The sequence below is a fragment of the Amycolatopsis sp. lyj-112 genome, assembly GCF_046549055.1.
Lineage (GTDB): Bacteria > Actinomycetota > Actinomycetes > Mycobacteriales > Pseudonocardiaceae > Amycolatopsis.
This window is the reverse complement of record NZ_JAJPWS010000002.1, coordinates 900,213-954,385: the sequence shown is the minus strand read 5'-3', so window position 1 is coordinate 954,385 and position 54,173 is coordinate 900,213. Positions and strand designations below refer to the sequence as shown.

Genomic DNA, 54,173 nt, shown 5'->3' with positions numbered 1-54,173 from the left:
CGAGGGAGGCACCTTCTTCGTCGAGGAAGGTGACGTCGGCCGGTGCTCCCTGCAGGGAACAGCTCCCGGCCGTGACGCTGATCTTCAAGTCCGCGTAGCGGTGGCCGAGGGCCCGATCGGCCTCTCCGAAGGTGAAGGACAGGTCGCTCGCCTCGCAGGTCGGGATTTCGGCCGCCGTCGCGGGTACGGCGAAGTTGTCCGGCTCAGCCGCCGGAGTGCATGTCCTCGGCCTCGGGGACGCAGTCGTCGTCCGGGTCGTTGAGCCAGCCGTGCGGCAGCGTGACCTTGCCCGGCGAACCCTGACGCCCACGCGGACCGTCGGCGTTGTCGGGGAAGGGTGCGCTGTGGTCGAGCTGGGCGATGAGGTCGTCCAGCTCGGTCAGGCTGGACACCATGGCGAACCCGCGGCGCAGCTCGGAGCCGACCGGGAAGTTCATGAAGTACCAGGCCATGTGCTTGCGCAGGTCACGCAATGCCTTGGTGTGGCCGTCGTGCTCGACGAGCAGCTCCGCGTGCCGGCGCAGCACCTTCGCGACCTCGCCGAGGTTCGGCGGCGTGGGCAGCTCACGCCCGGCGAACGCGGCTTCCAGCTCGCCGAACAGCCACGGCCGTCCGAGGCAGCCGCGGCCGACGACGACGCCGTCGCAGCCGGTCTCGGCGACCATGCGAAGAGCGTCGTCCGCGCAGAAGATGTCACCGTTGCCGAGCACCGGGATACCGGTGACGGCCTCCTTGAGCGCGGCGATCTTCGTCCAGTCGGCCTGACCGGAGTAGCGCTGAGCGGCGGTGCGCGCGTGCAGGCTGACCGCCGCGGCGCCCTCGGCCTCGGCGATCCGCCCGGCGTCGAGGTAGGTCAGGTGGTCGTCGTCGATGCCGACGCGGAACTTGACCGTGAACGGCACGTCCGCCTCGGCCGCGGCCTTCGCCGACTCGCGCACGATGTCGGCGAACAACTTCCGCTTGAACGGCAGCGCCGCCCCGCCGCCCTTGCGCGTCACCTTCGCCACCGGACAGCCGAAGTTGCTGTCGATATGGTCGGCGAGGCCTTCGCCGGTGATGATGCGGATGGCCTCGGCCATGGTCTTCGGGTCGACCCCGTAAAGCTGCATGGACCTGGGCTTTTCGTTCTCGCCGAAGGTCATCATGTGCATGGTGGCGGGGTGCCGTTCGACCACCGCGCGGGCGGTGATCATTTCGCAGACGTAGATACCGGCGCCGTACTCCTGGCACAGCTGCCGGAAGGCGACGTTGGTGATGCCGGCCATGGGAGCGAGCACGACCGGCGGATCGACCTCGTAGGGGCCGATCTTCAGGCTGGGCTTGCGTAGGGTGGCGGTCACGTCCTCCATTGTCGCCTGTGGTGTCCATCACCCGCAGGTGGGCTCGAACTCCAGGTGCACTTCGAACTGGTCCGGCGGGATCTTCTTCATGATCTCGATGAGATCCAGGGCCATGTCCCGGGCTTCGGATCTCGACCGGCCCTGCGTTATGCCGACTCCAGCGATCTTGACGGCCCAGAACCGGCCGTCACGCACCGCGGTTCCCTGATAGGTCTTCATTCGGTCCGATCGGTGAGGCTTCCACTATGACTGTGTGGATTTTGGGACATCTGACGTCCCTAAATCCACACAGTGATCGAGCGTTCACCTGGTCTTGCGACTCGTGCGACTCCCTTGCCGCGACCGCATCGTCATCACGATTGAGTAGTGCTACGGATCCATCCGGGCCCTCGAGGATTCATGCTGGTCGCCATGACCACCGATGGGGATGTGCTCCTCAGGCTCGCCGGGGAGATCGACGATCTTGGGCGCCGTCTGGCGCATGTCGGCACCGAGTTGCGGACCGTCCAGTCCGGGACCACGCCGGAGCAGCCGCAGACAGAGCAGACGCCCGAGCAGGCACCCCAGGAGCAGGCGGCACAGCAGGCTCCTCAGCCGCAGGTGCCGCAGCAGCAGGCACCCCAGCCGCAGCCGGCCGCACCCCAGCCGACACCCCAACCACCGCAGCAGCCGGTGTACCCCCAGCCCCCGCAGTACTTCCCCCACCCCCACTACCAGCAGGCCCAGTACGCGCAGCAGCAGTACGCGCAGGCCCAGTACCAGCAGCACTACCGCCAGCAGCAGTACCAGCAGCCGCGCCCGCCGCAGCAGCCGTACCGGCCCTACCAGCCGGCCCCGAAGGTGTCGCTGGCCGAGAGGCTGACCAAGGAAGGCGCCGGAAGCAGGCTGCTGGCCTGGGTCGGTGGCGCGGTCACGCTGCTCGGCATCGTCCTGTTGCTCGTGCTCGCCATCCAGCGCGGCTGGTTCGGCCCGCTGCCGCGGGTGATCGTGGGTGCCGCTCTCGGGCTCACGCTCGTCGGGATCGGCTTGCGGCTGCACCGCACTCCGGCAGGTCGCACGGGGGCGTTCGCGCTCGCCGCGACCGGTATCGCGACGCTGTACCTCGACGCCATCGCCGCGACGACGATTTTCGAGTACCTCCCGGCCTACGCCGGTCTCGCGCTCGGGCTTCTGATCGCGGTCGGCGGGTTGCTGCTGGCCGTGCGGTGGAAGTCGTCGCTGCTCGGGACGGCCGTCGTGCTCGGCTCCGTGGTCTGCGCGCCGTTGATCACCCAGGGTTTCACTCCCGAGCTGGTCGCGTTCCTGCTGGTGGTCCAGGCCGCCTCGACGCCGGTGCAGTTGCGCCAGTCGTGGCCGTCGGTCGCGGTCGCCGCGGGGATCCCGCCGCTGGTCGCGTCGGTCTTCAGTACCGCGTTCACCGGTCTCGGCGGCAGTGCCGCGAACACTGCCGCCGCGCTGGCCGCGGGCGGTCTCGGCCTCGCGCTCGCCGTGGTCGTCACCATCAAACGTCCCGGGGACGCCGCCGCGCTCGCCCTGCTCGGCGCCGCACCCGCGCCTGCCCTGCTCGCCGCGTTGTTCCTGCCGAAGACCCAGGCCGTGATCGTGACCGCGTCGGTCGCGCTGGTGCTGCTCGGGGTGTGGGCCGCCGGTCAGTGGCTCAACGGCTGGACGGGCGACCTCGCCGGTGCCGCCGGTCTCCTGGCGGCGCTGCAGACGACGATGACCCTGTTCGACGGCAGTGCCCGGTCGGCGATCCTGATCGGCGAAGGTGTCCTGCTGGCGCTCGTCGCCTTGTGGACCAAGAAGCATGTCGCGCTGTTCGGCGGGCTCGGGTTCGCCGTCATCGGCGGGATCATCGCGCTGGCCTTCGACGTTCCGCCGACGCTGTTCTTCCTGGTCAAGAACCGCGCGGACGGCGACCTCGCCGCCGCCTTGCTGGTGGCCGTCGCGATCCTGGTCGTCTCGATCACGCTTCCGTGGGTCGCGCACCGGCTCGGGCTGTTCAAGGCGGCGTCGGAGAACGTGGTCCCGTGGCTCTTCGCCGGCGTCTGCGCGCTCTACGGCGCGGGTGCGATGGTGCTGTGCGGCGCGCTCCTGGCCGTCCCGGGCCGTTCGGGCTTCCTGCTCGGCCACGTGGTGATCACGGTGTCCTGGACGGTCGCCGCACTGGTGCTGCTCATCCGTGGCATCTCGGTGGTCGGCCTGCGGGTGATCGGGCTGGTGCTGGTCGGCGCGGCCGTGCTGAAGCTGGTCCTGTTCGACCTCGCCGCGCTCGACGGCCTCGCCAGGGTCGCCGCCTTCCTCTGCGCCGGTCTGGTCCTGCTCGGCGCGGGTACGCGCTACGCCAAGCTCGTCGCGTCTCGCTGAGCGGTTCAGGAAGAAAAGCCGGCGGGTCGTGGTTGGTTCGGGCAGAGCGTCCGATATGCGATGGGGGTCAACGACTCATGAGCTACCAACCCGACCCGCGGCTGGCCGTCCGGGCGAAGGAGAAGGTCGCCTGGCTGACCACGATCAGCCCCAAGGGCCGTCCCTCTCCCCGCCCGGTGTGGTTCGTGCTCGACGGTGACGACGTCATCGTCTTCAGCCGGCCGGACACCGCCAAGACCCGGCACATCGAAGGCAACGCCGAGGTCAGCATCCACTTCAACAGCGACGAGTACGGCGGCTCGATCCTGGTGATCGGCGGCCGCGCCGAGATCCTGCCGGACGGCCTTCCCTCGGAGCAGCCGGGTTTCCTCGACAAGTACGAGGAGAACTACCCGGCGATCGACTACGACGCCGCGAAGTTCGACAAGGAGTACCACGTCCGGATCAGGATCCGGCCGGAACGCACCTGGGGCTTCTGAGGTTCTAGAAGCCGACGGTCACACAGGCCAGCCGGGCCCCGGCGGTCCCGGCGTGACCCGGGTGGGTGTGCGTATGGGTTTCGTGGATCACGATCGAATTCGCCCGCCGCTCACCGAATGTCCAGTCCACTTTGGACACGGCGACGCCGCGGCCGGTGGCGTCGGAGGTGAGGTCCAGCCAGATCTCGTTGCGGGGGTTGGCATAGGCCGGATCCACCGACGGCTTCACCGGGTCTTCGATGTTCTGGTAGTGCGGGCCGGCGAGGTCGCCGGTGGCGCCACACATCTTCGAGTGCGCGTGCGCGCCGTATTCACGGTTGGGCAGCAGACCGGTCACGAGGACGGCGACGGAGGTTCCGAAAGCCTTCGAGGTCAACCCGAAGACGTGTGCGCGAGCGCCGGGCGGGACCAGTTCCGGTTTGTAGCTCGTCAGGCCGCTCTTGGCGGTGATGACGTGCACCCGGGAATCGGGGGCGGCGGCGGTAGCCGGTCCGGCTCCGGAACTGAGGGCCAGTGCGGCGGTGGACACAACGAGGGCGAGTGCGGGGACGGGGCGCATACCCCTTGCCTAGCCTGCTCGATGCCGGACCCGCCAGAACTACCACTCGAACGGATCAGCAATTTCAATCTGATGGAACTAGAAAGTCCGCGCCATAACGTCTAAGAGGGCGGTGGCGGGGCATGGATGGCAGGTCAAGTGAGTTCCAATCCTCCCGACCGCACCTGGCTGGTCGCGGTCGCCGCGGCCTTGTGGGGCACCGACGGTCTCTTGCGCCTCCCGCTCGCCGAGGCGCTCCCCGCGGCCACGGTCGTCTTCTGGGAGCACCTGCTGGTGGTGCTCGTCCTCAGCCCGCTCATCCCGGGCGCTTTCCGTGCGCTGCGCCGGTGCGGCCCGAGGGAATGGCTGGCCGTGCTCGCCATCGGCGGCGGCTCGTCCGCGCTCGCGACGGCGATGTTCACCGCGGCCTTCAAACTCGGCGACCCGGTGACGCCGTTGGTGCTGCAGAAGCTGCAGCCTGTGTTCGCCGTCCTCGCCGCGTTCTTCGTACTCGGTGAGCGCGTGCGCGCGGGCTACGCGTTCTTCGTGATCCCCGCGCTGCTGGGTGCGTGGCTGCTGGCGTTCAAGAATCCGCTAGACATCCAGTTCGCCGCGGCGAAGGCGGCGCTGCTCGCGATCGGCGCGGCCGTGTTGTGGGCCGCGGGTACGGTGCTCGGCCGGATGGTTTCCACCGAACTGGCGCCGAAAGAGGTCACCACACTCCGGTTCACCGTCGGTCTTCCGGTCGCGGCGGGCATCGTGGCCTACCAGGGCGGCGCGTTCGCGGTCGGCTGGGACAACGCGCTCGGACTCGGACTTCTCGCGCTGGTCCCCGGTTTGCTGGCGCTCAGCCTGTACTACTGGGGACTGCGATCGACCCCGGCCGCCAGGGCTACGTTGGCGGAGCTGGCTTTCCCCGTCACAGCGGCCGTTATCGGCGTATCGTTCCTGAACGCGCATTTGTCCGGTACACAGTGGCTGGGCCTGGCCGTCGTGGTCGTCACCGTGACCTCGCTCGGCTGGCACGAGAAGGTCCGGCGTCAACCGATGGTCTTGGAGCCGCTGAGTGGTCGAGCACACCGGAGAGTCGAAGAACGAACGCCTGACCCGCAACGTCAATGAGCTCCTGCAAGAACTCCGCGTCGCGCAGGCCGGTGTCCAGATCCTCTTCGGGTTCCTGCTCACGGTGGTGTTCACCGACGAGTTCCACGAGGCGAGCGGGTTCGAGAAGGCCGTCCACTTGTCGGCCGTCGTGCTCACGGTCAGTTCGACCGTGCTGCTGACGGCGCCCGCCGCGTGGCACCGGCTGCTGTTCCGCACCGGTGCCCGCGAGCAGATCCTCACCGTCGGCAACCGTTCGGTCCTGGCCGGGCTCGGCTGCTTGGCCGCCGCGATCACCACGACCGTCACGCTCATCGGCAAGGTCGTCTACGGCCCGATCGCGATGATCGTCCTCGGGGTGGTGTCGGCGTCGCTGTTCGTCGTCATGTGGTTCCTCGTGCCGAGGCGGATCGGCCGCGAAATGGACGACGACACGGCCTAGCGCCAAACGCGGACAGGAGTCCCGTCCGGCAGGCCGAACGCGGCGGGCGCGACCGTCGCCGGATCTTCCGGGCTCATGCCGTCGAGCACGCGCCGGGAGCCGATCCACGAGAACATCGCCTTGACCGAAGGCGAGTAGGCGGCGCCGTCCTTCGCGACTTCGCGTTCGAGCACGCGGTAGCCCTGTTCCGCGCGTTCGACCAGGTAGACCATCGGCTGCCGGAACCCGCTGCCCGTGACGAGACCTCCGCCGTTCTCGCGCGCGACCTCGTCGCAGGTCGCGACGAGACCGACCTTGACCCGTTCGCCGTCCGGCCGGGTCTCGATCACCTTCTGCGTGCACACCCAGCGGACGTCGGCGAGGCCGGAGTTCGACGCGAGGATCCCGGACCACGCGTTCGCGCGCAGGTGCTCGTCGATCGACGGCAGTGCCTCGCGGACCACGGTGTCGTCCACGGACGGCATCTCGGCCACGATCCACCAGGCCGCCGCGGCCACGACCACGCCGACCCCGGCGAGTACCGGCCAGCGTTTGACCCGTTTCGGCGTTTCGATGACCGCCGGAGCGTTCCCCATGGGACGAAGCTACCGACCGGGGCAAGTGTTCATCCGCGGTTCGGGACACGTTGCCTCCGCGAACGTAGGTTGCGGCCGTGAACGACTCTTCCAGACGGACTTTCCTGCGCGGTGCCGGCGTGCTCGGCGCCGGTGCGGCGATGTCCGCGTTGCCCACGCTCGGCGCCCCGGCGGCGTCCGCGACCTTCGGCCATCACGGTCCGGACGCCGACGACGGCCGCTTCACCCTCGCGGTCCTGCCGGACACCCAGTACCTCTTCGACGCCGACCGCGGTGACCCCGCGCCGTTGGACGCCACCCTGCGGTACGTGACGGGAGGCGACGAGAACATCGTCTTCCTGGCGCACCTCGGCGACCTCACCGAGAACGGGCAGCCGGGCGAGTTCGACCAGATCAGCCGCTCGTTCCAGCACCTGGATCGCCGCCGGTTCCCCTACAGCACGCTGGCGGGCAACCACGACATCAAGTCCTCGACCGACGACCAGCGCGGGCGTACGCCGTACCTCGACGCGTTCGGCCCGCAGCGCCAACGCGGTTCCAGGACGTTCCGCGGCGCGAGCCCGGACGGCTACAACAGCCACCACGTGTTCCGCGCGGGCGGGCGCGAGTGGCTGCTGCTGGCGCTCGACTGGCGGCCGTCCGCGGGCGGGCTGGAGTGGGCGCGGTCGGTGCTCGCGCGGAATCCGCGTCTCCCGGCGATCCTGACCATCCACGAACTGGTGTGGGCCGACGAAGCGGGCCAGGCGCAGCTCTCCGAGTTCGGGCAGAAGGTGTGGGACGAACTGATCGCCGGGAACGACCAGATCTTCCTGACGCTCAACGGGCACTACTGGCCGCCGGGCCGCGCGGTGAAGCAGAACAAGGCCGGTCACGACGTCCACCTGCACATCGCCAACTACCAGGACCGCTACTACGGCGGCAGCGCGATGATCCGGCTCTACCGGTTCGACCTCGCGCGGAACATGATCGACGTCCGCACGTTCTCGCCGTGGCTGGCCGAACAGGCACCGCGGCTGAACGAGTTGCAGCGGCAGGAGATCGAACGCACCGGCGCGGCGGACTACTTCAGCATGGAGATCGACTTCGAGCGCCGGTTCGCCGCCTTCGCGCCGGTGCCGGTCCCGCCCGCGCGGCCCGCCGGACGGCAGGTGATCCGCGGAACCGTGGCGTACTGGCGGTTCGAGGGACAGGACGGCGCGCCGGTCTCCGGTGTCCGCGACCTGTCCGGCCGCGGCAACGACCTGGTCCGGGTGACCGTGCCCGGCAGCCCCGAAGAAACCCTGCGGTTCTCGGCGGAGTTCTCCGGGCGGCAGCCGTCGCGGTCGAGCCTGCGGTTCGAGGGCGGCAAGAAACCGGCTCGCGGGGCCTATCTGCGCACGGCGGACTCCGCGCCGATGAACGCGGAGACGTTCTCGCGCGGCTACACGGTCGAGGCGTTCGTGAAACTGCCAGCGGATTTCAAGGACGGCAAGCATTCCTGGGCCGCGCTCTTCGGCAGGCAGGGGTCCGGCGGCAAGGCGGGCAAGACCGGCGACGATCCGGGCGAGCCGGCCGCGACACTGTCCCTTTCGGACGGTGCCGCGTTCCAATGGGCGGTGTTCCCGGTGAACCAGAATGGGATCTCCACCTGCTGGGGGCACGAACTCGCGCTGGAGGAATGGCTGCACGTCGCCGCGGTCAACGACGGCAGGCGGACGACGCTGTACGTCGACGGCTGCCCGGTGCTGCGGAACCCCGAGACGCCGGCGGCGGGGATCGCGAATCCCGGCGGCTCTTGGCTGATCGGCGCCTACGCCTACGACTCGATCGTCGAGCAGGCGTTCCACGGCTGGCTGGGCGACGTCCGGGTGGTGGGGCGAGCGCTGGAACCCCGCGAGTTCATGCTCGGCTGAGTCGCCACTCGGCCGAACGGCACAGGGCAGTACATCGTGGCAGTACATCGTGCGCGGTAATGGTGGGTTCCGGCCCCCATTATCGCGCACGATCATTTCCGGGTGAATGCCGGGTCCCTCTTGACAAGGGGTGGACAATAAAAAATCGGCGCCCGATCAGAAATGCCTGATCGTAACGCCGAACCTGTTAGCAGTCTAAACGCTGTGAGGGAACTTGTCAAATCAGGGGTACGACGAGGAATTGCGATCCGAAGGGGAGTACATCGCCTCGCTCTACGGACGGCTGGACGCCGAACGAGTGCGGGTGAACGGTGCGTATGCGGACGCACTACGGGGAGAAGGGCTCGCGCTGTCGGACCGTGAAGTCTCCGTCAGCACGAAGGCCCGGGAGATGGCCCGGCTGAAGATCGCCGACGAGGGTCTTTGTTTCGGTCGTTTGGACGCCCTTTCGGGCGACCGGACCTACATCGGCCGAATCGGCCTTTTCGACGACGAGAACGACTACGAACCCTTACTGGTGGATTGGCGGGCGCCGGCGTCGCGCGCGTTCTATTGCGCGACCGGTGCGTCCCCGGACGGAATGTCTCGGCGCCGCCAGTTCCGCACTCTCGGCCGCCGGATCCTCGATTTCACCGACGAGGTGCTCGGCCGTCCGGATTCGGGGGAGGAACGGGGTGACGCGGCGCTGCTGGCCGCGGTCAACGCGCCGCGCGGTGAGGGAATGCGGGACATCGTCGCGACGATCCAGGCCGAGCAGGACGAGATCATCCGCCTGGAGCACGCCGGGGTGGTGGTCGTGGAGGGCGGACCGGGGACCGGCAAGACGGTGGTGGCGCTGCACCGGGTCGCGTACCTGCTGTACACGAAACGCGAGCGCATGGAGCGGCGTGGCGTGCTCGTGGTCGGGCCGAGCAGCGGCTTCCTCGACCACATCGGCCGGGTCCTGCCGTCGCTCGGCGAGACCAGCGTCGTTTTCGCGACGCCGGGTGACCTCGTCCCCGGCCTGCACACCGAACGCGAGGACCCGCCGCCGGTCCAGCGGCTCAAGGGCTCCCTGGCGATGCTGGACGTGCTCGCGGCGGCGGTGGCGGACCGCCAGGAACTGCCGGCGGGACCGGAGGCGATCGAACTCGACGACATCACCGTCCCGCTCGACGCCGAGGTCGTGGCGGCCGCGCGGCAGGTGGCCCGGGACACCGGTCTCGTGCACAACGAGGCCAAGGCCGTCTTCGAAGGCGAGGTGGTCGCCGCGCTCACCGAGCGCGCGGTAGGCCTCATCGGCAAGGGCTGGCTGCCCGAGAACGACACGCACGCCCGTCCGGACCTGGAGAAGAACGTCCGGCGCGAACTCGAGGCCAGCCTGCGGCTCGGGGCGGTACTCGACGGCCTGTGGCCGGTGCTGACGCCGCAACGGCTGCTCTCCGGTCTCTACGGCTCTCCGGAACGGCTGCGGGCGGCCGGCGCCGATCCGGCGCTGTTCCGCGAGGACGCGGCGGCGTGGACGGTCTCCGACGTGCCGCTGCTGGACGAGGCCGTCGAACTGCTCGGCTGGGACCGCACCGCGGAACGCCGGGTGGAGGCGCGGCGGAAGCGGGCCCTGGAGGAGTACGCGGAGCGCGTGCTGGACCTCATCGAGGTCGAGGAGGACCACGACGACTACGAGTTCGCGCTCCGGCCGACGGACGTGCTGAAGGCGGAGGACCTGGCGGAACGCTTCGCGGAGCGCGACGAACGGGATCTGGCCGAACGCGCGGCGGCGGACCGGGACTGGACCTACGGCCACGTCGTGGTCGACGAGGCGCAGGAACTGTCCGAAATGGACTGGCGGGTGCTGATGCGGCGCTGCCCCAGCCGGTCGTTCACCGTGGTCGGGGATCTGGTGCAGCGCCGGTCCCCGGCGGGCGCGCGATCGTGGGACGCGATGCTTTCCCGCTATGTCGCCGATCGGTGGGCGTACCGGAAACTGACCGTCAACTACCGGACGCCGTCGGAGATCATGGCGGTGGCGGCCTCGTTGCTCGCGAGCTTCGCGCCTGGCGCCGAGCCGCCGGATTCGGTGCGCTCCTGCGGAGTCCGGCCTTGGGCCCGTCGAGTGTCCGAAGTGGACATCGAAGAGTCCGTCGCGAAATTCGTTCGAGAGGAATCGGGACGCGAAGGGACCTCGGTGGTCATCGGGCCGCCGGGAGTGGCGGGCGCGATCGCGCCTTCGGCGGCCAAGGGACTGGAGTACGACGCCGTCCTGGTGGTGGCGCCGGAACGGATCCTCGCGGAGGGTCCGAGCGGTGAGGCGGAACTGTACGTCGCGCTGACGCGGGCGACTCAGCGGCTCGGCGTGCTGCACACCGGCCCGTTGCCGAAAGTGCTTCGCGGGCTCGACACCGGGCAGCGGACTCCGGACGCGTACCTGCGCTGCGTCTGACTCGCCGCGTGTCCGGCTCCGTGAATGCCATGAACGGGTCGTTCCTTGCGAAATTTGCAAGGAACGACCCGTTCATGGCCTTGGACCGGGGGCGTTATCGAGTCAAGTTACCCCAGGCGTATGTCTGTTTTGCGAGCTTCAAGTACACGAAGGTCTCGGTGCTGACGACACCCGGGATGGGCCGGATGTCGTCGTTCAGCACACTCAACAGGTGTTCGTCGTCCCGGCAGGCGACCTCGGCGAGCAGGTCGTAAGTTCCCGCGGTGAGCACGACGTAATGGACGTCCGGCAACCCGGTGAGCTGGTCGGAGACCGCTCGTGGATCGCCTTGGACCTTGATCCCGACCATCGCCTGGCGGCCGAGTCCGACATTCGTCGGATCCGTGACCGCGACGATCTGCATCGTCTCGTCCCGCAACAGCCGCTGAACACGCTGGCGTACAGCGCCTTCCGACAGCCCGACGGCTTTGGCGAGCGCCGTGAACGAGGCCCGCCCGTCGACTTGTAGCAGAGCGATCAGAGTGCGATCGGTATTGTCCAAACCTCTTGGCGTGCGCTGCTCCATCTGCGCGCGTGGTTCGTCACCCATGCCGTCCCTCCCTTTGTTTCGGCATGCGATTCTTGTCGCGCAGCGTATCGATCAATGTCCAGAATGCTACCGCCGTTAAGTTGTTTGTCGCGTTTCACTTTTCCGGCACCGCCACACGATGGAATCTGCTGCCGGGATGCGGATGCGCCGAGGTTTCCGTCAGCGCCTCAGCCGAGGTCGCGTTTCAGCAGGTCTTCCTCGGTTTCGCGCCGGACGAGCAGGGTGGCGATGCCCCGCGAGACGCCGATCACCGGCGGCCTGCCGACGAGGTTGTAGTTCGAAGCGAGTGAATGGTGGTAAGCCCCGGTGCATGGCACGGCGAGCAGGTCGCCGGGGTGGACGTCGTCGGGGAGGGCGAGCGCGTCGGCGAGGACGTCGCCCGATTCGCAGTGCCGCCCGACCACCGTCATCGGCCGTCGGACCGCGCGGCTGCGCCTTCCTATCAAGCGAGCGATATACACCGCCCCGTAGAGCGCCGGCCGGGCGTTGTCGCTCATCCCGCCGTCCACGGCCACGAACGTGCGCGAGCCGCGTTTCACCGCGCAGACGCGGTACACGGTGATGCCGGCGGGCCCGACGATCGCGCGGCCGGGTTCGATTGTCAACCGTGGCAACGGGAAGCCGTGGGAAGTGCATTCGTAGGCGAGGGCGACCCGCAGACGGCGCACGTAGCCGTCGATGTCGAAGCCGGCATCGCCGGGCAGATAGCGGACGGCGTGGCCGCCGCCGAGGTCCAGTTCCCGCAGCGTGATGCCGTGGGTCTCCCGGATCCGGACGAGTACCCCGGCCATCTTGCGGGCGGCCAGTTCGTAGAAGTCCACACGGGACACTTGCGAGCCGATGTGGCAGTGCAGCCCGGCCAGCCGCAGTCCCGGTTGGGCGAGCACGGCCGAGACCGCGCGGTCCAGGTTGTCGCGGACTTCTTCGCGCAGCGAGAAACCGAACTTCTGTCCCTCGGTCCCGGTGGTGATCGCCGCGTGTGTGCCGGCCGCGACGTCCGGCGTCACGCGGATCAGCACCTGCTGCGCGCCGGTGGCGAGCGCGCCCAGCTGCTCGATCTCGTCGAGCGAGTCCACGACGATCCGGCGGACACCGTAGGAGAGCGCGGCTTTGAGGTCCTCGGGCGTTTTCGCGTTGCCGTGCAGCAGGATTCGTTCGGGGGGAAAACCGACCGACCGCGCCACGGTGATCTCGCCCGCCGAGCAGGTGTCGAGGGAAAGCCCTTCCTCGGCGACCCAGCGCAGCACCGCCCGCGTGCACAACGCCTTGCTCGCGTACGCGACTTCGGCGTCCGGCAGCGCCCGCCGGTACGCGCGGGCGTTCTGCCGGACCTCGTCCTCGTCGAGCAGGTACGCCGGTGTCCCGAACTTCGCGGCGAGGTGGGACACCGGCGCGCCCGCGAACAGCAGTTCCCCGCCCGGGCCGAGCTTGGTGCTCCTGGGCCAGACCCCGGGTTCGAGGTGGTCTGCGGCTTCACAGCCGAGGCTGGGCAGGAACTCGCTGAGCGTCACGGTTACCTCCGCGTCGATCGGTCAGTGCACTGCCAGCACAACTCCGATCGGCCCGGCCCGGCCGCTCCGCAGACACGTCTCTGACGTCGTGAGTGGCCTCACTGACGCGTTCTTGACGTGCGAGTAACCCCGGCCACAGTGTTCGGGTGGACCAGGGTCAGCGAACCGGCTCCGGGACGGTGTCCAGCGCCCGCACCATGTGCACGGCCAGGGAGAACGCCGCCTCGTTGTCGAGGGTGGTGTGTTCGTTGACGATCTTCTTCACGCTGTCGACCCGCATCTCGTAGCGGGAGACGGGGACGGTGTCGGCGTTCATGGTGATCCTCTATTCGGTTGTTTCGGGCTTCGTGGCGCAGGTGCAGCCACGGCTGAACCCGCCGGCCGCGGTCGCGGTGCAGAATCGCCGGGCGATCGCGTCGTGCGCGGACAGGGGGTGCGGGCAGTTCGGGCACCTGTCGTCGGCGGCGGGCTCGGCCGTATCGCCGAGTGAGTGGACGGCGGTCATCGCGCACCTGCCGTCGCCTGAGCGCGCAACGGCGCCCCGACTTCGTGAAGATGTCGAAGCACATACCCGTACGACGCGGCCCAGCCGCACTGCGCGTACTCGATGCCGTTCTTCGCGCAGAACTCTCGCACGATCACCTGCGCGTGCTTGAGGTTCGGCCGCGCCATGCTCGGGAAGAGGTGGTGCTCGATCTGGTAGTTGAGCCCGCCGAGCGCGAAGTCCACGACCGGCCCGCCGCGGACGTTGCGCGAGGTGAGCACCTGCTTGCGCAGGAAGTCGAGCTTGTGTCCGGCAGACAGGGTCGGCATGCCCTTGTGGTTCGGGGCGAACGAGCAGCCCATGTACACGCCCCAAAGGCCTTGGTGCACCGCGATGAACACGAAGCCGACGCCGGGCGAGAGGACCACGAACACCGCTGTCAGGTATGCGGCGACGTGGGCGAGGAACAGCGCGGACTCGAGCTTCCGCCGTTTGAAGCCGGGTTTGACGATCGCCACCACGCTTGACACGTGCAGGTTCAGGCCTTCCAACAACAGCAGCGGGAAGAACAGGTACGCCTGGTATTTCGCCATCCAGCGCAGGAAACCGCGCCGCTCGGCGCCCTGGGCCTTGGTGAAGATGAGCGCGCCGAGGTTGACGTCCGGGTCTTCGTCCTCGTGGTTGGGATTGGCGTGGTGGCGGTTGTGCGTCCCGATCCACCAGCCGTAGCTCAGCCCGGTCAGTCCACCGTGGACGAACCCGGTGGCGTCGTTCGCCTTGCGGCTACGGAAGATCTGCTTGTGCCCGGCATCGTGGCCGATGAAGGAGAGCTGTGTGAACATCATCGCGAAGAAGGCCGCGAGGAAGAGCTGCCACCAGGAATCACCGAGATGGACGAAGGCCACCCAGCCGCCCGCGAACGCGAGCAGGTTCAACGCGATCTTCACCGAGTAGTAGACGCGCCTGCGCTTGAGGAGGTCGGCGTCCTTGACCAATTTGGACAGTGTGGCGAAATCGCTGCCTTGGCTGGAGGGCGAAGCCGCCGGGTCCAGCGACGTCGTGGACGTCATGAGATCACACCGTTCTGGTTCGTGAGAGTTGTCAGTCCAGCAACGGGTTTCAGAACACCGAAGGGGTCTGGTTCGGTTGAGAAAGGCACTGGGGCCCACAACACGCCACGGTAGCTCCGTGGTCTTCGACCAGCGTCCCACGTGGGACCGCCGGAAGCAATTCACCAAAGCAGCACGATCTGGCGTACAGTCAAGGACATCGAGGGAAACTTCCCCCGGTTCCGTCCGATCGCGAGGTTTTCGATCGGAGACAGGAGCACCGGCCAGACATCGATCCCATCGCGCTCTTGGTCCCGCCGGCACCACCCGGCGAGCAGCCGCCCGCCGCGCCTCACGGCGCGCCCCGAGGCGCCCATCAGGGCCACGCCGCGATCGTCGATGGCCACGACCTCTGAGACTGTCACTGTGCTCACGCCCTCCCTTGGCGGGCGTGAGCACGGTCAGAAATCCTAGGCGAGCCCCCACTTTTCAAGCAGTCCGGTGACCTGCGCTCGTTCGTCACCGGTCAGCCGGCGGCTCGGCGGACGCACGTCCGGGCGGCACAGCCCGAGTTGAGCCAGCGCTTCTTTCACCACGCTCACGTTGTTGGCGTTGCCGTCGGCGGCCCGGAGTTCTTCGAAGGGCCGGACGCGCTCCCAGACATCCATCGCCGCGCGGAAGTCCCCGTCCCGCAGTGAGTGGAACATCTCAAGTGAGAGCCCCGGCGCGACGTTCACCAGTCCCGAGGTGAACCCGGTCGCGCCGACGGCGAAGTAGCCGGGTGCGGACAGCTCCGCCAGACCGGCGATCCACGTGAACCTGCCCGGCCCGGCATCCCGCGCGACCGACGCGAACCGCACCGGATCCCCGACGGCGTACTTCACGCCGATGACGTTGGGGGCGACGTTGGCCAGCCTCGACAGGCGCTCTCCGCCGATCTTCGGGTCGCGCACGTACAGCACGACACCCAGCTCCGGGACCGACGCCGCGATCGCCCGGTGGTACTCGACCCAGCCCTCGGCCGAGACGTACGGGTGCACCGGCTGATGGATCATGATCAGATCCGCGCCGACGTCCCGCGCGTGCCGCGCCGCGCGGATCGCCGTCGCGACGTCGTGCCCGACCCCGGCGACCACGCTCGCGCGCCCGGCGGCGGTCTTGACGGTCACTTCGAGGCACTGGCGGGCCTCGGCCTCGTCGAGCGCGTAGAACTCGCCGGTGTTCCCGTTCGGCGTCACGACGTCGATGCCGCCGGTGATCAGCCGGTCCACCAGGCGCGAGTACGTCTCCGGGTCGACGGCGCCGACTGTGCCGCTGACGTCGAACGGCGTGACGGGGATGGCCACGACCCCGGACAGTCGTCGCTTGCGCTGGTCGAACGCGGAAGTGGTCACCACTGGCATGTCCGATCTGATATATGATGTGACGACTTACGGTAGCACGCACTCCGTTTCGGGCCACCCGTCCTGAACCTTGGGACGGTCGGACTACCTCTCGGATCTTGATCAACGGAGGATTCGGGACACTTAAGTTGGTGTTGGCGCATTGGTGGGCCTGTGCGGGTACACGTCGATGGACGTCACACGTGATTGGACGGCGAACTCGCGTGATCAGAGGGCGAACTCGCGTGATCAGGCGGCGAACTCGCGCGTGGCCGGATTCCGCGGCGAGTTCCGTGTTCAATCACGCGTGTTCGCCGTTCAATCACGAGTGTTCGCCGTCTGGACACGCGTGTCCTCCCACGCTGGCGCCCTGCTGCTCCCCTCTGTCGCGACCTCCGGCCTCGGAAGTACGACGTGAAGTTCTTCGAGAACTCCCGGCCGTGCTTGTCGATGATCGCGCTCGCCGAACTGACGAACGCGTCCCACGCGGCGGCGGTGGTCAGCTGTACCTGGCCGTTCTGGCCGCCGACCGAGATGACCACCTTCTTGGGACTCCCTCGGGCGTGATTCACAGCGCGTCAGGGATTGGACTAGACCACTAGGGAGTTTGTCAGGACATAACCGGAACTCGTCCGGTTATGTCGCCCTCGCACAGAGTTCTCCACACGTGGACAACCTGTGGACAACTCCTATGCTGACCTCGCGCCCGAGCCGCACGCTCGACCTCCTGACCGGAAGCCCACGCCTTCCGGCACGGCGGAGGTAAAGGTGGCCTTCGCCGACCGTCGCGGACCGGCGAGTCGTATCTGACCGCGAGGCGGCAGCTGCTCGCCAAGTGCCCGCAGGAACCCGGTCGGGGCAACGACTTCGGCGTGCACCGCGAATCCGCTTTGATCAAGACGCTCATCGAGGACGCGCCCAGTGAGGCGATGATCGCCGGGCTCGCGGGCGGCATCGGCTTCGTGTACGTCGTCTTCGAATACGACGCGGGCACGCCGGCGTTCTGCGTCGTCGACCGTTCTCGCCTGCCGTGGCACGACATCGGCCCGGAGTACGCCCAGGATTCTTATTGGATCGGCGTCACCGGGCAGCTGCGGGATACGAAGACGAAAACGGGGTGGGCCAAGCGGTTCGGCACGCCGGAAGCGTTCGCCGTCGGCGCGGTGGAGATCCTCAGTTCTGCGCGCTGAGGAAGACTTCGAGCTGCTCGACGACGAACGCGTGGTCGTCGGCCTGGGGCAGGCCCGAGACACCGACGGTGCCGACCGGGCCGACCCCGGCGACGATCACCGGGAACACGCCGCCGTGCGCCGCGTACAGGTCCGGGTCGAGGCGTGAATCGGCCTCGAAGGTCGTGCCCCTCGCGCGGAACTGCTCGCCGATGAGGAACGAGCTGTGCCCGTAGCGGTCGACGACTCGGCTCTTGCGGTCGATCCACGCGTCGTTGTCGGCAGAGGTGCCCGGCAACGCCGCGTGGAACAGCCGCTGCCCGCCGCGGCGCACGGAAACCGTCACCGGGAGGAGGCGCTCCCGTGCCGCCGTCAGCAGGTGGATGCCCAGCTCCAGAGCCGTTTCGTTCTCGAACCGGTGGAAGACCAGGCGCTCCTCCTGTGCGGCCAGCGCGGCCAGGGTGTCATCGCTCATGGCACCCATTAAATCAACACTGTTGTTTAATCTCCAGTCACCGGAGGGCGTCCAGCGCGAAGGCGGCGTACATCGCGACGCCGTTGGCCATCGCGTCCTCGTCGAAGACCACCCGGTTCGAGTGGTTGGCCTCGACCGTGGCGAGGTCGGCCTCGGGCGGGCAGGCGCCGAGGAACGCGAACGCGCCCGGAACCCGTTGCAGGACATAGGAGAAGTCCTCCGCACCCATGACCGGGTCCGGCATGACGGCGGAGTTGCCCGCGCCGAGCACCTCGGCGGCCAGTTCCAGAACCCGGCTCGCGACCTGCGGATCGTTCACCGTGACGGGATAGCCGGAGGTGACTTCGGCGGACACCCGGACGCCGTGCGCGGCACCGATCGCCTCGCATACCTTCGGCAGCTCCTCGCGTACGAACGCCAGTGTCCGTTCGGACAGCGTGCGGATCGTGCCTTCCAGGAACGCCGTCTCCGGGATGATGTTCGTCGTGGTCCCGGCTTCGATGCGGGTGACCGAGACCACCGCGGGCTCGAACACGCTCACCTTGCGGGTCACCATCGTCTGCAGCGCGCTCACCATGGCGGCGGCCGCGGGCACCGGGTCGATCGCCTGGTGCGGCGCCGAACCGTGGCCGCCCCGGCCGGTGACCTTCACGTGGAAGCTGTTCGCCGACGCCATGATCGGGCCCGGCCGCGTCTGCAGGATGCCGGATTCCACCTGCGTGAAGATGTGGATGCCGAACGCCTTCTCGACCCGCTCGCCGGCGGCCTCGAGCACGCCTTCGTGAATCATGTGACGTGCGCCATGTTCGCCCTCTTCGCCGGGCTGGAACATGAAGACGACCGACCCGGCCAGTTCGTCGGCGTGCTCGGCCAGCAGCCGTGCGGCCGAGGCGAGCATCGCGACGTGGGTGTCGTGCCCGCACGCGTGCATGACGCCGTCGTCTTCGGACGCGAAGTCGAGGCCGGTGTCCTCCTGCAGGGGCAGCGCGTCCATGTCGCCGCGCAGGAGGATCGCCGGCCCGGGCTTCCCACCACGCAGAACGGCCGTGAGCGAGGTGGTCGATTTGCCCTCGGTGATCTCCAGTGGCAGCCCCTCCAGGGCCGCCTTGATCGAGGCCTGGGTCTTCGGCAGGTGCAGCCCGAGTTCCGGATTCCGGTGGATCTCCCGGCGGAGCTCTACGGTTTTCGCTTGGAGTGCGCGTGCCTCGTCCAGCAATCCGGCGAAGCGCGCATCGGGGAGAGTGGGCAAGTCGGTGGGTCCGGTCATGTCTCGATAGTGGCGCATGAGGCGCTTCGGGCGCACCGTGCGTGCGTTCCGAACACGGGCGGAATACGGTGTGCGCATGGCGGTGCAAGAGCCGATCACGGGGTTCGCGGTGGCCGTGGTGCGGGAGGACGGTCGGTGGCGGTGCAGCTCTCTTGATCCTGGGGCGCTCGCGGAACTCGACGCTGCGATCACAGAGCTCGGAAAACTGCGTTCGACCGGCGCCGCGTTCGGTCTGCTGGCGATCGACGACGAGTTCTTCGTGATCGTCCGGCCGAGTCCCAGAGGGCCTTCACTGCTGCTCTCCGACGCGGCCGCGGCGCTCGACTACGACATCGCCGCAGACGTCCTCGACGTGCTGAGAGTCGATCCGCCGGACGAGGACGACGACGCGGTCTGGCCGGAAGGCGATCTGGCGATCTTGGCCGATCTCGGGCTACCGGGGGCCGAACTCGAGGTCATCGTCGGCGAAGTCGATCTTTATCCGGACGAACAACTCCAGATGGTCGCCCAGCGGTGCGGATTCGCCGCCGAGTTCACCAAGATCTTGGACGAGATCTGAGCTCCTTCGCCTCTTCCGCCGACATCGCCGCCGTGAGGGCGGCGATCGAAGCGGCGCGGGGAGCGGGCGACGACGTGCCGATCGGAGCCGTTGTCCTGTCGCCGGACGGGACGCCGCTGGCTTCGGCGCGAAACGCCCGTGAAGAACTCGGAGACCCCACCGCGCACGCGGAGATCCTCGCGCTGAGGGCCGCGTCCGAGATCTACGGCGACGGCTGGCGGCTCGAAGGCTGCACGCTCGCCGTGACGCTGGAGCCGTGCACGATGTGCGCCGGCGCCCTCGTCATGGCCAGGGTCACGAAGCTGGTGTTCGGCGCCTGGGAGCCGAAGACGGGCGCCGTGGGCTCGCTGTGGGACGTCGTCCGCGACCGGCGGCTCAGCCACCGCGCGGAGGTCGTCGGCGGCGTGCTGGAGACCGAGTGCGCGGCCCTGCTCGAAGACTTCTTCCGTGGGCAGCGGAGTAACCGCACCGGGTGACAGATGTGTCGTCTCGCGTTCAGCGGGTATCCGAGACATAGGCGGCCGCAGCGTGTGGTCGCAGTCGAAGGAGGATCGTCCGCCATGAGCGTTTTCGACAAGGCGAAGGACAAGGCACAGCAGGCCATGGGCGCCGCCAAGGAGAAGCTCGGCGACAAGACCGACAACGAGGAGCTCGCGAACTCGGGCCGGGCGGACCAGACCGAGGGCGAGGTCAAGGAAGCCGGGCACGACCTGCGCGATCGCGCCGAGGGCGCGGTGCAGGACGTCAAGAACAAGTTCGACAAGAAGTAGTCGTCGAATATCGCGTGAAACAGAAGAGCCGGTCTCCTTGTGGGAGACCGGCTCTTCGCTGCGGTGGCGGTGGGATTTGAACCCACGGACGGTTATTAGCCGTCACACGATTTCGAGTCGTGCTCCTTCGGCCGCTCGGACACGCCACCGCCGAGAACAATACCGGAGGGCGTCGGAGGCCCTTCAGGGGGTCAAGAAATCTGCGCGGTGATCTCGTCGATCGCCGCCGTCTGGTTCTCGACGATCTCCTCGGCCAGCGCCTTCGTCTCGGCGTGCTCGCCCGCGGTCAGGACCGTTTTGGCCATCGTGACGCCGTTGCGCAGGTGTTCGGCCATCAGCGGCAGCCAGGTCTTGTCGAACTCCGCGCCGCTCAGGTTCTGCAGCGAAGCGACCTGGCCCTCGGTGATCATCCCGGGCATGGCGTGCCCGGCGTGGCCCGCCGCGGGCAGCACGGCGGCGTTCCACGACTGGAGCCAGCCGGTCATGGTCTGGACCTCGGCCGATTCGGCCTTGATGATCTTGGTCGCGGTGGCCTTCACGAACTCGGAAGCCGACCGTTCCGAGGCGAGGTTCGCGACCTGGATCGATTGCTGGTGGTGCGGGACCATCTGCTGGGAGAACGTGATGTCGGCCTGGTTGGTGCCGGGCGTGCCCTGCGGTCCCGCCGCCGGTGCGGCGCCCGTGGCCGTCGAGCACCCCGCGAGCACCCAGACGACCAGCCCGAGCAGTGCCATCGGCAGTCGCCGTCGCATAAGACCTCCGTTGTCTTGGGAGAAGCCGGACCCTCCTTTCTGTAATACGGCCGTGACCTTTGAGCGGTTCAAAATCACATCGCGCCGATCCGCGCGAAGAGGATTAGCCTCGGTGGACATGACGGATCCGAAGACCGTGGTGACCGGCTTCCTTCAGGCCCTCGAAGAGCTCGACATCGATCGCGCGCTGACCTTCGTGGCGATCGACATCGTCTATCAGAACGTCCCGCTTCCCCCTGCTCGCGGCCTCGCGGCGGTGGAGAAGCAGTTGCGCACGATGGCCCGCTACGGCAGCGGGTTCGAGGCGCGCACGCACCACATCGCCGCCGACGGCCCGATCGTGCTCACCGAACGCACCGACGTCCTGCGCCGGGGCTCCTGGGAGGCCGAGTTCTGGGTGTGCGGCACGTTCGAGGTGCGCGACGGCCGGATCGTGCTCTGGCGCGACTACTTCGACTGGACGACGTTCCTCGCCGCGAGCGCGAAGGGGGCGGGCAAGGTGGTGGTCGCCGGCGCGAAGTCGCTCATCGGCAAGTACCGCATGCGGCAGGATCTGGAGCAACGGCCTCGGACATGACACACCGCCGGTATACGGGCTCCGTCCTCCCTCGACGGGTCCCGTGCACCGGCGGTGCGCCCCCAGTCCCCCCGCTCGCCCTCCCCGGCGAGCGTCGGAAACCTGTGCTGTGTCCGGTTCGGTGAGCGGAAATGTGGCCCCGCTCACTGAACCCAAGGTAACTCCGGAAATGGCCGGTTGTACCCGGACTTGAGGTTCATTTAAGGCAGACGAACACCAATGGTCTATTTGCGCGGCGTTCCCGCGACATAAATGTCACCGTCGGCCACGGAGACGTCACGCGCACTGGAGGCACCCGTCGCGAGAATGCGGGCGGGATCCCGGAAGCCGCCGATGACCTCGACGCGCTGGACCGGTTTCGGCGTGGTGATCACGGTTTCCGGCTTCCAGGTGCGGCCGTTCTCGAGCAGGAACGTTTCGATGTTCGGCTGTCCGTCCCGGGTTCCGTAAACGCGCCAAGTGCCGTGCCCGAGCGGTTCGATCTCCCGCAGCCGCAATCCGCTCGCGACTTCACGGACTTCCCAGTTCCTGCCGTTCCACGCGCCCGCGAAATCGCGCGGCGAACCCGCCGCGTCGAACTGGAACCAGGTGACGAACGGCTTTCCGTCGCGCTGAGTGCCGACCTGCAGGATGTAGTCCGGCGATTTGAGCGCGCCCGGCAGTTCGAGCGGGGTTTCGACGACCTTCAGGTACCGCTCCTGCTCGGCGTCGTCGACCTGCGTACCGAGATCGCGTCCGTTCGCGGAGAAGAATCGCAGGGTGCGGACGTCGAAGGACAGGTAGTAGACGTTGCGGTGGTAGACGTCGTGTTTGTGCTGCGTCGGGCCGCCGCCCGCCAGCGTGTAGACGAACTGGATCCGCCCGGAGGCGGGCAGATACCGCAGCTGGCCGACGTAGACCTCGTCCATGTGGTCGGCCCGCCCCAGCGAACCGAACGCCCACTGCTTCCCGGTCAGCTGCACCGAGTTCTTCCACGTCTTCCCGTTGTCGCGGGAGACGATGTACTTCATCGGGCGGAAGTCGCTGTTGGCCGTGGGATCCAGCTCGTTGGTCGTCTCGCGGTAGAACATGAACAGCGTGCCGTCGGTCGTCTTGACGGGCATCGGGTAGCTGGCCGAGTCACCCTGGGCGACCTCGGTGTCGGTCCACGTCCCGTCCAGCGAATGGGCGCTCGGCGCGCGGCTGATCACGGTGCGCGTGTTGTGCATACCGCGGAAGATCAGCAGGTGGCCGTCGCCGGCGAGCAGCATCGTCGGGTAGTTGTGCGGATCGGACTCGCCGTCGGCGATCTTCTTCGGCTCGGTCCAGGTGTTGTCCCGGTGATCGAAGGCCTGCACGTAGGTGTCCGCGGCCTTGCCCGACCACGAGATGAAGGTCTTGCGCGCGACCGGGTCGTAGATCCCGCCCGCGTTCGGCCGCCGGTCGGTGCGCGAAGCGACCGTGCTCGCCGGGGTCATCACCTCGAACGAGGTCTTCTCCGGCGGTTCGGCCGCCGCTGGGGAAACGGGGGTCACGAGACCTGCCGCGATGAGGGGAATGAGCGCGTAAAGAAGTCCGCGCATGAAAACGCCTCCTGGTGCGTAGCAGGCGGCGGAGCTTGATCCTCTCACGTAAGAACACGGCAAAACCAGCCCTGAAAACGACGAAACCGGGGGTCCGAACGGCCTAGCGGTCACGAATCGTTGTCTTGTCGTCTTCCTCATTTCACTTGTTCGGGGGAGTATTCCTCGACCGATCTTGCGAAGAGGGGACTCAGCGTGACCACATCCCGCCGTGCTGCCAGGAGACGGGCCCTGACCGTGGCCGTCACCTCCGGGCTGGTCGTGAGCGGCGTCGCCGCTCCGGCCGCGCTCGCCGCGCCCAGCGCCGACGCCGTGATCGCCGAGGTCTACGGCGGTGGCGGCAACGCGGGGGCCACGCTGACCAACGACTTCGTCGAACTCGCCAACCGCGGCGCGGCCGCGGTGAGCCTCGACGGTTTCAGCGTGCAGTACGCGCCCGCGTCGGGGAACAGCTGGCAGGTCACGCCGCTGACCGGCAGCGTCGCGCCGGGCGCCCGGTACCTGATCGCGCAGGCGAAGGGCGCGGGCGGCAGTGTCGCCCTGCCCACCCCTGACGCCACCGGGTCGATCACGCTGTCCGCGAGCGCCGGCACCATCGCGCTGGTCCAGGGCACCTCGGCGCTCACCTGCAAGACCGCGGCCGACTGCGCGGCCGACGCCAGGATCAAGGACCTGGCCGGCTTCGGCGGCGCCACCATCCGCGAGGGTGCCGCGGCCGCCGCGCCGTCCAACACCACGTCGGTCGCGAGGGCGTCGGCGCTGGTGGACACCGACGACAACGCCGCCGACTTCACCCCCGGCGAGCCCACGCCGACCAACGGCAAGGGTGAGACGCCGGGCGAGACCGGCCCGCCGCCGGTCGACGCCAAGATCCACGACATCCAGGGCACGACCCGGATCTCGCCGTTCAAGGACCGTAAGGTCGCCGGGGTCACCGGCGTCGTGACCGCGATCCGGTCCTTCGGTTCGGCGCGCGGGTTCTGGCTCACCGACTCCGCTCCCGACGCCGACCCGCGGACGAGCGAGGGCCTGTTCGTCTTCACCGGCTCGACCACGCCCGCCGTGGCCGTCGGCGACGCGGTGACCGCCGCCGGCACCATCCGCGAGTTCTACCCGGACGCGCCCGCGACCTCGCCGTACCAGTCGCTCACCGAGCTGACTAGTGCACAGTGGACGGTCGGTTCCAGCGGAAACGCCCTGCCCGCACCGACTGTCGTCACGCCGGATTCGGTCCCGGACACCGTCGCCCCCGCGCCCGGCGGCTCCATCGAGCCGCTGCCGCTGGAGCCCGCGAAGTACTCGCTGGACTTCTGGGAGACACACGAAAGCGAGATCATCAGCGTTTCCGACGCGCGCGTCGTCGGCCCGTCGACGTCGTTCAACGAGCTTTACGTGACCACCAAACCGAAGCAGAACCCGAGCGTGCGCGGCGGCGCGGTGTACCTGGACTACGACCGGCTCAACACCGGCGTGCTCAAGGTCGCTTCGCTGATCCCCTTCGACCAGGTCCCGTTCCCGAAGGTCAACACCGGCGACCAGCTCCTCGGTGAGACCTCCGGCCCGGTCGAGTACACCAACTTCGGCGGCTACACCCTGTTCGCGACGAAACTGGGCGCCACCAAGGACAACAAGCTGCAGCGCGAGAGCACTCGCAAGCAGCGCGGCGGCGAGCTCTCCGTGGCGACCTACAACGTCGAGAACCTGTCCGCTTTGGACGGTGCGGAGAAGTTCGGCGAGCTGTCCAAGGCCATCGTCACCAATCTGGCGACGCCGGACATCCTGAACCTGGAAGAGATCCAGGACAACAACGGTCCGGCGAACGACGGCACCGTCGTCGCGGACCAGACGATGCAGAAGTTCGTCGACGCGATCGTCGCCGCCGGCGGCCCGCGCTACGAGTGGCGCCAGATCGACCCGCAGAACGGCAAGGACGGCGGCCAGCCGGGCGGCAACATCCGCGTCGGCTTCCTGTTCAACCCGGCCCGAGTGTCCTTTGTGGACCGCACGGGCGGTGACGCGACCACTCCGGTCGACGTCGTCAAGGAACGTGGCAAGACCCACCTGACCGTCTCGCCCGGCCGGGTCGACCCGGCGAACGAAGCGTGGGAGGCCAGCCGTAAGCCGCTGGTCGGCGAGTTCGTCTTCCTGGGCCGCACCGTGTTCGTCATCGCGAACCACTTCAACTCCAAGGGCGGCGACCAGCCGACCCACGGCCGCAACCAGCCGCCGGTGCGCAGTTCCGAGGTGCAGCGGGCGAAGCAGGCGACCGTGCTCCGCGGCTTCATCGACAAGGTGCTCGCGTCGGACAAGAACGCGAACATCGTCGTCGCCGGCGACCTGAACGACTATCCGTTCTCGCCCGCGGTGCAGACCCTGACGGCCGGTGGCGTACTGAAGGACCTCATCGCTTCGCTGCCGGAGAAGGAGCGGTACAGCTACGTCTTCGAGGGACAGTCGCAGGTGCTGGACCACATCCTGGCGTCGCGGGCGCCGCGCGGGACCGACTACGACGTCGTGCACCTGAACGCGGAATTCGCGCAGCAGGCGAGCGACCACGACCCGCAGGTGCTGCGGTTCCGGCCGAGCGCGGGCAACGCCGTCCAGGACGCGTTCTACGACCTGGCGGACTACCTGGAGAAGATCCTCGGCCCGTACTTCCCGAGGCCCTAACGCGTTTCGTCCTCTACTTGCGGTCCTTGCGTGTGCATGGACCGCGAGTAGAGGACTAATCGCGGACGTAGCAGGTGGCGACGGCGGCGGCGCGGTCGCGCAGGGACGTCCGCAACCACTCCGGGGACAGGGCTTCCGCGTTCGTCGCGAGCTGCCACAACGCCCATTCGGCGTGTCTCGAATCCTGGAAGGTCACCTCCAGCCGCAGCCGGCCGTCCGCGTCGGTTTCTTCGGCGAGGACGGCCAGCGCGGTCCCCACCAGATCCTCCCGCCGCGCCGGGTTCATCCGCACCAGCACGGTGACCTGGTCGCCGCCGGTCCGGAACCGCGTGCTGCGTTCCTGCCAGGCCCGGTCCAGATCGACCCGGTCCGGTCGCTGTGCGGGTTCGGCGAGTTCCTCGGCGGCCAAGACCCGGGACAGCCGGTAGGTGCGGTCTTCGCCGGATCTCGTGGCCAGCAGATAGCCCTGCTCTCGCACGGTGACCAGGCCGATCGGGTCCACCGTGCGCCACTTCGGCGCCTGGTCCACGGCCGCGTAGTGGATGCGCAGCTTGTGTCCGGCGAACACCGCGCGCCGGACCTCGGCCACGATGGTGTCCGGCACCTCTTCAGCGACCTGCTTGCGCGACAGAAGGTCTGTCCCCGGGTCGATGAGCAGGCGCTGGGCCGCGCCGGCCGCGGTGGCGCGAGAGCTTTCGGGCAGCGCGTCGACCACCTTGAGCATGGCCGAAGCGAGCGCCGAGCCGAGACCGAACACCTGCGCGCCGCGCCGCGACCCGGCGACCAGCAGGGCCAGTGCCTCGTCGTGGTTCAGCCCGGTGAGCTCGGTCTGGAAACCGGGCAGCAAGGCGAAACCGCCGAGCCTGCCGCGTTCGGCATAGACCGGGACGCCCGCCGCGGACAGCGCCTCGATGTCGCGCAGGACGGTGCGAGTGGACACCTCCAGCTCGCGGGCCAGCGCGGCCGCGGACAGCCGGCCGTGCCGGCGCAGCAGCAGCACGAGCGAGACCAGCCGGTCGGCGCGCATACGAAAACTTTACCGGAATACACGACACAGGATGTCGTGATTAGTTGGGAGGCTCATCGGCATGACAAGCAAGACAGTGGCCACTGAGCCGAACGACCTGGGCAGGTTCTTCATCGAGCGCGCCAACGCGGGCGACGTCGACGGGCTGGTGGCGTTGTACGAGCCGGACGCCGTGCTGGCGTTCCCGCCGGGCAACCTCGCGACCGGACACGCGGAGATCCGGAAGGTGTACGAGCAGTTCGTCGCGGCCGCGCCGGAACTCTTGCCGGGCAGGCAGCATCCGGCGCTGGTGGGCGACGACCTGGCGCTCACGGCGTCCACGCTGACCACCGGCGAGATGACCGTCGAGATCGCCCGGCGCCAGCCGGACGGATCCTGGCTGTGGTCCGTCGACCAGCCGGTGTTCGTGCCCTAGAGCGATGAGGAGCATCGCGACAGTCGGCGTCTACGGCTTCACGGCCGGATCCTTCGTCGAGAAGCTCACCGGCGCCGGCGTGGGGTTGCTGCTCGACCTCCGCCAGCGCCGCGGCGTCCGGGGCCCCGACTACTCCTGGGCGAACTCGGTGAGGCTCCAGCGCGCGCTCGCCGGGGCGGACATCGGCTACCGGCACGTGAAGGACCTGGCGCCGACGACCGAGCTGCGTGAGCTCCAGTACCGAGAGGACGACCGCCAGGGCGTGGGCAAGCGCAACCGCGTCGCGCTCGCGCCCGAGTACGCCGAGCGCTACACCCAGGAGGTCCTCGATCCGTTCGACCTCGGCACGCTGGTGGCCGAGCTCGCGAGCGATTCGGTGACCGCGTTCTTCTGCGTCGAGCGCGACCCGGAGGCATGTCACCGTTCACTCGTGGCCGCGCGCCTGCGTGCCGAACACGGCCTGGCGATCGCAGACCTCTGCCCGGCGTAAAACCCCTCGCAATTAGTCCTCTACTTGCGGTCCTTGCGTGTGCATGTACCGCAAGTAGAGGACTAAACGCGTGAGGGGTCAGGAGCGTTTTGCCCGCCAGCCGAGAGCGAGTACCGCTTGGACGAGTTCCTGGTAGCTCGGCTTGACCTCTTCCAGATACCGGTCCAGGTAGCTGGCGCGCGCGGTCGACACCGGCTGCGGGGCGTCCTCGTCCGGCAGCCAGGGGAGGCCTTCGACGTTGTGCTGCGCCATCTTCCACCAGCGGGTGGCGCGGTCGACCGCCCGCTGCTCGCGTTCGGCGGCGTCCGCGACGGCCTGGTGCGCCTCGGCGAGCCGGGCTTCCAGTTCGTCCGCGCGGGCGGTCTCCCAGCTGCGGAGGTTCTCCGCCGAAGCGCGGGCGAGACCGACGATTTCCTTGTACCGCATGGCCGCGGTGATGCCGTCATCCATCGAGAAGGCCCTCCGGACGCTGGAACGGGATGATCACCTCGGGCGCACCGTGCGTGGTGCGGTCGAAGAACAACGCGCGACCCGGGCGCGGTGACCAATGGACGACCTGCCCGGCGGCGAACGGCGACAGTTCGTTGCCCTGGACGTCCAGGGCCGCCCAGGTGCCGATGTCGTCGGTGCCCGCGAAGCCGAGGGTGTCCTTCAGTCGCGCGACGCTGCGCCACCAGCCGATGGTGTGGACGCCGTGCGTGGGGCCTTGTTTCAGCAGCACCCGCAACTGGTCCAGGCCGCTCTTCAGCTGACCGGGCGCTTTCGCTTCCAGTGCCGGGATCGAAGCGTCGACGCCGTACAGCAGCAGCACCTTCGCGCTGTCCGAAGAGGACAAATTTTCCGCGATATCGATTACCCGGGCGGGCAAATCGTCGACCAGTGACGCGCGGTGTCCCTCCGCTTGAAGCCGCCCGGCCAACTCCGTCACCGCCGGGACGGAAGCTTCGATGGGACACGAAAGCACGAACTCCACCGAACCGTGCGGATGCTGGCGTGCCAGCGACCGCGCGGCCGAGTCCATGATGGACAGTGCCTCCGCGGTGGCCGCGCCCAGCACCGCGATGTTCCGGCCCGGCGCCTTCGGCAGGTCGACCCCGCACGCCGCCTCGCCGACGTCGATCGACTGCCCCAGCAGCGCCCTCGGCTTCTTCGTCGGTTTCAGGTCGTTGAACGCCGGGAACTGTTCCAAGACCGGCGAATGCGCCCCGTCGAACAGCCGCGGCCGCTTGAAAGCCTCCGAATACCGTTCCCACAACCGGTGCTGCAGTTTGACGAAGACGTCCTTGCTGCTCGCGTCCGGTACGTGCGCCAGCTGGTTCCCGTGTGCGACACCGGAATCGTGGTTGATCACGGCGTGCCACTTCGGCGCCGACACCGCCGCGTTGTTCGTCTCGGACAGCACGCGCCGCGCCTTCGGCATCGCGATCCGCAGCGTGCACTGCTCGAACACTGCCGGCTTGCCCCAGAACGCTTCGATCCCGGCGACGTCCTGGCTCGCCAGCACCAGGTGGATGCCCTGGGATCGGCCGCGCCGCGCGATGTCCTCCAGCAGCTGGGTGGCCGTCGAGGTCACTCCGTCACGGCCGGCGAAGAGGTACTGGAATTCGTCGATCACCGCGACGATCCTCGGCCAGTGCCCGGCGGGATCCTGCTCGCGCAGGTCCGCGAGGTTGGTGACCTCGTGCTGTTTCGCCGCGGCCGACCGGCGGCGCAGTTCGTCGGCGAGGAACCGCAGCAGGGCCAGGCCGAACTCGCGGTCGGTGTTGACGTTGACCCCGATGAGCTTGGCGTGCGGCATCCAGCTGGCGTCCCGCCGCCCCGGCGCGAGCCCGGCGAACGAGACGCCTTCCTTGAAGTCCAGGAGATACAGCGCGAGTTCGTCCGGGGAGTACCTCGCCGCGAGACTGCCGAGCAGCGAGTACAGGAAGTTCGTCTTGCCCGAACCGCTCGGCCCGCCGATGAGCACGTGCGGGCTGGCGTCGCCGATGACGACCTCCACCGGCTCGCCCTCGAAGAACCCGACAGGCGCGCGCAGTTCCCGCGCCGAACTCTCCTTGCCCAGTTCGGTGGGCAGCAGGTCGGCGAACGCACGCGGGCCGCCTTGTTTGGCTATCAACGCTTCGGCGATCCGGCCGGCGGCGCGGACGACCTGTCCGGACGGCATCGGCGGATCGAGATCGACGACCAGGTCGGTGCCGGTCATGCTGCTGATCGCGCGGCGGTCGTCGAGCAGGCTCAACGTCTCCACCGACGTCGACAGCGTCGTCGGCATGTCGATCATGATCAGGCAGATCCCGGCGGCCAGGGCCCCGGTGGCGACGCGTTTCAGCTCGCGGGCCCGTTCCGGTTCGAGGGTCTCCCCGTTGCCGTAGAGCACCGCGATCCGGAACGGTTCGACGCGCTGGCCGGTCGCCTGCCGGATCTCCCGCAGCGACGTGTGGCCCGCCTGCATCCCGGTCGCGTGGATGCGGCGGATGTGCCCGGCCAGTTCGTCGAGGAGGTCTTCCAGCCGCCCGGGGTCGTACAGCGCGAGCGCGCTCGTGCGGCTCAGCGGGTAGAGGTCGGGCAGTACCGCGGTCAGCTGCCCGACGTCCCACAGGTGGATGCGCACCGCGCCGGGCTCGAACGTGCTCAGCACCCGCATCAGCAGGTTCTGCACGATCCCGTCGACCGCGGACCGGGTCTTCGGTGCCGACGTGATGGACAGATGCGACTCGTCCAGCAGCGGCATGGCGACGTCGAACGTGCGCGGGATGTCCTGGCCCGGCACGGTCGCCGAGCCGATGCGCCACAGCCCCGGCGCGGTGATCCCGGGGTTCTGCCCGACCCGGCCGAGCCAGTTGCCCGGCTGCTGCCCGGCGGGTCCCGGCGCGTTGCTCGTGACCAGGTCCCGCAGCGAGTTCGGGCCGGCCTCCCAGTCCGCGTAGAACTGACCGCGCACACTCCCGAGCATGCCGAACACCTCGGTCGCGGCGGGATGCCGCGACCATTCGGCGTGCTGGTCCGAAGTGGAGTTGTTCATCCCCACCCGGACTATGTGCTGTTCGAGTTCCAGTTTGGCCAGTTCCGCCTCGGCGGCTTGACGGGCGCCGGCAGCGGAGCCGAGGACGAGCCCGATCTGGTGCCGGACCCGCTCGAGCGCCGTAACGACGCGGTTGCGCTGTTCACTCGCTTTGCTGCCCATGCCCGGGTCGCCAATCTGGCTAGAGGCGTGATTGGTAGCCGCTGACCAGGTCGTCAGCGGCGGAAAGGCGCGTCAGGAGATTTTCGATTCCCTCGTCGGCCTGCGCCAGCTGCGGCGGTACCCAGGGAACGGCTTGCGCCTGTGGATCCACAATGGCGCGACGCGATTCCTCGAGCAGGCTTCTGGCGCGCTCGGCATGGGCGCGACCGTCGGCCAGGCCGGTTTGGACGGCCGTCAGCAGCTGGTGCAGTTCTTCGAGGTACATGCTCAAAGACGGGTCGAGTACGACTCGGCCGAGGAGATACCGGCCTGGATGGTGCTCTGCATACCGGTGATGCCCTGCAGCGCTTCGGCGAGCAGGCCGTGGGCCTGGCTCACCTCGTGCTGGGTACTGCCCTGGGTGGCCTGGGAAAGCGAAAGTTGCGCTTCTTCGAGAGACTGCGCTGCCTGCTGAAGTGCGGCAATGCCCGCGGATGCCTTCTCGTTCGCGAGCGCGATACCAGCGCGGATCTCTTCGACTCCGGCCATTTTGGCGGACTCCTTGGGACGTCGGGGGCTGGAACGACCACAACTAAACTTAGCGTGATCAACTGACTCTGTTAAGTGAAGGTGCGGCTAAGTAATCAACAAGGCCCCGGACGTCGGAACGTCCGGGGCCTTGCTGACGGCGGAGGATACAGGATTCGAACCTGCGAGGGCGTGAACCCAACACGCTTTCCAAGCGTGCGCCTTAGGCCGCTCGGCCAATCCTCCGTGGGGAACTTTACCGGATGCCCTTCGACCCTTTCGAAGGTGGGTCTGACCTGCGTTTCGGGCCTGGTGGGATCACGTGCGCGCCGACGCGAGAACGTCGGCGACGACGACGGTGATGTTGTCCGGTCCGCCGCCCTCGTTGGCAAGGTCGATCAGTCGCGGGACGATCTCGGCGGGATCTTGGTGGGCGGCCAGAACCTCTTTGATAACGGTTTCGACAACCGTTGCCGTTAACCCGTCCGAGCACAGCAGAACACGGTCCCCGGGGGCCGCGCCGAAGGTCCAGATGTCCGCTTCGCCGCTGCCGGTGCTCTGAAGGGCCTTCATGAGCAGAGAGCGTCGAGGATGGTCCTCGGCGTCGGCCGGGTCGATGCGCCCCTCGTCCACGAGAGCCTGGACGAGGGTGTGGTCGCGGGTGAACCGCTTGAGCTCGCCACCCCGCAGGAGGTACCCGCGAGAGTCGCCGATGTGGGCGGCGGCGAAGTACGAGCCGTCGAAGAGCAGTGCTGTCAGCGTCGTCCCCATGCCCCGCGTCTCCGGTTCGCGCTCGGCCGTCGAGGCCAGCCGCTCGTCGATCGCCCGGATGCCACCGGCGAGGACGTCCGGCAGGTCGACGTCGGCGAGGTCGAACGCGAGGAGGTCCGCGTCGAGCCGGGAGAGGACGCCGACCGCCTCGGCGCTCGCCACCTCGCCGTGGGGCTGGCCGCCGATGCCGTCGGCGACCGCCAGCAGTCTGGCGCTGGCGTAGACCGAGTCCTGGTTGACCTGACGGCGCTGCCCGATATGCGAGCCGGCGGCGTACCGGAGGGAGTACGTCATGACCCCAGTAAAGCAGTTGTGTACTGAGTTCACAAACAATGAGCTGGAAGCGTCAGCTGTCGGTTACGATGCGGTGATGGAGGAGCAAGCCACCGTCAGTGCCGCGGACATCGCGCGCATCGCCGACGTCGGCCGGGCCGCGGTCAGCAATTGGCGCCGCCGCCACGGCGATTTTCCCGCACCGGTCGGCGGCACCGCGTCGAGCCCCCTCTTTTCGCTGCCCGACATCGAAACCTGGCTACGGGAGCGCGGGAAGGCGTTCCAGGTGTCGCTCGGCGACCGGGTCTGGCAGCGGCTGCGCAACCTCGGCGACGACCTGACGCTGGGCCAGCGCGTCGGCCGCGCGGGTTCGTTCCTTTCCCGGCGCGGCTCCGAGGACTGGGGCCATTCCTCCCGCTACGACGATGCCGAGCTGCTCGAACTGCTGGAACGCTTCACTGTCGAGCAAGGGGCGCGCGATGCGTTCGAATTCCTTTGTGAGCGCTATGTCGAGGCGCATTCCCGGCAGCTGTCCGTCACGCCGGAACCGGTGGCGCGGCTGATGGCCCGGCTCGCCTGCCCCGAACCCGGCGTGGTGCTCGATCCCGCGTGCGGCCTCGGGACGCTGCTGCTCGCCGCCGGGGGAACCCGGCTGCTCGGCCAGACCGACGACCCGACCATCTCGTGCATCGCCGCGCACCGGCTGCTGCTCGCGGGCGCCGACATGGAGATGTACGGCGCGAACGCGCTGCCGATGGACTCCTTCGAGGGACTGCTCGCCGACGCCGTCATCTGCGATCCGCCGTTCAACGAACGGGAATGGGGCCACGACGAACTCGTCGGCGACCCGCGCTGGGAGTACGGCCAGCCGCCGCGCGGTGAACCGGAACTGGCCTGGCTGCAGCACTGCCTGGCGCATGTGAAACCCGGCGGCCTGGTCGCGATCCTCATGCCGCAGGTCGCCGCCGGGCGGCGCACCGGGCGCCGGATCCGCGGGAACCTGTTGCGGGCCGGGGCTTTGCGCGCGGTGGTCACGGTCGGCGGCTCGGATCTCTGGCTTCTGCGACGGCCGGAGCCCGGCGAGCGTCCGCCGTCCCGGCTGCTCCTGCTGGCCGATCCGTCCACTGTGGAGGAACAGTGGCCGGAACATCTGCGGGGCGCCGAGGTGCCGGGCGCGGTCCGGATCATCGACCTGCTCGACGAGGAGATCGACCTTTCCCCGGCGCGGCATCAGGCCCGTGACGAACATGCGGGCGAGGCGTTCCTCGCGGTACGCCGTCGGTTCGAGGGGGTCCGGTTCGCGCTGCCGTCCTTGGCGGCGTCCGACGAGAAGCCCGCGTTCACCACGATCGGCGAGCTGCTGAAGTCCGGTGTGCTGACCGTGCCGGAGGTGGTGGAGGAAGGAGACGTCGTCGCGTCGCCGTCCGTTCCGGCGTATGTCCACAGTGGAGTCAGCGAGACTGTCGAGCCGCCGATGTCGAAGTACCGCACCGACCCCGGCCGGCTCGATGCCGCCTTCCTCGCCGGCTGCCTGCGCGCGGCCGGGCAGGTCGCGCCGAGCACGTCGACCAGGATCGATCTGAAACGCACCCGGATCCCGCGCTATCCGATCGAGACGCAGCGGGCGTACGGGGAAGCCTTCACACGCCTCGCGGCGTTCGAGAATGCCCTGCGGGAGGCGGCGGAATCGGGCCTTGAGCTGGTGAGGCTAGGCTTGGCCGGGCTTACCGAAGGACAGCTGATCCCGGAGAACTGAGTGCTGATCGCGGACCGCTACGAACTCGACGAGCTACCGCTCGGCCGGGGTGGGATGGGCGCGGTCTACGCGGGCCACGACCGGCATCTGGGCCGTCGCGTGGCGGTGAAGTTCTTGGGCCTGCCCGGCGGGCCGGACGCCGAACTCGAACAGCGGTTCATCCGGGAAGCGCGGATCCTCGCCACCTTGGAACACGCGGGCGCGCCGACGTTGTACGACTTCGGCACCTACGACGAGCGGTTGTACCAGGTCATGCAGTTCATCGAGGGCGTGACCGTGGCCGATCTCGCCGCCGAGCACGGGCCGCTGCCCGTGCCGTGGGCGGCCGCGATCGCGGCACAGGCGTGCGCCGTGCTGTCCGCCGCGCACGCGCTTTCGATCTGTCACCGCGATCTCAAGCCCACCAACCTGATGCTGTGCCCGGACGGCAGCGTGAAGGTGCTCGACTTCGGGCTCGCGATGCTGCGCGAGACCGACGTCGCCCAGTTCACCCGCGCCGGCCAGATCCTCGGCACGCCCGCGTACATGGCGCCCGAACAGATCCAGCGCGGGATCGCGGGGCCGCGCAGTGATCTTTACGCGCTGGGTTGTGTCCTGCACGAAATGCTGACCGGCAGGCAGTTGTTCACCGGGCCGACCGCGTACGCCGTGTTCGAGAAGCAGGTCAAGGAGAACCCGGCCGCCGTGGCGGGTGTCCCGGACGAACTGAACGATCTGCTCGCCGATCTGCTGGAGAAGGATCCGGAGCGGCGCCCCGCGGATGTCAACGAGCTGTACGAGCGGCTGGGCGTTTTCGTGAAGGAACTGCCGCCGCTGCCCGGCTATCTGGACGAAGGCGCCAATCCGGGCCGCATGTACGCGCGGGTGGTCGGCCGCGTGATGTGATCGTGACCTCCAGATCAACAACCCCGGACGGGTGAGTTCCGTCTTTACCCATGTCAGACGGACTACGGACAAACGGGGGTAAGGGTCGTGAAGAGGTTCCTGGTGGGGGTGACCGCGCTGGCCACGGCGCTGGTGCTGACAGCGTGTTCCGGCAACGCCGGCGGCGGCGCGCCCGGTGGCGGCGCCGTCGCGCAGGGTGACCCGGTGGCCGAATCCACCGCGCCCGCCACGTCTTCCACGCCGGCCACGTCCTCGTCCTCGGCGACGCCTACGCCGAGCAGCAGCGCCAAGCCGACGTCGTCGAAGCCCAAGCCGCCGCCCAAACCGAAGCCGACCCCGAAGCCGGCGCCCAAGCCCGCTCCGAACGCCGCCAACGTCCCCTGCAAGACCGCGCTGGCGACGCCGGGTGTGAGCGCCTGCGTCGACCTCTCCTCGCTGAAGACGTGGCTGCTGCAGGACGGCAAGGTCATCTACGGCCCCGTCAAGCAACTGCCCGGCAAGAAGGGGCACGCGACGCCGACCGGTGTCTTCCGCGTTTCGGCCAAGGTCAAGAACTACCACTCCAGGGAGTTCGACGCGCCGATGCCGAACTCGGTGTTCTTCCTGCCGGGTATCGCTTTCCACACCGGCAGCCTTTCCGTGTACTCGCACGGCTGCATCCACCTTTCCACGGCGGCTTCGCAGAAGTACTTCTCGACGTTGCAGAACGGCAACGTGGTGCAGGTCGTCGCCTGATATTGCGGTTCGGTTGCTTTGAGGTAAAGGAAAGCTCCGAACGGCAATGACTTCGCCCTCTCCGCCGACGTGTCAGGACACGCCGGAAACGGGAGAAGTCGATGGGCGTTCGGGTACTTGCTCGCATAGTCGCCGTGCTGTCGGTTTCCCTCTTGCTGTTACCGGGATGGGTGGGCGCTCCGGAAGCGACCGGAGCGCCCACTCTGCCGTCCGGGTTCGTCCTGCGGGATCAGCCCAGCGGCCAGGCCGCGTTCGATCTGACCGATTTCGCTTACCTGCCCGACGGTTCGGTGCTCAGTACCGGAAAGGGCGGCAAGGTCGCGTGGGTGTCCACCACCGGTCAGCCGCGCACGATCGCGACGCTGCCGGTCCACAACCGCGGTGACCTCGGTCTGGTCGGCCTCGCGGTCGCCCCGGACTTCGCCACGTCGCGCCACATCTACCTCGCGCGGTCGTTCGGCACTACCGGCGGCGCGTTCACCATGCGGGTGGCGCGCTGGACGGTGACCGGCGCGGACGAGCCCACCGGTCTCGCGAACGAACGCGTGCTTCTCGATCTTCCCGGTATCCACGAAGTCCACGGCATCACCGGGATCGTCGCGGCGGCCGACGGCACGGTGTGGATCGCCGTCGGGGACGCGGCCGATTTCACCAGGATGGACCCGGGCGCGCTGCGCTCGCTCGACCTCGACCAGCTCTACGGCAAGATCCTGCACGTCACCGCGGACGGCGCCGGTGTCCCGGCCAACCCCTATTTCGCCGCCGGGACGCCGAATTCCGCGCGCTCCAAGGTCTTCTCCAGCGGCTACCGAAGCCCGTTCCGGTTCACCCTGGATCCCAGCACCGGCCTGCCGGTCGTCGGCGATGTCGGCTGGACCACCTGGGAAGAGGTCGACGTCGTGCAGCCGGGGGCCGACCACGGCTGGCCCTGTTGGGAAGGGAACCATCCGACACCCGGCTACTCCGGCCTCGCCGCCTGCGCCAACGTCGTGAACACCCCGCCGATCACCGAATACCACCACGGTTCAGGACCCGACGAAGGCAACAGCGTCACCGCCGGGATCGTCTACAGTGGATCGTCCTATCCGGACGAATACCGGGACGCGTTCTTCTTCGGGGACTACGTCACGCAGAAGATCTGGACGCTGAAGTACGACAGCCAGGGCAGGCTCGTCCAGGCGCCGCAACGGCCACCGAAGTTCACCGGCATCGGTGGTCCGGTCAAATTCGCGGCGGCGGCCAACGGTGACATCGTCTACGCCGACATCTACACCGGGAGTCTGCGGCGGCTCAGCTATCCGGGCACGAACGCGGAACCGGCCGCGGTGGCGACGTCGAGTACCGATCCGTCGACGAGGACGGTGACCTTCGACGGCGCCGGCTCGTACGACTTCGACGGAGATCTCCTTACCCACCACTGGGATTTCGGAGACGGCACGAGCCAGACCGGCGCCAGAGTGAGCCACGCCTACGCCGAGGGCGTGGAAAGGGCGACCGCGCGGCTCACCGTCACCGACGGACTCGGCGCCACCGGCAGCACGGATCTCGTCGTGGCGCCGGGAAACCATTCGCCGCAGGTGAACCTGACGGATCCCGGCGCGCGCACCTTCGCGGTCGGTGAAGCGGTCGGCGTCGGCGCGACGGCCTCCGACGTCGAGGACGGCGCCTTGGCGGTCACCTGGACCACCCTGATCCGGCATTGCCCCCAGGAAGCCACCTGCCACGCGCATCCCGGCACCTCCGGCACCGAGCCTGGATTCTCCCTCCCCTTCACCGATCACCAGGATTCCCGCGTCGAGATCACCGCGACGGTGACCGACAGCGCCGGGGTGAAGGCGAGCAGGACCTACGTCGCGATGCCGCGTGAACACCGGTTGACGCTGGTCGCGAACGTTCCCGCGGCGCTGGGCATCCCGGCCGAAGGCGGGGTCGCGACCGCCATGGTGACCGAGGGCGCGACGTTCGAGGTCGAGGCCGCCGCGGTCGCCGCGGACGGTGTCTCGACGTTCGCGAACTGGTCGGACGGACGGACCACGCGCACGGGCACCCTCACCGTCCCGGCGCACGACCTGACACTGACCGCGAACTACCTCACCCCGATCGACAAGCGCTACCAGGCCGAACCCGCGCTGCGGCAACGACTCGGCGCGCCCGTCGGGCCCGAGGTCGCCGACGGGACCGTGCGCTACCGGCCGTACGCGGGCGGCAGGCTGTACTGGAGCGTCGAGACCGGGGTGAAGCAGATCGAAGGCCAGATCCTGGCCAAGTACCTCGCGCAGGGCGGGCATCGGATGTTCGGCCCGCCCGGTACCGACGAGTCGCCGACCCCGGACGGCGTCGGCCGGTACAACCACTTCCCGCACCGGCCCGCCACGATGCTGTCGTCGATCTACTGGACGCCGTCGACGGGCGCGCATCCGGTGTACGGCCGCATCCGGGTGAAGTGGGCGGCGCTGGGCTGGGAACTCGGGCCGATGGGCTATCCGGCGACGGACGAGTTCGGGACGCCGGACGGGACCGGCCGGTACAACCACTTCAGCAAGAACGCGTCGATCTACTACACGGTGGCGACCGACGCCAAGGCGATCTGGGGCCGGATCCGCGTCCGCTGGCAGGAGCTCGGCTGGGAGAGCGGGCCGCTCGGCTACCCCGCCACCGACGAGTCGGTGACCCCGGACCGCGTCGGCCGCTACAACCACTTCACCAAGGCCGGCTCTCTCTACTGGACGCCGTCGACCGACGCGCGCGCCGTCTACGGGGCGGTCCGGCAGCGCTGGGCCGCGCTCGGCTGGGAGGGCTCCTACCTGCGCTATCCGACGACGGACGAGTTCAGCATCCCGATCGGCCGTCAGAGCACCTTCCAGGGCGGGTACGTCACCTGGAACCGGAGCACGGGGCAGGTGATCGACAGGCGCAGGTGATCACATTTCGGTAAAGCCACTCGAAGGAGTGAAATGCCCACCTCGACCCCGTCGATGAGACGTTCGACTGGGGAAAGGGGCCCTTCTTCATGCCTTCGAGAATTCGTGCACTCTGTCACGCCCTCGTGACCTTGATGGTGGCGGCGCTGCTCGTGCCGTTCATGACCACCGCCACGGCGTCCGCGGCGCCTACGCTGCCTCCCGGCTTCGTCCTTCGGGACCAGCCGAGTGGGCAGGCGCCATACGACCTGACCGATTTCGTGTACCTGCCCGACGGATCGATCCTGACCACCGGCAAGAGCGGCAAGGTCGCCTGGGTCTCCACCACCGGGCAGGTTCAGACCATTGCGACGCTGCCCACCCGCAGCACCGGTGACCTCGGCCTGGTCGGGATCGCGATCGCGCCCGACTTCGCCGCTTCGCGCCAGCTGTACACCACCCGCGCGGTCAACGTCGCCGGTGGCGGGTTCGTCCTGCGCGCCTCGCGCTGGACGGCGACCGGCACCGCGGAGCAGCCGACCGGGCTGACGGCGGAGAAGGTACTCGTCGAAGGTCCCGGCAACACCGGCATCCACGGCATGACCGGTGTCGTGGCCGCTCCCGACGGCACGGTGTGGGTCTCCATCGGGGACAACGCCAATTTCGAGGGGGGAGCGGACCCGTTCGCCCTGAACACCTACGACGTCGACAAGATCTACGGCAAGATCCTGCACATGACGGCGGACGGCGTCGGCCTCCCGGCCAACCCGTTCTACAACGCGGCGGCGCCGAACTCGCTGCGGTCCAAGGTCTTCGCGACCGGTTTCCGCAGCCCGTTCCGGTTCAGCATCGACTCCAGCACCGGCCTGCCGGTCGTCGGCGACGTCGGCTGGGGCACCTGGGAAGAGATCAACTTCGTCCAGAAGGGCTCGAACCAGGGCTGGCCGTGCTTCGAGGGCAACCAGCCCACCGACGGATTCTCCGCGATGGCCGCCTGCGGTTCGGCCGTGAACACGCCGCCGATGATCGCGGTCCCTCACGGCCAGGCCGTCGACAACGGCAACAGCATCACCGGCGGGATCGTCTACAGTGGATCCTCCTACCCGGAGGAGTACCAGGGCGCGTACTTCTTCGGCGACTACGCCACGCAGAAGATCTGGACGGCCAAGTACGACGCGCAGGGCCGGGTCGTCCGCGCGCAGGAGACCCCGCCGAAGTTCACCGGCGTCGGCGGCCCGGTCAAGTTCGCGGCCGCGGCCAACGGTGACGTCGTCTTCGCCGACCTCTACACCGGTGTGCTGCGCAGGCTCAGCTACGCCACCGGAAACCAGGCTCCGGTCGCGGTGGCGACCTCGGAGACCGACCCCGCGACCCGCACGGTTTCCTTCGACGGCACCGGTTCCTATGACTTCGACGGCGACCCGCTGACCTACGAATGGGACTTCGGCGACGGCACCACCGGCACCGGCGTCAAGGTCAGTCACTCCTACGCGGCGGGGACCGAGAAGTTCACCGCCAAGCTGACGGTGAAGGACGGGTTCCAGGCGTCCGGCAGCACGGACGTCGTCGTGGCGCCCGGAAACCACTCGCCGAAACTGACCATGACCGACCCCGGCGGGCAACTGTTCGCGGTCGGCGAGCAGGTCAAGGTCGGCGCGACGGTCACCGACACAGAGGACGGCGACCTCCCGGTCACCTGGACCACGCTGGTCCGGCACTGCCCGGAGAACGCGGTCTGCCACGCGCATCCGGACCACGGCGCCACCGGCCCCGAGTTCACGATGCCGTTCACCGATCACACGGACTCCAACCTGGAGTTCACCGCGACGGCGACCGACAGCGCCGGCGTCTCGGTTTCGAAGACCTATGTGGCGAAGCCGCGCGAGCACCGGCTCACGCTGACCGCCACCACCGCCGCCGCGCTCGGCATCACGCCCGAAGGCGGTGTCGCCTCGGCGATGGTGGTCGAAGGCGCGACGGTGGAGATCCAGGCCGCCGAAGTCGCCTCGGACGGCGCGTCGACCTTCACCGGCTGGTCGAACGGCGCGGCCGCGAGGCTGACCAAGGTCACCATGGGCACCACCGACCTGACGCTGACGGCGAAGTACATCACGCCGATCGACAAGCGCTACCGCGACGAACCCGCGCTGGCGCAACGACTCGGCGCGGCGACCGCACCCGAGGTGGTCGACGGCACGGTCCGCTTCCGCACCTACGAGCGTGGACGGCTGTACTGGTCGAAGGACACGGGCGTCAAGCAGATCGAGGGCAAGATCCTCGAGAAGTACCTCGCTTCGGGCGGCCACAAGGCCTTCGGCCCGCCCTCGACCGACGAGATGACCACGGCGGACACCACCGGGCGGTACAACAACTTCCCGTACTGGCCCGGCAAGATGGAGTCGTCGATCTACTACACGGTGAACACCGGCGCCCACCCGGTGTTCGGCCGGATCCGGGTGAAGTGGCTGGCACTGGGCGCGGAAGCCGGTGAACTCGGCTACCCGAGCACCGACGAAGCGGCCACCCCGGACGGCACCGGCCGGTACAACCACTTCAGCAAGGCCGCCTCGATCTACTACACCGCGGCGACCGACGCGAAGGCCATCTGGGGCCGGATCCGGGTGAAGTGGGCGGCGCTGGGCTGGGAAACCGGTCCGCTGGGCTACCCGTCGACCGACGAGACGGCGACCCCGAACGGTGTCGCCCGGTACAACCACTTCACCAAGAACGGGTCCATCTACTGGACGATGGCCACCGACGCCCGCGGCGTGTGGGGCGAGATCCGCAAGCGCTGGGCCGCGCTCGGCTGGGAGTACTCGTACCTGAAGTTCCCGACGACCGACGAGTTCGCCGTCACCGGCGGACGGCAGAACAACTTCCAGGGCGGCTATGTCACCTGGAACTCCACCACCGGTGGGGTCACCGACCGCCCCTGGTAGTCGGCTGAGTGCGTGAAAGGCCCCCTTCCCGAACCTGGGAAGGGGGCCTTTTTCCGTTGCTAGGCCGGGTCTCCTGAGCTTGTCGGTGCCGACTGGTCCTGTGCCATGCGATACCGCAGCGTCCCCGGACGTGACTGGACGGACGACACCTGTGACTGGACGGACGACACGCCCGCGGCCGGGCTCCACCCCGTGTCGTCCGTCTGAACACGCTCGCCGTCCGCCTGGACACGCGTGTCGTCTCTCCAATCACGCGAAACCGCCGCCTGCGCACAGGCCAGCAGAACCGCCAACGCCAAGCAAGCGGGATCACAAACTCGCCGACGTAGGCACCTCGAACACTCTTGGCCCTAACGACCCGAATCACTCACGACAACCCGACCCAAAACTCGCGTGACCTGCGGTGCCGCAGCCAGCCCGCGAACGCCTGTCCACAACATCTCACCGTCCGGCTTGCTACTGAAGAAGGTCCGCCGGTGACGTGCCGGTGGAGGTGAGCGGCAGGCCGAGCGCGACCCGCTCGGTGAGCCAGCCGCTCGGCCGGTAGCGCTGGTCGCCGGTGCTCGCGACAAGGCCGTGCAGGACCCGCAGGACGAGTTCCGCGCCCGCCTCCTGGCCCCAGGTCAGCGGGCCGCGCGGGTAGCCGAGGCCGAGCCGGACGGCGGTGTCGATGTCCTCGGGCGAGGCGAGCCGTTGCCCGGCGATGAAACAGGCGGTGTTGACGATCGAGGCCAGCAGCCGCTGCGCGATCGGGGCGGGGCCGTCGCGGACCACGGTCACCGGCAGCCCGGTCGCGGCGAGCGCGCCCCAGGCGGCGCGGCCCGCGGCCGGGTCGAGGGCGGGGTGGACCGAAAGCGTCAGGCGTTTCCCGTATCCGCCGAGCGGGTCGACGCCGACGACCCGTGACGCCGGCAGCCCGGCCGCGAGTGCGGTGTCCACAGTGGACACACCGGTCGGGGAGACGATCAGCACGGTGTCCGGGTACGCGGTGTGCACGACCTGGATCCCCGCCGCCGTGAGCATCGTGCCGAGGCGTTCGTCGTCGACCCACACCGGCGTCCGCGGCGGTTCCGGCGCGGTGGGCTCCGGCTCGACCTGCTGTGCGCCGTCGACGTAGGTATAGAAGCCCTCGCCGTTCTTGCGTCCGAACAGCCCGGCCGCGACGCGGGGCCGCGTCAGCCACGACGGCCTCAGCCTGGGCTCGCTGTGGAAACCGCTCCAGATGCTTTCCAGCACCGCGTGCGAGACGTCGAGACCGGTGAGGTCGAGCAGTTCGAACGGGCCGAGTTTCAGGCCGAGCACGTCGCGCGCGATCCGGTCGATCTCGGCCGGGGTCGCGATTCCTTCGGCGAGGATCTGCAGCGCCTCGGTACCCAGCCCGCGCCCGGCGTGGTTGACCAGGAAGCCCGGCGCGTCGCGGGCGAGCACGGGTTCGTGTCCCCAGCCGCGGACGAGGTCGGTCATGGCGGGCGGCAGCCAGCCGGCTGTCCGGGCGCCGGGGACGATCTCGACCAGCCGCATCAGCGGGACCGGGTTGAAGAAGTGGAGCCCGACGAGCCTGCCGGGATCGGTCAGCGCGGCGGCGATCTCGGTGACCGAGAGCGAGCTGGTGTTGGTGGCGAACACGGTGTCCGGTCCGCAGACGCGTTCCAGTTCGGCGAACAGCACGCGTTTGATCTCGAGGTCTTCACGGACCGCTTCGACGACGAGATCGACGCCGTCGGCCGGGGCCAGCGGGTCGTCGACCGCGATGAGGCGCCCCTTCGCGGCTTCGGCGGCGTCTTCGGTCAGCTTGCCCTTCGACGCGAGTTTGCCGAGCATCCCGCCGACGTGGTCGATGGCCTTGCCCACCGCGTCCGGCTGCGCGTCCGCGAGTTCGACCTCGAGTCCCGCGGTCACGGCGAGTTGGACGATGCCCCGGCCCATCACCCCGGTTCCGATGACCCGGATCCTGCCGACCTGCTCCGCCCACTTCTCCACCGCGAGCCGCCTTTCCCTCGATGTCGTCCCCGGCGTGACGTTAGCCGCCGTGCCGGTATCTCGCCCGGAAGGGTGATCTGTGCCCCAACCGGCGTAAGGCCACCGATCCGGCGCTGTCCCACCCGTGAAAACCGAGTGTTCCGCGCACCACGCCCGAAGGGAAACCTCCCATGGTCACCGTCCCCGCCGCCGCGTCCGTCCGCACCACCCCCTTGCTCCTCGTCGCAGTGCTCTTCGGCGCCGTCGCGGCCTTCTTCGCGAGCCAGACGCTGTGGCCGCTCGCCGCACTGGCCGTCGTGGTCGCGGCCGGCGTCTTGGCCGGTGGCGTGTGGCTGACCGGCCGTCGCGGGAGCCGCGAACTCTAAGCACGTTTTCCCGCCGAGAGCTGATTCAGCACAGCTCTAAGATCGCCCTGTGACGGCGAGACGGTTGACTCGGGAAGAGAGTCGCGAGCAGACCAAACAGCGCCTGCTCGCGGCGGCTGCCGAGCTGTTCGCCGAACGCGGCGTCAACGGCACTTCGGTCGAGCAGATCGCCGAACGGGCCGGCTTCACCCGAGGCGCGTTCTACGGGAACTTCGATGGCAAGCACGAACTGGTCGTCGAGTTGCTCCGCCGCCGAACCGTGCGCGAGGCCGAAGAGGTCGCCGCGTTGCGGGAGGGCGTGGGCTCCTTCGCCGAGCTGATGGACCGGTTGCGCGTGTGGAACGTCGAGCGCGCCGAGCACCTCGCGGGCTGGCTGACCCTGCGCACCGAACTGACCCTCTACGCCCTGCGGAATCCCGAGGCGCGGCCGCTCGTCGGCGAAGGCGAGAAGTCGACAAGGGCGCTGCTGGAGACGTCGGTCAAGACCGAACTCGCGGCGCGCGGCGCGGAACCGCCCGCCGACCCGGCCTTTCTCGCGCTGATCCTGCACGCGCTCGAAGACGGCCTTCTGCTCCAACGTTTCCTCAGTCCCGAGGGGACCGGTGACGAGGACGTGGTCGACGCCGTCCAGTTGCTGATGCGCTCGTGGACCGCGCTCAGCCGGTCATCTTGATCCCGGTGAATTCGGCCATCTGACGGGTTCCGTGCGCGAAGAACGCGTCCGACGGGTCGACACTGCCGACGTACTGGCCGAAAAGCTCGAAGTTGATCATCCCGAACAGCTGGGTCCAGGCCATGATCAGCCGGGACCCCGTTTCCGGGCCCAGGTTCACCTTGAGGATCTGAGTGACGGCGTCCAGCTGATCGAGCAGCTCGACGGGCATTTCGCCGACCTCGGTTTCGACCCGCAGATCTGCGTCGCGCAGGACCGCGACCAGGGCGAACGCCACCCGCCCCGCCGGCGTGATGGTGTCCTGCGGGGCCTGGTAGCCGGGGATCGGCGAGCCGTAGATCAGCGCGTACTCGTGGGGATGCGCCTTCGCCCAGGCGCGGACCGCGCGCCAGATCGCCTCCCACCGTTCGAGTGGGCTCGCCTTCGGGTCGCCGGCGGCTTCCGCGGCCTCGCCGACTGCGTCGTAGGCGTCGATGATCAGCGCGGTCAGCAGCTGCTCACGGCTGGCGAAGTAGCGGTAGAGCGCCGACGAGACCATGCCCAGCTCGCGCGCGACGGCGCGGAGTGAGAGACCGAGTGCGCCGACCTCGGCGAGCTGGCGGCGGGCTTCGTCCTTGATCTCGCGGGTGAGTTCGGCACGGGCGCGTTCACGTGCGGTCTGGGTGGCGGCCATGCTCTCACTGTAGAGCATCGCACCAAAACGAGAGCACTGCTCTTGACAGCGACTGGCGCTCTGGTGTTCACTGCTCTTAACAGAGAGCACTGCTCTCCCGAACTTCAGGAGCCGAGATGACCACCACGCGCTACATCAAGCCGGCGAAGGCGACCAACGCGTTCAACGAAATGGTGCTCAAGCTGACGAAGCTCGGTGTCAGCGTGGTCGGCAGCCGGGTGCTCTCGGTGCGCGGACGGAAGAGCGGCGAGCTGCGGTCGGTCCCGGTCAACCTGCTGAAGCTCGACGGCGAGCGCTACCTGGTGGCGCCGCGGGGTGTCACGCAGTGGGTGCGCAACCTGCGGGTCGCCGGTGAAGGTCAGCTCAGCGTCGGGCGCCGCACGGAGACGTTCACCTACACCGAGCTGACCGACGACGAGAAGCCCGTGATCCTGCGCGCCTACCTCAAGCGCTGGAAGTTCGAGGTCGGCGTGTTCTTCGACGGGGTCGACGCCAAGGCTTCCGACGAGAAGCTCCTGGAGATCGCGCCCGGCTACCCGATCTTCAAGATCAGCTGACGTCTTCTCTTCGCGAGGTTCAGCGGTGAGCGAGCTAGTGTCCTGCGCCGGAGACTCGCGCGATGCTGCCTGGACCCTCTTGCGTCGCCGAATGGCTCCCCGGGCGTGATCAGGCGCCGCACTCACGTGATCAGAGGCGTATCTCGCGTGATCAGGCGCCGCACACTAGGACTCGTCCGAAGGTGCCTTCCGCGAGCGGCGCGCGGTGGCCGCCACCAGCACCACTCCGACCAGGAACGCGACGAGCCCGATCAGGAACCACAATTTCTGCCCCGTCATGAAACTGCCGGTCAGCACGCCGGCGCCCTGGAGCACCCAGACGCCGCCCACCAGCAGGAAGACCAGCCCGATCGTGAGCGTGACCCAGCGCTTCATGTCCTGCTCCCCGCCTCGACGTGTCTCCCGGGAATTCTGTCACCGGGAGCGGTGTCCGGCGAACTGATCATCGGCCGCCCACCAGACCGTTACGGTAGGCGTAGACGACGGCGTGCACCCTGTCGCGCAGCCCGAGTTTCGCCAGGACACGGGAAACGTGGGTCTTCACCGTCTCTTCGCCCACATGCAGATGCGCGGCGATCTCCGCGTTGCTGGAGGCGTCCGCGACCAGCAGGAGGACCTCCCGTTCGCGGGAGGTGAGCCGTTCCAGCTCCGCGGGTGCGGCGGCCACCGGCTCGATGCTGGTGGCGAAGGTGGACACCAGCCGCCGGGTCACCGTCGGGTCGATCAGCGCGTCGCCGCGCGCGGCCACCCGCATGGCCGAAACGAGTTCTTCGGGCGCGAGGCTCTTCAGCAGGAACCCGCTGGCACCGGCCCGGAGCGCGCGGTAGACGTACTCGTCAGAGTCGTACGTGGTCAGCACGAGGACGCGGGTGTCGTTGCCGGGCGCGGACATGATCGCCTCGGTGGCGGCGAGACCGTCCAATTTGGGCATCCGGACGTCGAGCACCGCGACGTCCGGGCGCAGGGCGGCCGCCTGCGCCACCGCCTCCCGGCCGTCCGCCGCTTCGCCGACGCATTCGAAGTCGGCCTGCGTGTCCAGTACCGCGCGCATCCCGGACCGGAACATCGCGTGGTCGTCGGCCAACAGAACCCGGATCACGCGACCTCCAAGGGAAAACCGACTCGTACCCGCCAATGCCGCCCGTCGTCCATCGGCCCGCATTCCGCCTGGCCGCCGAACAACGCGACCCGCTGCCGGATGCCGGCGAGCCCGCGTTTCGTCGATTCGGCGGACGCGTTCCGGTGCGGGCGGCCGATCTGGTTCGTGATCGTGAGGACGACCTCGGTCTGCCGGTAGTCGAGGTCGATCTCCACGGTTCTTTCGGAGCCGTGCCGGAGCGCGTTGGTCAGCGCCTCCTGCGCGATCCGGTACAGCGCGATGTCCACCGAGCCCGGCAGTTCCCGCGGCCCGCCGTGAGTGGTCAGCCGCGCGGGAAGCCCCGCGGTGCGGAGGTTGTCGAGCAGCTCGTCGAGGTTGTCCAGCCCCGGTTGCCGCTGCGCGTCCCCGTTCTCCTTGCCGTGTAACAGATCCAGCAGCCGGCGAAGGTCGGCCATCGCGGCCCGGCTCGACGACTCGACGGCCGAGAGCGAACGCCGCACGGCGGATTCTCCTTCGGGCAAGCCAAGTCTCGCGGCACCGGCGTGCACGCCGATCGCGCTGACATGGTGGGAGATCACGTCGTGCAGATCGCGGGCGATCGTGGTCCGTTCCTCGGTGACGGCCCGGCGCACCGCTTCGGCCTCGTGCTGCTGCTGTTGTTCCTCCGCGCGCTGAAGATCGGCGATGTAGGCGCGCCGCGCGGTCGTGTACCGGCCGACCATCCAGGGCAGCAGGCCCGAGACGCCGACGTCGATGAGCAGCAGCCGCCAGTCCCGGTCGCCCCGGTCGGACGGAATGAGGTTGCAGCCGAACAGGCCGACGACCATCACGCCCAGCGCGGCCAGCGCGGGTTTCGTCGAAAGCCACGCGCCCGCGCGGTATCCGGCGATCAGCACACCCGCGTTGGTGGACTGGAGGTAACTGTCGTAGGGGAACAGCAGGAGCGGCGAGGCGATGAGCAGGGTCGCGTGCGCGGCCGAAACCCAGCCGGAATACCGCGACGGCCCGGCGAGCGCGAGGTTCACGAGGATGCCGCCGAGCAGCACCACCCACACCTGCCAGCCGATCGAGAGCGGCGGCCCGGCGATGAGGAAGATGCCGGCGTCGGCGACGAGACAGACGGCGGCGACCGCCCAGGCCTGCCGCGCCAGCGAACCACTGATGTCCCGCACCCGACCAACTCTGCCCTATTTCGCTGGACAGGGGTTCTTAAGATCAAAAGTGATGGGGACCGCGAAGACGCCCGTGCTCTGGACGACCGGGGCACCGGGAACAGGGAAATCGACCACCGGCTGGGGTTTGTACACGCGCGTCGCGGCGCTGGGCGGGAGCGTGGCGTACGTCGACATCGATCAGCTCGGGCTGATCGGCCCGCCGCCCGGCGGTGGCGAGCACGCGCACGCGATCAAGGCGGGCAACCTGCTGCGGGTGCTGGACATCCTGCGCCGCCGGGGTGTCCGGCAGATCGTCGTGTCCGGTGTGGTGGATCCGGAGAACGGGACCGAGCCGTACTTCGAGGGCCGCGACGAAGGTTTCGAACTCACGCTCGTCCGCCTGCGGTGCGATCGCGACGAGCTGCGAAGCCGGTTCCTCGGCCGCGGTTCACTCGCCGAAGCGCTGCCGGATCTCTTCACCGTGGCGGACGACTACGACCGCACCGGCTTCGGCGAGCTGCTGGACACGAGCGGGCAGCTGCCCGAAGAAACGGTGGAAGCCTTGCTCTCGCGGTGTGTCGTGGCAGGCGGGCCCGTGCATCCGCTACCCGACGTGGAGCCGCGGCCCGGACACGTGATCGTGGTGACCGGGCCGACGGCGGCCGGCAAGTCGACAGCGGCGTGGAGCGTGCTGCGGGATCTCTGGCAGCGCGAAGTGCCGGTCGCCTACGTCGACCTCGCCCAGCTCGCCTTCGTGCGTCCCGGTCCGGATCCGGCCGTGGAAGCGGCGAACCTCGCCGCGGTCTGGCGGGGCTATCGCGACGCAGGGGCGCGGACGCTGCTCATCGCGGCCCGGGAATTCGGTCGCGGGCACTCACGCGCCTTCGGTGAGGTCACCGTCGTCCACCTCGACGCGGACGCCGCGACGCTCGCCGAGCGCGTCCGGCGCCGGGCCGGCGGTGAGTCGGCGCTGCTGGCGGGCGACGAGTTGCGCGGCGCGTCACCCGACGTGCGGGACCGGGTGACCGCCCGCGCGGTCGCCGAAGCCGAGGAGATGCGGCGTTCCCCCGGCGACCGCGTAGTACTCGACACGTCCGGCCAGGAGCCCGCCGAGACGGCCGCCGCGCTGCTGAGCGTCGTGGGTCAGTAGCCGCGGCGAGGCGCGTCCTGGCCGCCCTGTCCGGGAGGACCGCCCTGACCGCCTTGCCCGGGCTGGCCGCCGTTCTGGCCGCGCTGCTGCCCGGCCTTCCCGAGCGTCATCGCCGTCGCGGTGTCCCCGGTGACCTTCGCGGTCACCGTCACCGTCTCGCCGACCTGGGGATCGCCGGTCTTCTGCGTCGACGAGGTGATCGCGTAGACCTGCTTGTAGCCGTCCTTGCTGGTCAGGCTGACGGACGTCGCGCTGATCTCGGTGATCTCCCCGGTCTGCATCCGCTCGGTGCTGAAGTCGTTCCCGTCGGAAACGACGAAGTCGCCGTGCAGCGCGTCGCGCTGGATCATCGTTCCGGGCCCGCCGAGGATCCGGCCGCCGCCCGGTCCGCCCATCATCATCCCGTTCTGGCCCTGTTCGGAGCCGTTCGCGGCGGTCCCGGCCCAGATCGCGGCCCCGCCACCGGCGGCGATCACCACGGCCACCCCGGCCGCGATCGCGGTCTTGCGGCCGGACCAGGCCTTCTTGGGTTCACCGGCCGGAGCGGGCGCGCCCCAGGCGGCGGTTTCCCCCGCCGCGGGCACGGCGGGCCCAGTGGGTTCGCTCGGTTTGGTCGGTTCGGTCATCGGTCGCCTCCGTGTACTCGGTTGCGGCCATGCTCTGCGCCGTCGCTGTGCGGAAGCTGTGCCGGCGGTGGGCACATGCTGTGACCTTCTCCGGGGACCCGTCCCGCCCGGGATCGGGCACGATGCCCGGTGTGGGTGGGCGAGCGGTGCCCCGCATCCGCTGCTCGTCTTCGACGTCTTCCAGCGTGAGCCGAAGCAGACCGACGACCTCCGGATCGACGGCGACATGGAGGACGTGACCGGCGGGATCGGCGGCCTGCCCGACGGCTGGCGGGCGGCGCGCGGAACCGAACCGGGGATCCAGCTGATCGTCTGCCAGTACCGCCACGGAGTCGGTGACGGCGCCGAGATCGGCAGATGCCGCAACGCCCTCTTCAGCACGTCGCCGGTGCTCGCCACCACCTTCACCTACCGGGTCTACGAGGCGGCGACGGCCGAGCTCGTCGGCACGTTCGAGCTGCCCGGCACCGTCTACACCTGTCCGGAGTGGATGAACCGGCGTCCCGAACAGATCCCGGACTCGGTGCTGCCGTCACCGGATCCCGCCGCACTGGTCGAGCGGTTGCGCCCGTTCGCCGAACCGGCCACGGCCGGGTGATCGTTCACAGGAAACGCACAGGCGGGACACAGGGAAGCCTCAACGGGGCCGCTCAGGATGGCACCATGACCAGTGTGAACGTCCCTTCGTCCGGTTCCGCGAAGGCGGGCCTGCGCCGTGCCGACGGCAGCCCCGTGCGGGTGCTGGTCGTCGACGACGAGTCGACCTTGTCCGAACTCGTGTCGATGGCCTTGCGCATGGAGGGCTGGGACATCCGCACGGCCGGTGACGGCACCGAGGCCGTCCGCGTCTCGCGCGAATTCCGGCCGGACGCGGTGGTGCTGGACGTCATGCTGCCGGATATGAACGGCCTGGAAGTGCTGCGCCGCATGCGATCCGAGGCGCCGAACCTGCCGGTGCTGTTCCTGACCGCCAAGGACGCGGTGGAAGACCGTATCGCCGGGCTCACCGCGGGCGGCGACGACTACGTCACCAAACCGTTCAGCCTGGAGGAGGTCGCGCTGCGGTTGCGCGCGCTGTTGCGCCGCGCGGGCGGGGTCAGCGGGCAGAGCGGTTCGGCGCTGGTCGTCGGCGATCTCACGCTGGACGAGGACAGCCGCGAGGTCCACCGCGGCGGCGATCTGGTGCCGCTGACGGCGACCGAGTTCGAACTGCTGCGCTACCTCATGCGCAATCCGAAGCGCGTGCTGTCGAAGGCACAGATCCTCGACCGCGTCTGGAGCTACGACTTCGGCGGCCAGGCCAACATCGTCGAGCTGTACATTTCCTACCTCCGCAAGAAGATCGACGCCGACAGGGAACCGATGATCCACACGATGCGCGGTGCCGGGTATGTCCTCAAGCCCGCGGGCTAGGCGGCCGTGGTCGCTGCGACGACGGCTGATCGCGCAGGTCGCGGGGCTGCTCGCGCTCGTCTGCCTGGTGGTGGGCGTGGTGACCCAGCTGGCGTTGCGGGACTTCCTGATGGACCAGCTCGACGCGCGGATCGCCGAGACCAGTGAACGCGCCGGCCGTCCGCAGCCCGGACGTCCCGGCGGGGACCGGGTTCCGGACGGGTTGCGCGCGTACGGGCAGAGCACCGGATCGCTGTTCGTGAACGTGTTCCCGGACGGGCGCGTGCTCGCGGCGGTGCTGCGGTCCAGCTACGACGCCAAGGTCACCGACCCGTTCCCGCACGACGAGATCACGCACACCCAGATCACCACCCTGTTGAAGTCGGGGCTGAGCGACAAGCCGAGCAGTGTGGACCTCGGTCCGGCGCTCGGGGAATACCGCTTGGTGGCGAAGACGACACCCGGCGGCGGGGTCGCGATCACCGGACTGCCCACAAAGGACGTCTCGGAAACATTGTGGAACCTGGGTCTCATCTTCGGCGGTGTCGCCATCGGCGGCATCGTGCTCGCGGGCGCGGTCGGCGCGATGACCGTCCGGCGCACCATGAAACCCCTCGACCGCCTGGCCGCCACCGCGACCAGGGTCGCCGAACTGCCGCTGGACCGCGGTGAGGTCGCACTGTCCGAACGAGTGTCCGAAGTGGACACCGACCCGCGGACCGAGGTCGGCAAGGTCGGGTTCGCGCTCAACCGCATGCTCGGCCACATCTCCGAAGCGCTTTCCGCGCGGCAAGCCAGTGAAAGCCGGGTGCGGCGGTTCGTCGCCGACGCCAGCCACGAACTGCGGACCCCGCTCGCGGCCATCCGCGGTTACGCCGAGCTGACCCGGCGATCCGGGTCCGAGGTGCCGCCGGACATCGCCTTCGCGATGGGCCGGGTGGAGTCGGAATCGACGCGGATGACCGGCCTGGTCGAGGATCTGCTGCTGCTCGCGCGGCTCGATTCGGGTCGCCCCGTGGTGCACGAGCAGGTCGACCTCTCCCGGCTCGTCGCGGACGCCGTCGCCGACGCGCACGTGGCCGGACCGGAGCACAAGTGGCGCCTGGAGGTCCCGCCCGAGCCGATCATCGTGCGCGGTGACGGCGATCAGCTGCACCAGGTGGTGATCAACCTGCTGGGCAACGCGCGCACGCACACCCCGGCGGGTACCGAGGTCACCACCTCACTGTCCATAGTGGACCAAGTGGTGACACTGTCCATTGTCGACGGAGGCCCCGGGATTTCGCCCGCGATCCTCCCGGACGTCTTCGAACGGTTCGCCCGCGGCGACGATTCGCGGTCACGGGCGGCGGGCAGCACCGGCCTCGGCCTGGCCATCGTCGCGGCCGTGGTCGCCGCGCACGGCGGTCACGTCGGCGTGAGCAGCCGTCCGGGCCTGACCGAGTTCCAGGTGCGCTTCCGGGCGGGGTGAGTCAGGGCGTCCACTCGCTGTTCGCGCCGCACAGGATTACGCACGGCAGGTCGCCTTCGGTCCGCCCGGCCAGCCAGGCGGCGAACGGGACGGCGGCCGCCGGTTCCACGGCGAGCCGGAACTCTTCCCAGAGCCGGTCCCGCGCGGCGAGCAGTTCGGCGTCGCTGACCAGCACGGACGTCACCCGCGACGACCGGAGAATCTCGAACGGGACGCTCCCGGTCCTGGTCGCGCCCAGCGCGGAGGCGGCCACGGAGTCGATCTCGACGTCCACCGGTTCGCCCGCCGCCAGCGCGGCGTTGAGCGCGCGGCACCGCTCCGGTTCGACGGCGAACGTCGGCAACCCGGCCAGCGACGTCCCGGCGACCAGCCCGCCACCGCCGACCGCCACCAGGATCGCGTCGACGTCCGGCGCGTCCTCCACGATCTCCGCCGCCACAGTGCCCTGACCGGCGACGACGGCGGGATCGTCGTACGCGTGCAGGTACCGCGTACCCGGCTCTGTCGCCGCTTCGAGCGCCTTCGCGGCCGCCTCGGCGTAGGTCGCTCCATGGCGGATCAGCTTCGCGCCGGCGGCTTCGATTCGTGCCGCCTTCGCCTGCGGAGCCGACTCAGGCACGTACACGGTCGCCGGCAGATCCAACAGCGAAGCCGCCGTCGCCACGCCCAGCCCGTGGTTACCGCCGGACGCGGTCAGCACCCGCTCCGGCAACGGCCTGCTCACCAGCGCGTTCACCGCGCCCCGCAGCTTGAACGACCCGCTCCGCTGCAGATGCTCCAGCTTCAGGACCAGCGGACGCCCGTCGACCTCGACGCGCAGCAACGGCGTCCGTCGCACGAAAGGGCGAACGGCGGCCACGGCTTCGCAGACGTCTTCCCAGGTCGGAGCGGTGATCGAAGTACTCATACCCCCACTGTCCTCCACCGCCGGGCGGTAGTGACTACACTGGTCCTCGGACCCCGCGCGGCGTCCATCTTGTGAACCTCCCCAGGGCCGGAAGGCAGCAAGGATAAGCAAGCTCTGACGGGTGCGCGGGGTCCCCTGAATTTTGTGGGGTCCAACCCCACGCCCGGCCGGTGGGGCTTCGCCCCCCGGACCCCCACCGTTGGTCGCCTGGGTGACCGCGTGGCTGTTTAAAAGATTCCGAAGACGTCTTTTGGTGGGATCGGTGACGGTAAGGC

At 68.8% G+C, this 54,173-nt stretch carries 57 protein-coding genes, 2 tRNA genes and 1 other RNA gene (2 of these 60 cut by a window edge); 28 read left to right on the top strand and 32 right to left on the bottom strand.

Annotated elements, in window-relative coordinates:
- The 3 genes in view from ACLJRL_RS11405 to ACLJRL_RS11395 are tightly spaced (at most 18 nt apart) and all read right to left on the bottom strand, a layout consistent with a single transcriptional unit that may run on beyond the window.
- Nucleotides 1-310, bottom strand: partial view of a DUF4232 domain-containing protein gene (locus ACLJRL_RS11405; protein WP_410656055.1) — the 5' portion only. It extends 236 nt beyond the left edge of the window; 310 of the gene's 546 nt are visible here — the first part of the coding sequence; the start codon lies at nt 308-310; its stop codon lies off the left edge, out of view.
- Nucleotides 204-1,349, bottom strand: coding sequence for a tRNA dihydrouridine synthase DusB (gene dusB, locus ACLJRL_RS11400; RefSeq protein ID WP_410656054.1), 1,146 nt, complete (start codon nt 1,347-1,349; stop codon nt 204-206). The genes ACLJRL_RS11405 and dusB overlap by 107 nt, the downstream gene beginning before the upstream one ends.
- Before the next feature lie 18 nt (nt 1,350-1,367).
- Nucleotides 1,368-1,559 carry a hypothetical protein gene (locus tag ACLJRL_RS11395; protein ID WP_410656053.1) on the bottom strand — a complete coding sequence of 64 codons (192 nt, stop codon included), beginning with the start codon at nt 1,557-1,559 and terminating at the stop codon, nt 1,368-1,370.
- A gap of 192 nt (nt 1,560-1,751) precedes the next feature.
- Here ACLJRL_RS11395 and ACLJRL_RS11390 point away from each other — a divergent pair, with 192 nt between their 5' ends.
- Together ACLJRL_RS11390 and ACLJRL_RS11385 are read left to right on the top strand one after the other, a co-directional pair.
- Entirely contained in the window at nt 1,752-3,707 is a 1,956-nt protein-coding gene (locus tag ACLJRL_RS11390; RefSeq protein ID WP_410656052.1) for a DUF2339 domain-containing protein, read from the top strand.
- A 77-nt stretch (nt 3,708-3,784) separates the two neighbouring features.
- Complete coding sequence (locus tag ACLJRL_RS11385; protein ID WP_410656051.1) at nt 3,785-4,186, top strand: TIGR03667 family PPOX class F420-dependent oxidoreductase; 402 nt, start codon at nt 3,785-3,787, stop codon at nt 4,184-4,186.
- A 4-nt stretch (nt 4,187-4,190) separates the two neighbouring features.
- On the opposite strand, the gene ACLJRL_RS11380 is transcribed toward ACLJRL_RS11385, so the two are convergent.
- The gene (locus ACLJRL_RS11380) at nt 4,191-4,745 is read right to left on the bottom strand and encodes a superoxide dismutase (RefSeq protein WP_410656050.1); all 555 of its coding nucleotides are present in this window, start codon (nt 4,743-4,745) and stop codon (nt 4,191-4,193) included.
- 126 nt (nt 4,746-4,871) lie between these two features.
- Here ACLJRL_RS11380 and ACLJRL_RS11375 point away from each other — a divergent pair, with 126 nt between their 5' ends.
- The gene (locus ACLJRL_RS11375) at nt 4,872-5,846 is read left to right on the top strand and encodes a DMT family transporter (RefSeq protein ID WP_410656049.1); all 975 of its coding nucleotides are present in this window, start codon (nt 4,872-4,874) and stop codon (nt 5,844-5,846) included.
- Nucleotides 5,791-6,267: a DUF6328 family protein gene (locus tag ACLJRL_RS11370; protein WP_410656048.1), complete on the top strand. Its 477-nt coding sequence runs from the start codon at nt 5,791-5,793 to the stop codon at nt 6,265-6,267. The genes ACLJRL_RS11375 and ACLJRL_RS11370 overlap by 56 nt, the downstream gene beginning before the upstream one ends.
- On the opposite strand, the gene ACLJRL_RS11365 is transcribed toward ACLJRL_RS11370, so the two are convergent.
- Complete coding sequence (locus ACLJRL_RS11365; RefSeq protein ID WP_410656047.1) at nt 6,264-6,842, bottom strand: hypothetical protein; 579 nt, start codon at nt 6,840-6,842, stop codon at nt 6,264-6,266. The genes ACLJRL_RS11370 and ACLJRL_RS11365 overlap by 4 nt on opposite strands.
- 77 nt (nt 6,843-6,919) lie before the next feature.
- Between ACLJRL_RS11365 and ACLJRL_RS11360 the strand changes: the two genes are divergently transcribed.
- A complete protein-coding gene (locus ACLJRL_RS11360; RefSeq protein WP_410656046.1) occupies nt 6,920-8,734 on the top strand; it encodes a LamG-like jellyroll fold domain-containing protein in 1,815 nt (604 codons plus the stop codon).
- A 214-nt stretch (nt 8,735-8,948) separates the two neighbouring features.
- Complete coding sequence (gene helR, locus ACLJRL_RS11355; protein WP_410656045.1) at nt 8,949-11,153, top strand: RNA polymerase recycling motor ATPase HelR; 2,205 nt, start codon at nt 8,949-8,951, stop codon at nt 11,151-11,153.
- 94 nt (nt 11,154-11,247) lie between these two features.
- On the opposite strand, the gene ACLJRL_RS11350 is transcribed toward helR, so the two are convergent.
- The 7 genes from ACLJRL_RS11350 to ACLJRL_RS11320 form a co-directional block, all read right to left on the bottom strand.
- Nucleotides 11,248-11,742, bottom strand: a complete 495-nt coding sequence (locus tag ACLJRL_RS11350; protein WP_410656044.1) for an Lrp/AsnC family transcriptional regulator — start codon at nt 11,740-11,742, stop codon at nt 11,248-11,250.
- A gap of 167 nt (nt 11,743-11,909) precedes the next feature.
- The gene (gene lysA / locus ACLJRL_RS11345) at nt 11,910-13,253 is read right to left on the bottom strand and encodes a diaminopimelate decarboxylase (RefSeq protein ID WP_410656043.1); all 1,344 of its coding nucleotides are present in this window, start codon (nt 13,251-13,253) and stop codon (nt 11,910-11,912) included.
- A 157-nt stretch (nt 13,254-13,410) separates the two neighbouring features.
- A complete protein-coding gene (locus ACLJRL_RS11340) occupies nt 13,411-13,569 on the bottom strand; it encodes a DUF6307 family protein (RefSeq protein WP_410656042.1) in 159 nt (52 codons plus the stop codon).
- A gap of 9 nt (nt 13,570-13,578) precedes the next feature.
- Complete coding sequence (locus tag ACLJRL_RS11335) at nt 13,579-13,758, bottom strand: RGCVC family protein (RefSeq protein ID WP_410656041.1); 180 nt, start codon at nt 13,756-13,758, stop codon at nt 13,579-13,581.
- On the bottom strand, nt 13,755-14,807 hold the full coding sequence (locus tag ACLJRL_RS11330) for a fatty acid desaturase family protein (protein WP_410656040.1): 1,053 nt from the start codon (nt 14,805-14,807) through the stop codon (nt 13,755-13,757). Before ACLJRL_RS11330 ends, ACLJRL_RS11335 begins: the two co-directional genes overlap by 4 nt.
- 161 nt (nt 14,808-14,968) lie before the next feature.
- On the bottom strand, nt 14,969-15,193 hold the full coding sequence (locus ACLJRL_RS11325) for a hypothetical protein (RefSeq protein ID WP_410656039.1): 225 nt from the start codon (nt 15,191-15,193) through the stop codon (nt 14,969-14,971).
- A gap of 63 nt (nt 15,194-15,256) precedes the next feature.
- Complete coding sequence (locus ACLJRL_RS11320) at nt 15,257-16,189, bottom strand: dihydrodipicolinate synthase family protein (protein WP_410656038.1); 933 nt, start codon at nt 16,187-16,189, stop codon at nt 15,257-15,259.
- Between the two features lie 393 nt (nt 16,190-16,582).
- On the opposite strand from ACLJRL_RS11320, the gene ACLJRL_RS11315 reads away from it, so the two are divergent.
- On the top strand, nt 16,583-16,735 hold the full coding sequence (locus tag ACLJRL_RS11315; RefSeq protein ID WP_410656037.1) for a hypothetical protein: 153 nt from the start codon (nt 16,583-16,585) through the stop codon (nt 16,733-16,735).
- A 305-nt stretch (nt 16,736-17,040) separates the two neighbouring features.
- Nucleotides 17,041-17,358: a hypothetical protein gene (locus tag ACLJRL_RS11310; protein WP_410656036.1), complete on the top strand. Its 318-nt coding sequence runs from the start codon at nt 17,041-17,043 to the stop codon at nt 17,356-17,358.
- Here the strand turns inward: ACLJRL_RS11310 and ACLJRL_RS11305 are convergent.
- Nucleotides 17,342-17,812 (bottom strand): heme-degrading domain-containing protein, encoded by a 471-nt coding sequence (locus ACLJRL_RS11305; protein WP_410656035.1) that lies wholly within the window; start codon nt 17,810-17,812, stop codon nt 17,342-17,344. The two genes, ACLJRL_RS11310 and ACLJRL_RS11305, sit on opposite strands and share 17 nt — an antisense overlap.
- A 37-nt stretch (nt 17,813-17,849) precedes the next feature.
- The gene (locus ACLJRL_RS11300) at nt 17,850-19,079 is read right to left on the bottom strand and encodes a M20 metallopeptidase family protein (protein ID WP_410656034.1); all 1,230 of its coding nucleotides are present in this window, start codon (nt 19,077-19,079) and stop codon (nt 17,850-17,852) included.
- Between the two features lie 76 nt (nt 19,080-19,155).
- Here ACLJRL_RS11300 and ACLJRL_RS11295 point away from each other — a divergent pair, with 76 nt between their 5' ends.
- The 3 genes from ACLJRL_RS11295 to ACLJRL_RS11285 all read left to right on the top strand — a co-directional run bounded on the left by ACLJRL_RS11295 (nt 19,156) and on the right by ACLJRL_RS11285 (nt 20,408).
- Nucleotides 19,156-19,638 carry a tRNA adenosine deaminase-associated protein gene (locus ACLJRL_RS11295; protein ID WP_410656033.1) on the top strand — a complete coding sequence of 161 codons (483 nt, stop codon included), beginning with the start codon at nt 19,156-19,158 and terminating at the stop codon, nt 19,636-19,638.
- A 32-nt stretch (nt 19,639-19,670) separates the two neighbouring features.
- A complete protein-coding gene (locus tag ACLJRL_RS11290) occupies nt 19,671-20,114 on the top strand; it encodes a nucleoside deaminase (protein ID WP_410656032.1) in 444 nt (147 codons plus the stop codon).
- Between the two features lie 84 nt (nt 20,115-20,198).
- Nucleotides 20,199-20,408: a CsbD family protein gene (locus tag ACLJRL_RS11285; RefSeq protein ID WP_410656031.1), complete on the top strand. Its 210-nt coding sequence runs from the start codon at nt 20,199-20,201 to the stop codon at nt 20,406-20,408.
- Between the two features lie 61 nt (nt 20,409-20,469).
- Here ACLJRL_RS11285 and ACLJRL_RS11280 read toward each other — a convergent pair.
- Nucleotides 20,470-20,557 (bottom strand) — tRNA-Ser (locus tag ACLJRL_RS11280).
- A gap of 42 nt (nt 20,558-20,599) precedes the next feature.
- Nucleotides 20,600-21,160, bottom strand: a complete 561-nt coding sequence (locus ACLJRL_RS11275; RefSeq protein ID WP_410656030.1) for a DUF305 domain-containing protein — start codon at nt 21,158-21,160, stop codon at nt 20,600-20,602.
- Between the two features lie 118 nt (nt 21,161-21,278).
- Between ACLJRL_RS11275 and ACLJRL_RS11270 the strand changes: the two genes are divergently transcribed.
- Nucleotides 21,279-21,737 carry a limonene-1,2-epoxide hydrolase family protein gene (locus ACLJRL_RS11270; protein WP_410656029.1) on the top strand — a complete coding sequence of 153 codons (459 nt, stop codon included), beginning with the start codon at nt 21,279-21,281 and terminating at the stop codon, nt 21,735-21,737.
- A gap of 224 nt (nt 21,738-21,961) precedes the next feature.
- Here the strand turns inward: ACLJRL_RS11270 and ACLJRL_RS11265 are convergent, their stop codons facing one another.
- The gene (locus tag ACLJRL_RS11265) at nt 21,962-23,299 is read right to left on the bottom strand and encodes a BNR-4 repeat-containing protein (RefSeq protein ID WP_410656028.1); all 1,338 of its coding nucleotides are present in this window, start codon (nt 23,297-23,299) and stop codon (nt 21,962-21,964) included.
- Between the two features lie 195 nt (nt 23,300-23,494).
- On the opposite strand from ACLJRL_RS11265, the gene ACLJRL_RS11260 reads away from it, so the two are divergent.
- Nucleotides 23,495-25,969 (top strand): endonuclease/exonuclease/phosphatase family protein, encoded by a 2,475-nt coding sequence (locus ACLJRL_RS11260; RefSeq protein ID WP_410656027.1) that lies wholly within the window; start codon nt 23,495-23,497, stop codon nt 25,967-25,969.
- 55 nt (nt 25,970-26,024) lie between these two features.
- On the opposite strand, the gene ACLJRL_RS11255 is transcribed toward ACLJRL_RS11260, so the two are convergent.
- Nucleotides 26,025-26,996 carry a helix-turn-helix transcriptional regulator gene (locus ACLJRL_RS11255; protein ID WP_410656026.1) on the bottom strand — a complete coding sequence of 324 codons (972 nt, stop codon included), beginning with the start codon at nt 26,994-26,996 and terminating at the stop codon, nt 26,025-26,027.
- Between the two features lie 76 nt (nt 26,997-27,072).
- Between ACLJRL_RS11255 and ACLJRL_RS11250 the strand changes: the two genes are divergently transcribed.
- Nucleotides 27,073-27,411 (top strand): YybH family protein, encoded by a 339-nt coding sequence (locus ACLJRL_RS11250; RefSeq protein WP_410656174.1) that lies wholly within the window; start codon nt 27,073-27,075, stop codon nt 27,409-27,411.
- 4 nt (nt 27,412-27,415) lie between these two features.
- Nucleotides 27,416-27,901 (top strand): DUF488 domain-containing protein, encoded by a 486-nt coding sequence (locus ACLJRL_RS11245; RefSeq protein WP_410656025.1) that lies wholly within the window; start codon nt 27,416-27,418, stop codon nt 27,899-27,901.
- Between the two features lie 78 nt (nt 27,902-27,979).
- Here ACLJRL_RS11245 and ACLJRL_RS11240 read toward each other — a convergent pair whose 3' ends face one another.
- The 6 genes from ACLJRL_RS11240 to ACLJRL_RS11215 all read right to left on the bottom strand — a co-directional run bounded on the left by ACLJRL_RS11240 (nt 27,980) and on the right by ACLJRL_RS11215 (nt 32,657).
- Entirely contained in the window at nt 27,980-28,351 is a 372-nt protein-coding gene (locus ACLJRL_RS11240) for a hypothetical protein (RefSeq protein ID WP_410656024.1), read from the bottom strand.
- Entirely contained in the window at nt 28,344-31,085 is a 2,742-nt protein-coding gene (locus ACLJRL_RS11235) for an FtsK/SpoIIIE domain-containing protein (RefSeq protein WP_410656023.1), read from the bottom strand. The genes ACLJRL_RS11240 and ACLJRL_RS11235 overlap by 8 nt, the downstream gene beginning before the upstream one ends.
- 19 nt (nt 31,086-31,104) lie before the next feature.
- Complete coding sequence (locus ACLJRL_RS11230; protein WP_410656022.1) at nt 31,105-31,350, bottom strand: hypothetical protein; 246 nt, start codon at nt 31,348-31,350, stop codon at nt 31,105-31,107.
- 2 nt (nt 31,351-31,352) lie between these two features.
- The gene (locus ACLJRL_RS11225) at nt 31,353-31,613 is read right to left on the bottom strand and encodes a hypothetical protein (protein WP_037320341.1); all 261 of its coding nucleotides are present in this window, start codon (nt 31,611-31,613) and stop codon (nt 31,353-31,355) included.
- A gap of 140 nt (nt 31,614-31,753) precedes the next feature.
- Nucleotides 31,754-31,838: transfer RNA gene (locus ACLJRL_RS11220), tRNA-Ser, on the bottom strand.
- A gap of 72 nt (nt 31,839-31,910) precedes the next feature.
- Nucleotides 31,911-32,657, bottom strand: a complete 747-nt coding sequence (locus tag ACLJRL_RS11215; RefSeq protein ID WP_410656021.1) for a PP2C family protein-serine/threonine phosphatase — start codon at nt 32,655-32,657, stop codon at nt 31,911-31,913.
- Between the two features lie 76 nt (nt 32,658-32,733).
- Here ACLJRL_RS11215 and ACLJRL_RS11210 point away from each other — a divergent pair, with 76 nt between their 5' ends.
- From ACLJRL_RS11210 to ACLJRL_RS11190, 5 genes are all read left to right on the top strand, one after another.
- Entirely contained in the window at nt 32,734-34,392 is a 1,659-nt protein-coding gene (locus ACLJRL_RS11210; protein ID WP_410656020.1) for an N-6 DNA methylase, read from the top strand.
- Entirely contained in the window at nt 34,393-35,277 is an 885-nt protein-coding gene (locus ACLJRL_RS11205) for a serine/threonine-protein kinase (RefSeq protein ID WP_410656019.1), read from the top strand.
- Nucleotides 35,278-35,364: 87 nt separating this feature from the next.
- Nucleotides 35,365-36,012, top strand: coding sequence for a L,D-transpeptidase (locus ACLJRL_RS11200; protein WP_410656018.1), 648 nt, complete (start codon nt 35,365-35,367; stop codon nt 36,010-36,012).
- A 101-nt stretch (nt 36,013-36,113) separates the two neighbouring features.
- Complete coding sequence (locus ACLJRL_RS11195; protein WP_410656017.1) at nt 36,114-38,933, top strand: PQQ-dependent sugar dehydrogenase; 2,820 nt, start codon at nt 36,114-36,116, stop codon at nt 38,931-38,933.
- A gap of 89 nt (nt 38,934-39,022) precedes the next feature.
- Nucleotides 39,023-41,851, top strand: coding sequence for a PQQ-dependent sugar dehydrogenase (locus tag ACLJRL_RS11190; protein WP_410656016.1), 2,829 nt, complete (start codon nt 39,023-39,025; stop codon nt 41,849-41,851).
- A 456-nt stretch (nt 41,852-42,307) separates the two neighbouring features.
- Here ACLJRL_RS11190 and ACLJRL_RS11185 read toward each other — a convergent pair whose 3' ends face one another.
- Nucleotides 42,308-43,831, bottom strand: a complete 1,524-nt coding sequence (locus ACLJRL_RS11185; RefSeq protein ID WP_410656015.1) for a 3-hydroxyacyl-CoA dehydrogenase — start codon at nt 43,829-43,831, stop codon at nt 42,308-42,310.
- Nucleotides 43,832-44,001: 170 nt separating this feature from the next.
- On the opposite strand from ACLJRL_RS11185, the gene ACLJRL_RS11180 reads away from it, so the two are divergent.
- The gene (locus ACLJRL_RS11180) at nt 44,002-44,196 is read left to right on the top strand and encodes a hypothetical protein (RefSeq protein ID WP_410656014.1); all 195 of its coding nucleotides are present in this window, start codon (nt 44,002-44,004) and stop codon (nt 44,194-44,196) included.
- 49 nt (nt 44,197-44,245) lie between these two features.
- Nucleotides 44,246-44,869 carry a TetR/AcrR family transcriptional regulator gene (locus tag ACLJRL_RS11175; RefSeq protein ID WP_410656013.1) on the top strand — a complete coding sequence of 208 codons (624 nt, stop codon included), beginning with the start codon at nt 44,246-44,248 and terminating at the stop codon, nt 44,867-44,869.
- Here the strand turns inward: ACLJRL_RS11175 and ACLJRL_RS11170 are convergent.
- Nucleotides 44,853-45,542, bottom strand: a complete 690-nt coding sequence (locus tag ACLJRL_RS11170) for a TetR/AcrR family transcriptional regulator (protein ID WP_410656012.1) — start codon at nt 45,540-45,542, stop codon at nt 44,853-44,855. The genes ACLJRL_RS11175 and ACLJRL_RS11170 overlap by 17 nt on opposite strands.
- A 116-nt stretch (nt 45,543-45,658) precedes the next feature.
- Between ACLJRL_RS11170 and ACLJRL_RS11165 the strand changes: the two genes are divergently transcribed.
- Nucleotides 45,659-46,099 carry a nitroreductase/quinone reductase family protein gene (locus tag ACLJRL_RS11165; RefSeq protein ID WP_410656011.1) on the top strand — a complete coding sequence of 147 codons (441 nt, stop codon included), beginning with the start codon at nt 45,659-45,661 and terminating at the stop codon, nt 46,097-46,099.
- Between the two features lie 165 nt (nt 46,100-46,264).
- Here ACLJRL_RS11165 and ACLJRL_RS11160 read toward each other — a convergent pair whose 3' ends face one another.
- From ACLJRL_RS11160 to ACLJRL_RS11150, 3 genes are all read right to left on the bottom strand, one after another.
- Nucleotides 46,265-46,474 (bottom strand): hypothetical protein, encoded by a 210-nt coding sequence (locus tag ACLJRL_RS11160; RefSeq protein ID WP_410656010.1) that lies wholly within the window; start codon nt 46,472-46,474, stop codon nt 46,265-46,267.
- Between the two features lie 67 nt (nt 46,475-46,541).
- Entirely contained in the window at nt 46,542-47,198 is a 657-nt protein-coding gene (locus ACLJRL_RS11155) for a response regulator (RefSeq protein ID WP_410656009.1), read from the bottom strand.
- The gene (locus ACLJRL_RS11150; protein WP_410656008.1) at nt 47,195-48,370 is read right to left on the bottom strand and encodes a sensor histidine kinase; all 1,176 of its coding nucleotides are present in this window, start codon (nt 48,368-48,370) and stop codon (nt 47,195-47,197) included. Before ACLJRL_RS11150 ends, ACLJRL_RS11155 begins: the two co-directional genes overlap by 4 nt.
- A gap of 52 nt (nt 48,371-48,422) precedes the next feature.
- Between ACLJRL_RS11150 and ACLJRL_RS11145 the strand changes: the two genes are divergently transcribed.
- Nucleotides 48,423-49,502 carry a hypothetical protein gene (locus ACLJRL_RS11145; RefSeq protein WP_410656007.1) on the top strand — a complete coding sequence of 360 codons (1,080 nt, stop codon included), beginning with the start codon at nt 48,423-48,425 and terminating at the stop codon, nt 49,500-49,502.
- On the opposite strand, the gene ACLJRL_RS11140 is transcribed toward ACLJRL_RS11145, so the two are convergent.
- Complete coding sequence (locus tag ACLJRL_RS11140; protein WP_410656006.1) at nt 49,496-50,128, bottom strand: hypothetical protein; 633 nt, start codon at nt 50,126-50,128, stop codon at nt 49,496-49,498. The two genes, ACLJRL_RS11145 and ACLJRL_RS11140, sit on opposite strands and share 7 nt — an antisense overlap.
- Before the next feature lie 67 nt (nt 50,129-50,195).
- Here ACLJRL_RS11140 and ACLJRL_RS11135 point away from each other — a divergent pair, with 67 nt between their 5' ends.
- The 3 genes from ACLJRL_RS11135 (at nt 50,196) to ACLJRL_RS11125 (ending at nt 52,991) form a co-directional block, all read left to right on the top strand.
- Nucleotides 50,196-50,726 carry a hypothetical protein gene (locus ACLJRL_RS11135; RefSeq protein ID WP_410656005.1) on the top strand — a complete coding sequence of 177 codons (531 nt, stop codon included), beginning with the start codon at nt 50,196-50,198 and terminating at the stop codon, nt 50,724-50,726.
- A gap of 65 nt (nt 50,727-50,791) precedes the next feature.
- Nucleotides 50,792-51,541 (top strand): response regulator transcription factor, encoded by a 750-nt coding sequence (locus ACLJRL_RS11130; RefSeq protein ID WP_410656004.1) that lies wholly within the window; start codon nt 50,792-50,794, stop codon nt 51,539-51,541.
- Nucleotides 51,519-52,991 carry a sensor histidine kinase gene (locus ACLJRL_RS11125; RefSeq protein ID WP_410656003.1) on the top strand — a complete coding sequence of 491 codons (1,473 nt, stop codon included), beginning with the start codon at nt 51,519-51,521 and terminating at the stop codon, nt 52,989-52,991. Before ACLJRL_RS11130 ends, ACLJRL_RS11125 begins: the two co-directional genes overlap by 23 nt.
- Nucleotide 52,992: 1 nt before the next feature.
- Here ACLJRL_RS11125 and ACLJRL_RS11120 read toward each other — a convergent pair whose 3' ends face one another.
- Complete coding sequence (locus ACLJRL_RS11120) at nt 52,993-53,886, bottom strand: serine/threonine dehydratase (protein ID WP_410656173.1); 894 nt, start codon at nt 53,884-53,886, stop codon at nt 52,993-52,995.
- Between the two features lie 57 nt (nt 53,887-53,943).
- On the opposite strand from ACLJRL_RS11120, the gene ffs reads away from it, so the two are divergent.
- Nucleotides 53,944-54,038, top strand: an RNA gene (gene ffs, locus ACLJRL_RS11115) — signal recognition particle sRNA small type.
- Nucleotides 54,039-54,125: 87 nt separating this feature from the next.
- On the opposite strand, the gene ACLJRL_RS11110 is transcribed toward ffs, so the two are convergent.
- A protein-coding gene (locus tag ACLJRL_RS11110; RefSeq protein WP_410656002.1) for a spermidine synthase crosses the window boundary here: on the bottom strand, nt 54,126-54,173 show its end. The gene runs 810 nt beyond the window's last position; the window shows 48 of its 858 coding nt (coding positions 811-858); the start codon falls outside the window, past its right edge — the gene reads right to left on this strand; its stop codon occupies nt 54,126-54,128.

Coding starts and splice junctions, on each gene's coding strand:
- dusB (WP_410656054.1), bottom strand. CDS start 1,349: ATGGAGGACGTGACCGCCACCCTACGCAAGCCCAGCCTGAAGATCGGC.
- ACLJRL_RS11395 (WP_410656053.1), bottom strand. CDS start 1,559: ATGAAGACCTATCAGGGAACCGCGGTGCGTGACGGCCGGTTCTGGGCC.
- ACLJRL_RS11390 (WP_410656052.1), top strand. CDS start 1,752: ATGACCACCGATGGGGATGTGCTCCTCAGGCTCGCCGGGGAGATCGAC.
- ACLJRL_RS11385 (WP_410656051.1), top strand. CDS start 3,785: ATGAGCTACCAACCCGACCCGCGGCTGGCCGTCCGGGCGAAGGAGAAG.
- ACLJRL_RS11380 (WP_410656050.1), bottom strand. CDS start 4,745: ATGCGCCCCGTCCCCGCACTCGCCCTCGTTGTGTCCACCGCCGCACTG.
- ACLJRL_RS11375 (WP_410656049.1), top strand. CDS start 4,872: ATGGCAGGTCAAGTGAGTTCCAATCCTCCCGACCGCACCTGGCTGGTC.
- ACLJRL_RS11365 (WP_410656047.1), bottom strand. CDS start 6,842: ATGGGGAACGCTCCGGCGGTCATCGAAACGCCGAAACGGGTCAAACGC.
- ACLJRL_RS11350 (WP_410656044.1), bottom strand. CDS start 11,742: ATGGGTGACGAACCACGCGCGCAGATGGAGCAGCGCACGCCAAGAGGT.
- ACLJRL_RS11340 (WP_410656042.1), bottom strand. CDS start 13,569: ATGAACGCCGACACCGTCCCCGTCTCCCGCTACGAGATGCGGGTCGAC.
- ACLJRL_RS11335 (WP_410656041.1), bottom strand. CDS start 13,758: ATGACCGCCGTCCACTCACTCGGCGATACGGCCGAGCCCGCCGCCGAC.
- ACLJRL_RS11330 (WP_410656040.1), bottom strand. CDS start 14,807: ATGACGTCCACGACGTCGCTGGACCCGGCGGCTTCGCCCTCCAGCCAA.
- ACLJRL_RS11320 (WP_410656038.1), bottom strand. CDS start 16,189: ATGCCAGTGGTGACCACTTCCGCGTTCGACCAGCGCAAGCGACGACTG.
- ACLJRL_RS11305 (WP_410656035.1), bottom strand. CDS start 17,812: ATGAGCGATGACACCCTGGCCGCGCTGGCCGCACAGGAGGAGCGCCTG.
- ACLJRL_RS11300 (WP_410656034.1), bottom strand. CDS start 19,079: ATGACCGGACCCACCGACTTGCCCACTCTCCCCGATGCGCGCTTCGCC.
- ACLJRL_RS11295 (WP_410656033.1), top strand. CDS start 19,156: ATGGCGGTGCAAGAGCCGATCACGGGGTTCGCGGTGGCCGTGGTGCGG.
- ACLJRL_RS11285 (WP_410656031.1), top strand. CDS start 20,199: ATGAGCGTTTTCGACAAGGCGAAGGACAAGGCACAGCAGGCCATGGGC.
- ACLJRL_RS11275 (WP_410656030.1), bottom strand. CDS start 21,160: ATGCGACGGCGACTGCCGATGGCACTGCTCGGGCTGGTCGTCTGGGTG.
- ACLJRL_RS11270 (WP_410656029.1), top strand. CDS start 21,279: ATGACGGATCCGAAGACCGTGGTGACCGGCTTCCTTCAGGCCCTCGAA.
- ACLJRL_RS11265 (WP_410656028.1), bottom strand. CDS start 23,299: ATGCGCGGACTTCTTTACGCGCTCATTCCCCTCATCGCGGCAGGTCTC.
- ACLJRL_RS11255 (WP_410656026.1), bottom strand. CDS start 26,996: ATGCGCGCCGACCGGCTGGTCTCGCTCGTGCTGCTGCTGCGCCGGCAC.
- ACLJRL_RS11245 (WP_410656025.1), top strand. CDS start 27,416: ATGAGGAGCATCGCGACAGTCGGCGTCTACGGCTTCACGGCCGGATCC.
- ACLJRL_RS11240 (WP_410656024.1), bottom strand. CDS start 28,351: ATGGATGACGGCATCACCGCGGCCATGCGGTACAAGGAAATCGTCGGT.
- ACLJRL_RS11235 (WP_410656023.1), bottom strand. CDS start 31,085: ATGGGCAGCAAAGCGAGTGAACAGCGCAACCGCGTCGTTACGGCGCTC.
- ACLJRL_RS11230 (WP_410656022.1), bottom strand. CDS start 31,350: ATGTACCTCGAAGAACTGCACCAGCTGCTGACGGCCGTCCAAACCGGC.
- ACLJRL_RS11225 (WP_037320341.1), bottom strand. CDS start 31,613: ATGGCCGGAGTCGAAGAGATCCGCGCTGGTATCGCGCTCGCGAACGAG.
- ACLJRL_RS11215 (WP_410656021.1), bottom strand. CDS start 32,657: ATGACGTACTCCCTCCGGTACGCCGCCGGCTCGCATATCGGGCAGCGC.
- ACLJRL_RS11210 (WP_410656020.1), top strand. CDS start 32,734: ATGGAGGAGCAAGCCACCGTCAGTGCCGCGGACATCGCGCGCATCGCC.
- ACLJRL_RS11195 (WP_410656017.1), top strand. CDS start 36,114: ATGGGCGTTCGGGTACTTGCTCGCATAGTCGCCGTGCTGTCGGTTTCC.
- ACLJRL_RS11190 (WP_410656016.1), top strand. CDS start 39,023: ATGCCTTCGAGAATTCGTGCACTCTGTCACGCCCTCGTGACCTTGATG.
- ACLJRL_RS11180 (WP_410656014.1), top strand. CDS start 44,002: ATGGTCACCGTCCCCGCCGCCGCGTCCGTCCGCACCACCCCCTTGCTC.
- ACLJRL_RS11170 (WP_410656012.1), bottom strand. CDS start 45,542: ATGGCCGCCACCCAGACCGCACGTGAACGCGCCCGTGCCGAACTCACC.
- ACLJRL_RS11165 (WP_410656011.1), top strand. CDS start 45,659: ATGACCACCACGCGCTACATCAAGCCGGCGAAGGCGACCAACGCGTTC.
- ACLJRL_RS11160 (WP_410656010.1), bottom strand. CDS start 46,474: ATGAAGCGCTGGGTCACGCTCACGATCGGGCTGGTCTTCCTGCTGGTG.
- ACLJRL_RS11145 (WP_410656007.1), top strand. CDS start 48,423: ATGGGGACCGCGAAGACGCCCGTGCTCTGGACGACCGGGGCACCGGGA.
- ACLJRL_RS11140 (WP_410656006.1), bottom strand. CDS start 50,128: ATGACCGAACCGACCAAACCGAGCGAACCCACTGGGCCCGCCGTGCCC.
- ACLJRL_RS11130 (WP_410656004.1), top strand. CDS start 50,792: ATGACCAGTGTGAACGTCCCTTCGTCCGGTTCCGCGAAGGCGGGCCTG.
- ACLJRL_RS11125 (WP_410656003.1), top strand. CDS start 51,519: ATGTCCTCAAGCCCGCGGGCTAGGCGGCCGTGGTCGCTGCGACGACGG.